Origin of the sequence: Syntrophothermus sp. (assembly GCF_013314835.1) — a bacterium.
Taxonomy (GTDB): domain Bacteria; phylum Bacillota; class Syntrophomonadia; order Syntrophomonadales; family Syntrophothermaceae; genus Syntrophothermus; species Syntrophothermus lipocalidus.
The window spans coordinates 1-47330 of the sequence record NZ_JABUEX010000022.1 but is presented as its reverse complement, the minus strand read 5'-3'; the positions used below and the strand labels follow the sequence as shown (position 1 = coordinate 47330).

Here is a 47330-nt window from a genome sequence, read left to right as displayed (position 1 = left end):
CTTCTAGTGTCGCGGGGTAGCTGCCCTGAAAATAGGATCTATTTTCATTCTCCAGTGGTGACCCGGAGGAGAGCCATAGATGTCTGCCTCAATCAGCCTCAAATCTCTTAAAGCAGCCTTGCTAGTATGTCCCGAGCCGCGACTACACCGGAAACGCTGGCCTGAACCAACCCGCGAGTGACACCTGCCCCGTCGCCTACGGCGTACAGCCCTTCTATTTTGGTTCGGAGCCCTGAATCTAACTCTGGACGGGCGGAATAAAACTTTACCTCGATCCCGTACAACAGCGTGTGGTCAGAAGCGATCCCGGGAATAAACCGGTCGAGGGCTTCCAGGGTTTCCTGTATGCCTACCATGTAGCGGTGAGGCAGAACTAAAGACAGGTCACCTGGAACTGCGGCTCGCAAAGTTGGGCAAACTACCCCACGTTCTAGTCGGCTGTAGGTCGAACGGCGTCCTTTTTTCAGGTCTCCGTATCTTTGGACCATTACTCCTCCTGACAACATGTTGGCCAAACAAGCGATGTAGCGGCCGTAGACAATAGGTTTGTCAAAGGGTTCAGTAAAATGCTGACTGACAAGCAGGGCAAAATTGGTGTTATCCGTCCGGCGATCCGCCCAGGAGTGACCGTTTACGGTTACCAGCCCATTGGTGTTTTCCAGAACTACTTCACCATGAGGGTTAACACAAAAAGTGCGGATCTGGTCATCGAAGCTCTTGGAATAATATATGATCTTCGGTTCCCATATGTGATCGGTAATTTCCTGCATCGTGCTGGCCGGTATCTCTACCCGCACACCGATGTCGACCTGATTGTTCTTGAGAACCAACCCCAGTTTTTGAGCTTCGTCGACAAACCACTGAGCTCCTTCCCGACCAGGGGCGCACACCACTACTGGGGCGCGGTAATCTCTTTGTGCAGTGTGGACACCGGCAACCTTTTCTCCGTTCATCAGTATCGTTTCTACCGGTTCGTTGAGATGGATTTCACAGCTTTTTTCTAGGCCTTGTCTAAAATTGACCAGGACACGGTGAGTGTTTTCGGTTCCCATGTGGCGGATGCGGGCTGGAACCAGACGCAGATCGGCGCGGGCAGCCCGGTGTTTGAGGTCTTCAAAGTAATCATCGTCGCAGCCGAAAACCCGGTCAGGGGCGCCATTCTCCACGTAAACTCCGTCTACGTACTCGATTAACTCGGCCAGCTTGTCTTTCCCGATATAGTTGTCCAACCAACCGCCAAACTCGGTAGTCAAAGTCAGTTTGCCGTCAGAGAAGGCCCCAGCCCCGCCCCAACCGCTCATGATGGAACAAGGCTGGCAGTGGCGACAGCTTTCATCTAGATCCATGAGGCATTTTCGTTGTTCGACATCTCTTCCCTTTTCCAACATAAGGACCTTTAAGCCGGAGTTCCTGGTTAATTCCCTCGCACAGAAGATACCGGCGGGGCCGGAGCCAATTATAATGACATCGAAGTCTCTATTCAAAAATCTTTCCTCCTTCAAAGGGCACCTTTACCTTTATATAAAATTATACCATCGGCAAGAAGTTCGGGAATTTACACTAATAGATATATGACATTATTGCAGGGCTTTTGCCGAGCGGGAATAAGTGCGTTTTTTGACACCTCTTGCCCACAAGAATATCATTGTTGTTAGAAACCGGTATTGACCATCGGTGATTGAAATTTACTGGATAGGGGAGCACCTGTATGCAAGGGGGAGAAATTCGGGTTCTCTGCGGGGATGAGCCGTATCTGATAGAAAACCGGTTAAAGCAAATAATCGAAGAAATTCGGAATCAAATAGGAGAGGAACCTGAGTGTGTTTTTAAAGACGGGGACGAGTTGGGAGAGGACGAGCTCTTCGACTTGCTGCATTTTGCTCCGCTATTCGGCTATGTTCGCGTGTTGGTACTGCACCGGCTGCCGTGCCTCGTTTCAGGAGGTCCTAAGAGGTCACGAAAGCCGAGCAATGTTGAACAGATACTGCTCCAATACGTCGGAGCCCCTAACCCTCTTCAGGTTTTGATTTTGATTACACCGTCCTTACCCACCGAAAGCGAGCTTGCAAAGCTTTTGAAAAAGCAGAAAATGGTAGAAGAGATTAAGAGGCTGAACAAGCGGGAGCTACAGTCGTGGGTAAAATCAGAGTTCGCCCAAAGGGGTGTCGAACCAGAGGACAAGCTAGTGGAAGAGATTGCCGGCAGCGGTTGGGACATGTCGGCTTTAGAAAACCAGGTAGAAAAACTGTGTCTGGCCAGTGAGAAGAGGAGACTGAGTACGGCCGAGGCCCAAGAGCTATTGGACCTGCGAGAGGATGTAAAAATATTTGCTTTGAGCGATGCTCTTCTCAACCGTGATCTAGCCGCTGCATACGGAACGGTTTCACGGCTGTTTGCTCAGGGAGAACCTCCCGGATTGATTCTTTATACCCTGACCAAGCAATTCCTCCTTATGGCTGAGGCCAAGGCTCTCAAACAGCAGGGAACGACCGCGTCGGAAATAACCGATGTGTTGAACCTTAAACACGGTTTTGTTGCCAAAAAGCTGCTTCAGGCCGCGGAGAAATTCGGGTGGAGGGAGATAGAGGCTGTTTTTAACTATCTCTTGGAGACGGATAAGGCCTTGAAGGGGTCCGGGGCCTCGAACGAGAAAATGCTGTTCGAGGTTCTGGCGGCTGAGATATGCAAGGTGTAGCGGTGGCTAGTAAATTCTTAAACGGTAGGTGATATGATGGACCAGGGGATGCGAGAGTTCAAGATTTACCGGTGCAACGAAGGTACCAGGGAGGTTGTTATTGACCAGTTGGTAGAAGAGGTGCCGCTCGGCATTTACCTCAACGACGAAGAAATCGTGACTCTTATGTGTACCCCGGAACATGTGGAGGAACTGGCGGTAGGTTTTTTGGTTTCAGAAGGTTTTCTTCGGGAAAGAGACCACCTCATCGGGGTTAAGGTTGATGATTCCCGTAACAGCGCCTATGTTACGGTGAAAAGCAACGGCGTTCAAGCATCGACATTTCTGAAACGGTTCGTTACTACCGGTTGTGGGAAAGGGTCTTCGTTTCACAATCCTGAGGCCGTATGGGGGTTGAAGGTCAAAGACGACGGGTTTAGAGTAACGGGTTCGGTTATTCTAGACTTAATGAGGCAGGCGGAGAGGGAATCAGAACTGTTCGTTAAGACCGGGGCTGTTCACGGGGTGGCTCTGTGTACCCCCTCAGACATCCTGTTATTCAGGGAGGATATCGGTAGGCACAACGCCACCGACAAGATAGTTGGCAGGTGCTTTATAGATGGCATACCTTTGGCAGATAAGATGCTCGTTACTACAGGCCGGGTATCTTCCGAGATAATTATCAAGGCCGCCAAGCTGGGGATAGGGATATTGGTTTCACGTTCGGCTCCTACGGCCTTGGCGGTGGACATCGCACGTAAAACAGGGGTAACGGTGATCGGGTTTGCTCGAGGCAGCCGATTCAATATTTACAGCTTCCCAGAGCGCGTTTTGGAAGGCTGAAACAGGCTGGAAGGGCAGTTCGGAAAAGTGGAGGTGAGGGGATGGACCGGGTTACCTTCAAAGTCAAGGGAATGAGCTGTGCGGCTTGTGCCGCCCGCATAGAAAAGGGATTGGCCCGCCTTCCCGGGGTATGTGAGGCCCGAGTCAACCTGGCGACAGAAGAAGCCTGGGTGGAATTCGAGCCGAGTCAAGTGGACTTTGAAGATATAGTTAAGAAGGTCGAAAAGCTGGGTTACTCGGTTAGTGCCAGCAATAAAGGGGCTACTTATCTCGCTGCAGACGATGAATCGGAATTGGAAGAATACAAGAGGCGACTTGTTTTCGCGGCTGTTCTATCACTGCCCTTTCTGGTGATAATGGCCGGCCACCTGCTAGGGTTAAGGTTGCCAGGGCTGTTGACTTCGTGGTTGACCCAAGCGGTGCTGGCGACTCCCATCCAGTTCGGGGCCGGTTTTCCTTTTTATCGAGGCGCATATCTGGCCTTGAGGGGACGGGCGGCCAACATGGATGTGCTGGTGGCATTGGGGACCAGCACAGCGTATCTGTACAGCTTGGTTTCGTCGTGGCTTATTCCCGGTTCCCATGTTTATTTCGAGGTCAGTGCACTGCTCATCACCTTGTCCTGTTAGGGAAATACCTGAAGAGAAGAGCCAAAGGGCGTACTTCAGAAGCCATCAGCAAGTTGGCCAGCCTGCAGCCGAACATGGCCAGGGTTATAAGGGACGGTAGGGAAATCGAGGTTCCTGTAGCCGGACTGAAAGCAGGTGATGTGGCTGTCGTGCGCCCGGGTGAGCGTATTCCCGCTGACGGGGTTGTGATCGAGGGTTATTCGACCGTTAACGAGTCCATGCTCACAGGTGAAAGCGTTCCCGTGGACAAACAGGTAGGGGATACGGTAGTAGGCGGAACGGTGAACGAATTTGGACACCTGCGGGTGCAGGTAGTTCATGCTGGTGAAGATACGGTTCTGGCCCGGATTATACGGGCGGTAAAGGAAGCCCAGGCTTCGAAGGCTCCTATCCAGCGTTTGGCCGACGTGGTGGCCGGGTACTTTGTTCCGGTGGTTATAACCATTGCGGTTGTGACTTTTGCAGGCTGGTTTTGGTGGGGAGATCCAGGTAACCTGGAACACGGTCTTGTGAACGCAACGGCAGCGCTGGTTATTGCCTGTCCTTGCGCCATGGGATTGGCAACCCCCACTTCGATCATGGTAGGAACGGGGAAAGCCGCGGAGATGGGTATACTGATTCGAGGAGGGGAGCCCCTGGAAAGAGCGAGCAAGGTTGACACCATCGTACTCGACAAAACCGGAACTGTTACCAAGGGTGTTCTTCAGGTTACCGATATCGAGATGGTGCCCGAGGTAGGGATAGAAGAAAAAACCCTTCTGGGAATGGCAGCGGCCTTGGAGGTGATGTCGGAGCACCCGGTGGCCCAAGCCATCGCCAGCGCTGTCATCGAGCGAACAAAACAGACGCTGGCGAGTGATATACGCGATTTCGTGGCGGTTCCCGGAAAGGGGGTTGTGGCCAAGGTAGACTGGAAAACGGTGATGATAGGAACCAGTCGTTTCTTGGCAGAAGCGGAAGTGGACATTCTGCAACTCGGGGAAACCCTTGAGCGGCTGCAGGCTGAGGGTAAGACGACGGCGGTGATGGCGATAGAAGGCATTGCCTCCGCGGTTTTTGGTATTGCGGACACCATCAAAGAGCATTCGAGCGAAGCGGTGCAGAGGCTGAAAGACATGGGAATCGAGGTGTGGATGATTACCGGAGACAGCCGCCGCACAGCCGAATCAGTGGCTGAGCAGGTCGGGATAGAACGAGAAAAGGTTTTGCCCGAAGTTTTGCCGGAAGAAAAGGCCAGGGAAGTAAGGCGGCTACAAGCCCAAGGCCGAAGAGTGGCCTTTGTTGGCGACGGCATCAATGATGCTCCGGCCCTGGCCAGTGCCGACGTGGGAATAGCCATGGGTACGGGAACCGACATTGCTATGGAAGCGGCGGACATCACCCTGGTCAAAGGAGACCTGCGCGGGTGTCCACGGGCTCTGGTGTTGAGTCGAGCTACCATGCGTAACATCAAGCAGAACCTTTTTTTGGGCTTTTATCTACAACCTAATAGGGATTCCGGTAGCAGCTTTTGGATTCTTAAACCCGGTATTTGCGGGAGGGGCTATGGCTCTGAGCTCCGTGTCAGTGGTAACCAACGCTTTGAGGCTGAAAAGGGCGAAGGTTTACTAGTGACAGCCGTTTCAGGATTACTCGTTTGGTTCAAGCAATTCATTCAGGCTTCCGGTGCGATAGCCTTCGAGATCTACCGCTACGTAGCGAAAGCCGGTCGCTTTGATGGCCTGCACGATGTCATCAATTCCGGGTTGTTGGAACAAGCGCACAAGGTCCTGGCGCGGAACCTCGATCCGAGCTACTTCACCGTGACGTCTCACGCGACATAGGGAAAAACCGGCATCCGACAATACCTTTTCGGCTTTTGCTACTTGCTGCAGGGCAAGGGCTGTGATCCTCTGCCCGTAAGGAATGCGCGAGGCGAGACAGGCTTGAGCCGGGCGGTTCCAAGTGGGCAGATCCAGTTTGAAGGAAAGGGCTCGTACATCGTCCTTGGTCAATTGAGCTTCCTGCAATGGGGATTTAATTCCGAGTTCCAGAAGAGCTTTAATTCCGGGGCGGTAGTCAGCAAGGTCGGAGTAATTAGAACCATCGATAACGTTACGAAACTGCCGCTCGGCTGCCAGGCTCAAGAGCTGACGATAGCGCCGCAGCTTGCAGTAGTAACAGCGGTCGGGGGGATTAGTCACAAAAAGGTCGTTTTGGAGCTCGTTGCCTTCGATCACCAAGTGTTGAGCGTCCATTGATTGAGCAAGCTGCAGGGCGTGGGTCAGCTCGTTTTCCGACTGGATTTCCGAATGGAAAGTGACTGCCAATACCTTAGTTCTCCCCAAAACGTCTAAAGAGACCTTTAAGAGTAAAGTGCTATCTGCTCCCCCCGAAAACCCGAGGACAACGCTTTCCAATGATCCAACGATCTCCTGTAATCTTGCTAACTTGGTTTCAAGGATGTGCATACTGCAACAGCTCCTCACATGTACGCAGCAGGATCAGAGTAGCTCGATGGCAAACTTCGGGACTCTTCGTATTTGTGCTTAATTTCAATATCAAGGTATCATGGACAACATCATTTAGACAAGGTGAACACCAAAAACTCAAGGCTCCTTAAAAGGCAGGGTAGAAAGGCAATCCTGGGCTTTCGGGTGACTTAAAACTACTTGTTCTTATTCTTACAGCAATACTTGTTGAACTTTTCGGTAAGGAGCCGTATGTGTTCTTTTTCATCTTTTATGATTCTGGCGAGGATTGCCCGAACGTATTTATCATCTATAGCGTCCAGGTGGCGATGGTACTGAGAGATAGCGTCCTTTTCTCCTTGTATGTCGGCTGCCAACATGTCGCAGATGCCGCATCCATAGTAAATGCGGTCTCCTTTCCACCAACTGATAGTCTGGTTACAGGGTGCTCCGAACTTAGGCTTGCCTCCCAACCTGATAATAGCCTCTGCCAGCATTTCCATGTGGGTCATTTCGACCAAGGCGATACATTCCAAGAGGCTTGCCAGGTCTGGGTAATGTTCATTCAACAGGTGATGGTGATATAGATACTGAGTTATGGCCGACATCTCGCTTATGCGGCCGGCGTGGTCTTCCATTAAGAGTGTGGCATAAAAAGGATTGGGATTTTCGACCATGACCGGCGGATAAGGCAAATGCTCGGCGCACCACCTAGGCTTGTGTTTTTGGGTTTCAACATTCTCATGATCCTGCCTGCTACCGAATCCTTCTGTAGCGGTTGCATATTCTATGCGTATCACCACGACCTTTCCTCCTCTCAACAGTTCTCCTGCAGTAATCTATGTTAAGAGGAAAGAAGAGGTGACAATACCAAAGATTATCAGGAGGTGCTGGTTCTTAAAAAACTAAAAAACCTGTCTTAGTGACAGGTTTTCTCATAAATGATTCTGAGCTGAGATTAAATGACTATCCTTTGCCCGCTTCTTAATCGGTTCCCGCTGCGGACTTAAAACGCTTGGCTAACCTAGACTTCTTTCGAGCCGCCGTGTTCCGGTGGATAATTCCTTTAACTGCGTTCTTATCAATAACGGAAATAGCCTTCTTCAGCTTTTCCTGGGCCAGCTCCAGGTCCTTGCTAGCTAGAGCCGCTTCGAATCTTTTGATGGCGGTTTTCATGGCCGATTTATTGGCAGCATTGCGAAGGCGGTTTTCTTCAGCTTTGCGGGCCCTCTTAGCCGGAGTCTTGCTTTTGGCCAATTTTCCACCTCCTTTTTATCCAAAAGTCAACAAGTTCACTATAGCATTCCTTCACCCAAAATGCAACTGAGGTTGCATAGTTTTTTGACGGTTAAGGAAATCTATGAGTGTAAGAAGGCGAGCAAGTAGTTGACCAATGCCATAATGATGAGTCTGCGAGGACTGTCAGGGTGAAAGGAGGTGAGTTTAGTGAATTGGCTCGGTGCTGTCGTCCGTTTCGTGGTATCAGCCTTGGTTTTGATGGCAGTCGGTTGGTTGCTTCCAGGAATAAAGGTTAACGGGTTTATAGGAGCCTTGATCGCCGCGGCTGTAATCGCTATTCTCGGGTACATCGTGGAGTTGATACTGGGAGAACGGATTTCCCCGCGCAGTCGAGGTATAGTAGGGTTTATTACTGCGGCCGTGGTAATCTATGTGGCCCAGTTTATCGTTCCGGCCTATCTTTCTGTCTCTCTGGTAGGAAGTTTACTGGCCGCGTTTGTCATAGGTTTAATCGATGCATTCGTGCCTACCGAACTAAGGTAGCACATATATAAGTTCCAACTCGGGTTGGAACTTATACATAACTTGTCCTTCGAAAGCCGGATCTGTATCCGGCTTTTATTCTGGCGTTCTGGCGTGGAGCTGTCCAACTTTTCGTAATATTGATGATATTCCTACAATAAGATTTATTGAATGCGGGCATAAGGGGGAGGGGAAAATGAACAGAACCCATTTTTGGCATCTGGTTAAGGGACTAGTTTACGTGCAAGTATTGGCAGCGGTCATAATTGCCGGGATAACTTTTAACCCTAATCGAGGGTTGACCCAGCTGTTCGACTATGCGCTCGCTCTTATGAAAACCCTGCACACTGTTTACGGACTCAACCTGACGACAGAAACCGCTGAAACCGTGTTTTCCCAGTCCAGCGTCGTGTTAGCATCTCCTTCGCCTTTAGTACCACCTGGCGTTTATGGATGGTTACGCGTATTCTTTGCAGGTCCAGAAGACATGCTCTTTTCCCATATTCAGGCTATGGCTAACGTTCAGGGGTCGAAGCTCGACTCAATATCTGAAAGTGAGAATAATGTTGATTCTCCACCTCAAGCTGTTTCAAATGACGAGAGTGTCAATAAGGAAGAGGCAGCTGACTTGAAAGGAACAAAATTGGCTTTTTACTGTACTCATAACGGGGAATCGTATCGCCCCGACTGCGGCGAATCACGGCTCGAGGGGGAGGAAGGCCATGTCAACCTAGTAGCAGCCGCCCTTCAAGCCGAGACAGCGAAGCGGGGTTTTACCTCATTTCACGTCAAAACTGTACACGATTACCCGGATTTTGCGGCTTCCTATGCCAAGTCCCGCCAGACCGTCCAGAGTTTATTAGAGGAACATCCGGATCTTGCTGCAATATTTGATGTACATAGGGACGCTTATCCCCAGGCACGCCCCGATTCTATAGAGATTAACGGGAAGAGTGCAGCTCGAATACTCATAGTGGTAGGTACTGACGAGAGGAAACCTCACCCTAACTGGAGGAAGAACGCAGAGTTTGCGCAGGTTATCTATGAAAAAGGGGAAACTATGTATCCGGGCTTAATTAAGCAAGTGCGATTCAAAGCCGGAACCTACAACCAAGAATTCCATCACCATGCGCTTCTCGTGGAGTTCGGCAACGACCAAAACTCTTTGAGCGAGGCCTTATATTCGGCTCAATTGTTTGCAGACATACTGTACGAGGTGTTCAAGGAGGGTGAACGGTAACGTGCAACTCGCCATCCGGTTTTGTTTGGTACTGGTTATTGTGTTTCTGTGTGTTGAAGGGCTCAATGTGGCGGCACACGCGACTTCCGCGATGACCTTAGAGGAAGAGGGTCCAGTACTGGCGTGGTCGATAGGGCAAAAGGGGGAGGTGGTATTCACTTGTCTTGGCGAGAACCGGAGCTTAGAAACCGGCGAGATAAGAGGAGTATACAGGAGGCTGGAAAGGGTTTTATCTCATTGACCGTGGCTGGGACGAATCTCGGTCACGGTTTTTGCTGATCAAAAGGTTGAGGGAGGACTGTTAACGGTTATGGAAGGATGATAGATTGAAGACAGTAGCCGAAATTAGGTATAATTGACAGCGTAACCTGAAGTCAGCGGCTGATACCGAATGTTTTGGGGGTCTAAGCTTGCGAGAGAGGATAAGGAATTTCTGTATTATTGCCCATATCGACCACGGAAAGTCCACTCTGGCTGACCGCTTGTTGGAGTTTACCGGAGCTTTGTCGGGAAGGGAAATGCGAGACCAGTTTCTCGACCAGATGGACTTGGAACGGGAGCGTGGTATAACTATCAAGTTACAGCCGGTTAGGTTGCGCTATGTAGCGGACGATGGGCAGGAGTATATTCTAAATCTTATTGACACTCCCGGTCACGTGGATTTCACCTACGAGGTGTCCAGGAGCCTGGCTGCCTGCGAAGGCGCTTTGCTGGTAGTAGATGCTTCACAGGGTATCGAGGCGCAAACCCTGGCCAACGTGTACCTGGCCATGGACCAGAACCTGGAGATAATCGGAGTTATAAACAAAATAGACCTGCCAAGTGCCGACCCGTCCCGTGTTGCTCAGGAAATGGAGGACGTATTGGGGCTTGATAAAGAGGAGGTTATACTGATTTCGGCCAAGATGGGAATCGGCATCAAGGAAGTGTTGGAAGCAGTGGTGAATAAGATCCCGGTTCCCAGGGGAGAGCCTGAACAGCCATTGCGAGCGCTTATCTTTGACTCTTATTTCGATCCTTACCGCGGAGCTATTTCGTATCTACGGGTTTTTGAGGGCAGAGTGAAGCGAGGAGACCGTATCCGCATGATGTCCACGGGCAAGGAGTTTGAAGTCACCGAGGTTGGCGTGTTTTCGCCTTTTATGAAACCTGTTGAGGAATTGGGCCCTGGTGAGGTGGGTTACCTGGCAGCCGGCATCAAGAATGTTCGAGATACGCGGGTCGGTGATACCATAACCTTGGCCGAAAACCCAGCGTCAGAAGCTTTGCCGGGGTACCGCCAAGTGAAGCCGGTGGTGTTTTGCGGTCTGTATCCCGTAGAAAACAGCCAATTCGAGCATTTGAGAGATGCCCTGGAAAAGCTGCGGCTCAACGACGCTTCTCTCCATTTTGAACCGGAAACATCAGAGGCGCTGGGCTTTGGCTTCCGTTGTGGGTTCTTAGGTCTGTTGCATATGGACATTGTAAGAGAGCGTTTGGAAAGAGAATATGACCTGGAGCTGATTGCCACGGCTCCCAGTGTCGTATACCAGGTTCACCTGACCAGCGGTGAGGTGGTAGGTGTCGAGAACCCGGCCAAATGGCCAAATCCTCAGTTTATTGTCAAAGTGCAGGAGCCGGTAGTCAGAGCGGTTATTATGATGCCTGATGACTATATTGGTGGGGTTATGGAGCTTTGTCAGGAGAGGCGCGGGCTGTTTAAAAACATGGAATACTTGTCCCCACACCGGGTTATGCTTACCTACGAGTTACCTCTGGCTGAGATCATCTACGATTTCTTCGATGTGTTGAAGTCACGAACCAGGGGATACGCATCGTTTGACTATGAAGTAATAGGCTACCAAGACTCTGACCTGGTGAAACTAGAAATACTGCTGAACGGGGAACCGGTTGATGCCCTTTCGGTTATCGTTCACCGGGAAAAGGCGTATATGCGGGCAAGAGGGTTGGTAGAGCGGTTACGGACTATCATACCGAGACAGTTGTATGAAGTTGTTATTCAGGCGGCCATCGGCAGCCGGGTAATTGCCCGCGAATCCATCAAGCCCAAGCGCAAAGATGTTTTAGCCAAGTGCTATGGTGGTGACGTCACCCGCAAGAAAAAGCTATTGGAGAAACAGAAAGAAGGAAAGAAAAAGATGAAGCAGATCGGCCGGGTGGAGGTTCCAAAAGATGCTTTTATGTCTGTTCTAAGCGTTGAATCTGAGAAGAAATAAACGGGCTTCGATGCTGGCAAAAGACCTGGGCCGGGCAGTTGTTTCGTCGGGTGTAGATGTTATGGAGGAAGGTATCGGATTTGCCTGCAAGCATCTATGTGCATATTCCGTTTTGCGTGAGAAAGTGTCGCTATTGCGATTTTTATTCCGTGTCTTACCACGAAGAATTGGTTGCTCGATACGTTAAGTGCTTGTGTGGGGAGATAGAAGAAAGAGCCCAGGATCTGCAACAGGCTGAGGCCGTCAGAACATTGTATCTTGGGGGAGGAACTCCTAGCCTGTTGGATCCGGCTTACGTGGCCACGATTATCGACAAGGTAGGGTCGGTTTTCGGGATACTGCCGGAGGCAGAAATAACCCTGGAGGTTAATCCTGGTACCGTCAACTTGAAGAAGATGGCCTCGTACCGGCACGCTGGTATCAACCGGGTGTCCTTGGGTGTGCAAAGTTTCTTCGACGACATCCTTCAGTGGCTAGGGCGTTTGCACAGCCGACAGGATGTAAAAACAGCTTTTGATGTATGCTTGAAAGCCGGTTTTGACAACATCAGCATCGACTTGATTTATGGGGTGCCTGGGCAAGACTTAAGCCGATGGAGGGAGGGCTTGGACAATGCTCTAGCTCTGAATCCTCAGCATGTGTCGGCTTATCTTCTCCAGCCGGAGCCAGAAACCCCGTTAGGCCATTTAATAGCCACAGGGGAAGTGGAGCTACTTTCCGAAGAAGAGGAGCTGGCCCAGTACGAGTTGGCGGTCGATGTTCTCACCGGGGCGGGATATCGACATTACGAATTATCGAACTTCGCCCGGCCTAGATACGAATGTTGCCACAACTTGAATTATTGGCAAGGGGGACAGTACCTCGGAATAGGCGCAGGGGCGGTTTCTTTCTTGAAGTTAAATAGATACCAAAACGACCCAAATGTAGACGCTTACATCCAGAGCTTGAGCGTAGCTAATCAGCCCCCGAGGTCAATGCTGGAATGTTTGAACGAAGAAGGTATTGTGCGCGACCGGATTGTGCTCGGTTTGAGGTTAATCGACGGAATTGATGTTGAAGAATTGAAGCGTTCATACGAAGTTGACTTTTCTTTGCTGTTCGGATCTTCAGTCGACAGGCTTATAGAACTGGGTTTAATAAAAAGGAAAGGCAGCAAATTGTGCCTTTCAAGAAAAGGTTATTTCCTTTCGAACGAGGTTTTTCGCGAGTTTCTCTAAAAAGGAGCTGCCTTGACAAATAAAGGTTTGGGTGTTATTTTGAGAATAGCAATGTTTAGCACTCAACTAACGAGAGTGCTAACAGAGGTGAACTGGTATGGTGTTAGATGAGCGAAAAAAGCTTATTTTAGAGGCGATTATTAAAGATTACGTAGAAACCGCAGAACCGGTAGGTTCCCGGTCCATCGTTCGCAAGCACCAGCTAGGGGTTAGCCCTGCTACCGTAAGGAATGAGATGGCGGATCTGGAAGAGATGGGTTTTCTCGAGCAGCCTCACACTTCAGCGGGCAGGATACCTTCTCAGTTGGGGTTCCGGTATTACGTGGACTGCATGATGGAAAAGGAAGAATTGGCGGAAAACGAAAAGGAACTGCTGCATAGGGTTTTATCCGATAGAATAAACGATATCTTTGAGGTAATAAGGCGTACCGGGGTTACTCTTTCTCAATTCACTCGTTATGCATCGTTTGTCATCAGTGGTCCTATCAAGGTGGCTGAGATAAAGTCGGTGCAGTTGGTGCCGATGCAAAAAGGCACTGCTCTGGTGGTATTGGTAACGTCCAGCGGGGTTATTCTTCATAAGTTAATTGACACGCCGGAATCGATTCAGGCCCATGATTTGGAAAAGATATCAGCCTTTTTCACACGAGGCCTAGCCGGGGTCAAACTAGGTGAATTGAGTCGAACCAGTTTAAAATCACTGCGTGATGAACTGTTGAGCCAGAGGAAGGCTATTGATCGGGTTCTGGAGGCAATAGATGAGCTGCTGCAAGCTTCGGATGAAGAAAAGGTGCTCATCAGCGGTGCCATTAACATGTTGAACGAACCCGAGTTCAGAAACCCGGATAAGTTGAAGACGGTGCTGGGTATTTTGGAGGAAAACAGCCTGTTTAAGAAGGTTCTGAATGATCCCGGGCCCCAAGAGGTCAGGATCAAGATCGGGCGCGAAAACGAAGTGGAGGAGATTCAAGAGCTGAGCCTGGTGTTTACCAGCTATGAGATAAATGGCCAGGAAATGGGCAAGATAGGCTTGATCGGGCCGGTAAGGATGCAATACTGGAGGGCAGCAGGGCTGGTGGAGTCTTTTCGAGATGTCGTGGAGGACGTAATTCGCAAGCTGATGATGTAGTCGAGAGCGTGCAAAGTGAGCTTCTTAATATCAGGGCCCTGCTTTGTGCTGGCCCTGATTATGGTTTTGAACAATAATGTTGTATCGGTGCTTTGATTCAGGCAGGAATCAGCCCGTTTAAATTCGGGTTTCCATATCAATTAAAGGGTATCACTACTGTTGGAGTGAGGTGAAACTGGGTGAATTGGTTGGAGAAAGAGCCGGGGCACGAACAAGAAAAGAAAGATGAGTTCGGTAACGAGGATACGGAAAAACTTATTAATGATGATGAAGCCGGGGGAGGGCCGCCGGATCCGGGACATACTGACCAGCCGACGGAAACCGAAAACGTTTATGAGATCGACAAACTGGGGCAATTGGAAAAAGAGCTAGAAGAAAAAACCCGTGAAAGCAGCGAAAACTACGAGAGGTTTTTGAGGGCTTTGGCAGACATGGAGAACATGAAGAAGCGGTTTCAGAGAGAAAAGGAAGAGTTGCTTCGTTTTGCCGCCAGGCCTTTAATCGAAAAGCTGTTGCCCGTAATAGACGACTTTGCAAGGGCTGTTAACGCGTCAAAAACAACCCGGGATTTCGACGGGTTGTGCCAGGGAGTGGAAATGGTTCAAAAGAAACTGCTGGAAGTTCTGAGGAGCGAGGGAGTAACTCCGATTGAAGCGCTGAACCAGCAGTTTGATCCTCAATATCATGAATCGCTGGTTGTGGAAGATAATCCCAACCTTCCGGATAATGTGGTGATAGAAGAGTTTCAGAAAGGCTATATGATGAGGGGGCGCCTGCTCAGGCCTAGTCTGGTGAAGGTGGCGCGCAACCGGGACAACACTGAAGAGCCAGCAAACAAGGAATAGGCTATAGTGTCATCTAATCTTCATCAAATGGAGGTGCAATCTATGGGTAAAGTTGTCGGAATCGACTTAGGTACTACAAATTCAGTTATAGCGGTTATGGAGGGAAATGATGTAACCGTAATTCCCAACGCTGAAGGAGAGAGGATCACGCCTTCAGTCGTGGGATTTGCAAAGAACGGAGAAAGATTGGTTGGAAGGGTAGCGAAGCGCCAAGCGGTAACTAACCCCGACCGAACAGTCGTTTCAATCAAAAGACATATGGGTACGGATCACAGGGTAAAGATTGATGACAAGAATTACACTCCGCAAGAAATTTCGGCTATGATATTGCAGAAACTCAAGACCGATGCGGAAAGCTATCTGGGTGAACCCATCACTAAGGCGGTCATAACCGTACCTGCTTATTTTACCGATTCCCAGCGGCAGGCTACCAAAGATGCCGGTACCATCGCTGGTTTGGAGGTACTGCGGATTATAAACGAGCCTACCGCGGCAGCCCTGGCCTACGGCCTGGATAAAGAAGGAACCCAAACCATTCTGGTTTTTGATTTGGGTGGTGGGACTTTTGACGTTTCCATTCTAGAGATAGGAGACGGCGTTTTCGAAGTTAAAGCGACCAGCGGCAATAACCGCTTGGGCGGTGACGATTTCGACGAGCGCATCATTCAGTACCTGGTGGAAAACTTCAAGAAAGAATACGGAGTCGATCTGCGCAACGACAAAATGGCGATGCAGCGGTTGAAAGAGGCAGCCGAAAAAGCCAAACACGAACTATCGACCTTGATGACCACTAACATCAATATTCCCTTTATCACCGCTACCTCTGAAGGGCCTCTACACCTGGATACCAACTTGACCCGGGCCAAGTTTGAAGAGCTGACAGCCGACTTAGTCGAGAAGACCATGGGACCCACTCGTCAGGCTCTCCAAGACGCTGGCTTGACACCTGATAAAATTGACAAGGTCATCCTGGTAGGCGGTTCAACCCGCATTCCGGCGGTACAGAAAGCCATCCGGGATTTTATAGGCAAGGAACCGTACAAAGGGATTAATCCCGACGAGGTTGTGGCAGTCGGGGCTGCAATCCAGGCTGCGGTCTTGGCAGGAGAGGTTAGGGACGTAGTTCTTTTGGATGTGACGCCGCTTTCTCTCGGTATTGAAACCCTGGGAGGGGTGTTCACCAAGATCATAGATCGAAATACCACGATACCTACCTCTAAGAGCCAGATATTCACGACTGCAGCCGATAACCAGACTTCGGTAGACATACACGTTTTGCAGGGCGAGCGGGCGATGGCCAAAGATAACGTAACCCTAGGCAGGTTCCAGCTAGTTGGTATCCCCCCCGCACCGCGAGGGGTCCCGCAGATTGAGGTTAAGTTCGATATAGACGTCAACGGTATCGTGCACGTATCGGCTAAAGACCTGGCGACAGGCAAAGAGCAAAAGATTACGATTACGTCTTCCAGCGGACTGAGTAAGGAAGACATTGAGAAAATGGTTAAGGATGCGGAAAAATACGCAGAAGAGGACAAAAAGAAACGGGAAGAAGCCGAGATTAGGAACCAGGCTGACAGCATGATATACCAAGCCGAGAAGACCGTTAAGGACTTTGGGGATAAGGCAGACCGGGCGGACGTGGACCGGGTCAAAGCTGCCAAGGAGGAACTGCAAAAGGCTCTTGAGGGGGGAGACCTCGAAGAGATTCGAAAGAAGACTGAGAACCTGACGACAGCAGTCTACGAGCTGAGCTCGAAGATGTACCAGCAAGCTGGTCCCAATCAGCCGGGCAAAGACGATGTAGTCGACGCGGATTACAATGTAGGAGAAGAGGCAAAATGACTTAGGTTTGTTGCCAAGGGTATCTAAGATGATGCAAGGCGGACAGCTATCTGTCCGCCGCTTGTTCTAGATGGTATAATAACTTGATGAATCTTGTGTGAATTCCCACGCGCGGAAAGGTGTGGTCACATGACCAGTAAGCGTGACTATTACGAAGTGTTAGGGGTTTCTCGAGACGCGTCGCAGGAAGATATCAAAAAAGCCTACCGCAAGCTGGCTTTAAAATATCACCCGGACGTTAATCCGGACAAAAAAGAGGCCGAGGAGAAGTTCAAGGAAATCAATGAAGCTTATGAGGTCTTGAGTGATCCTGAAAAAAGAGCCACTTATGACCGGTACGGGCATGCCGCTTTTGATCCCACCCAAGGCCCGGGCGGCTTCGGAGCAGGGGGATTCGATTTTGGTGGGATGGGCGGTTTTGAAGATTTGTTCGATATGTTCTTCGGCACCGGAACCAGGGGTTCCCGCCGGCGGGGGCCGACTCGGGGACTGGACCGGGAGATGGAGTTAGAAATCGATCTAGAAGACGCGGTTTTTGGTGCGGAGAAAGAGATACAGGTATCGAGGTTAGAAACATGCGATACCTGTAACGGTTCGGGGGCACAGCCCGGCACAGAGATAAAGTCGTGCCCCAACTGTGGCGGAACAGGCCAGGTTAGGAACGTTCAGAGCACGCCTTTTGGACGTTTTGAGACTGTGAGAACCTGTCCTCGTTGCGGAGGACAGGGCAAGGTTATTGAAAAGCCTTGTAAGAAGTGCGGGGGTTCCGGGAGAGCCAGGAAAACGCGCAAGGTGACTCTGAGGATTCCAGCGGGAGTGGACACCGGCTCCAGGTTACGAATGGCGGGAGAGGGTGAACCGGGCCAGTACGGAGGCCCCCCGGGGGATCTTTACGTATACATCACAGTAAGACCTCATAAGGTTTTCGAACGGCAAGGAAACGACTTGGTATGTGAAGTGCCGATTTCCATGGTTGAAGCCGCTTTGGGAGCAGAAATCACAGTACCAACTATTGAGGGAGAACATAAATTGACTGTTCCTGAAGGAACCCAAACGGGTACGGTCTTTAGAATAAAAGGGAAAGGGGTTCCCAATCTCCGTACACACCGCCGCGGCGATGAATTAGTAAAGATAAGGGTCAAGACTCCTACTGGTTTGTCAGAAAGACAAAGGGAGCTTCTACAGGAGTTTGCCCGGGAAGAGCACCGGGAAAAAGAGCTGCCCAAAAAGGAAAAAGGTTTTTTCGATAAGTTTAAGGATGCTTTCGGCGGTTAGCCGCTTGCGACGCCAGGGAGTATTAATCGAATACGCGGGGTGGTATTTTGAACTGGAAAGAAATCCGGGTAATGACTGATGAGGCTTGTGGCGAAGCGATAGCTGGACTTTTTCACGAGCTCGGTTGCGGAGGGGTCGTGATCGAGGATCCTTATCTGGCCCGGAGAAAAATCGAAAGCGGAGACTGGGATGCCTATGAACTGCCTCTTGAATTTATTAACCGCGATTTTATCGTGATAAAGGCTTATTTTCCTGAGGATCGGCATATCACGTCGCGGCTCATAGAAGGACTGGAACGGATAGAGAAATGCTTTGGATTTGAATGCCGTTTTTTAGTCGAAGATGTTAACGAAGAGGACTGGGCTAACTGTTGGAAAAGCTATTATCATTCTTTAAAGATTGGGAAACGTTTGGTGATAAAACCGAGTTGGGAAGATTACCGAGCAGAACCTGGAGAGGTGGTTATCGAAATAGATCCTGGGATGGCATTCGGAACCGGCACCCATGCAACTACCAGGTTTTGCCTGGAACTAATCGAGAAATACGTCAGCAAAGACATGACGTTGATAGATATAGGGACCGGTTCGGGGATACTTGCCATTGCGGCTGCAAAGCTTGGAGCCAGAAGGATCATAGCCTTAGACCTTGACCCCGTGGCGGTTCAAGTAGCAAAAGAGAATGTTGCGCGTAACGGGGTCGAGGAGCAGGTCGAGGTATGGAACCTCGATTTTAGAGAGATGCCTGAAACGAGGGCGGACCTAATCATCGGCAATTTGACGGCTGAGCTGGTGAAGGAGTTAATGCCCAAGATAAGGACCATGTTGGTTAGGGGTGGACACTTCATAGCTTCAGGAATAACCGCAATACAGTGGCCACTTGTGGAGGCGGCAATGGAAAGTGCAGGGTTCACGGTGCAGGAACTGACCGAGAACGAAGAAGAGTGGGTAGCGGTGGTGGTTCAGAAGGGATGGTAAGCTTGCACCGCTTTTTTGTTGCTCATGAAAGGATCAAAGATGGGTATGTAATAATCGAGGGGGATGAAGCGAAGCATCTCAGCAAAGTATTACGATTAGGACCGGGGGACGAAGTTCTGGTTTGTGATGGTTCGGGCAAAGAATTGCTGGTGAGGCTGGAGACAGCAGAAAAAGGCCTGATTAAGGGCCGAGTAGTAAACCAAAACCATCCAGAACGCGAGCCAGGCCTGACAGTCGGTTTGGTGCAGGGTGTCGGAAAAGGCGAGAAGATGGATTTCATCGTGCAGAAAGCAGTGGAACTGGGCATAAGTCGAATTTATCCGGTAATGACCGACCGCGGTACCGTAAGGTTGGACGGTGAACGTGCGTTTCACCGGGTCCAAAGGTGGCAGAAGATTGCCAAGGAAGCTTGCAAACAGTGCGGCCGAACAGTTGTGCCTGAAATTAAGGGCATTAGGGATTTGACAGTTGTCATGGATGAATGCAGGGATATCCCGGGTCTTTTCTTTTACGAAGGGGAATGGAAGCGGCCGTTGAAGACGATTCTGAGAGAAAATGCCCGGATTTTGCGTGACAGGGGGGTTATCCTGTACATAGGAGCTGAAGGAGGGTTCAGCCTTCGGGAAGCAGAGACAGCTCGCAAAAGGGGAATACTGATGGCAGGGCTAGGACCGCGCATCCTTCGGACTGAGACTGCTGCTTTGGCTGCTATCACCGCTGTTATGTATGAACTGGGGGACTTAGGAGGGAATTGACATCAAGGCTAGGGTCACAGTTTACACTTTGGGTTGCAAGGTGAACCAGGTAGAAAGCGAAAACATAAAACAACAATTCTCAGATTACGGTTACCAGATACTCAGTGGAGACGAAGTGGCAGATGTTTACGTGGTGAACACCTGCGCGGTTACCCACGTTAGTGAGCGCAAGTCCCGGGCAATGCTTCGGAGGGCTAAGCGTAAGAACCCCAAGGCGGTAGTGGTAGCCACCGGTTGCTTAGCCCAGGTGGCGCCAAACTTGCTGGCTGCTATGCCTGAAGTAGATCTGGTTATCGGCAATAGCTCTAAGGATAGGATAGCCGAACTGGTACAAAACCACAGGAGTCAATCTTCAAAGGCGGTAGTTGTGGGTGAACTGTCCAAAGAACCGCTGCGTCGGGGAGCCTGGTGCCTACCTGCCTACGAGAGGACGCGTGCCTTCGTAAAGATTCAGGACGGTTGTGAAAGCTACTGTTCGTATTGTCTGGTTCCTTATGCTCGCGGGCCGGTTAGGAGCAAGCTCCCAGAAGACGTTGTGCGAGAGATAGACTGGTTAGTAAGCGCTGGATTCAAGGAAATAGTCATAACTGGAATTCATACTGGGATGTATGGAAAAGACTTGGCTGATTGGGATCTTGTCAGGTTGTTAGAAACGGTTCTGGTCAAGGTGCAGGGAGATTACCGTTTGCGACTGAGTTCAATCGAACCGACAGAAATCACGAAAAAGCTGATTGAGTTAATGGCTAGTGAAAAGAAGCTGTGCCGGCACCTACACATTCCTCTGCAAAGTGGAAGCGACCGGGTGCTGAAACTGATGAACCGGCGTTACACTCGCGGTTTCTACCGGGATCTAGTTATGATGGTAACCGGCCGAGTCCCTGGCACGGCCGTGACTTCGGATGTTATGGTGGGGTTTCCAACTGAGTCAGAGGAGGATTTTCTTGATACTCTGAAGCTGATAGATGAACTGCCATTTGCAGGACTGCATGTTTTTCCCTATTCTCCACGGCCAAACACTGCGGCTACCGACCTTTACCCTCGGGTCGAGAATCAGGTAAAAGAACAAAGGAGCAAAGCCTTACTAAATCTGGCCCGGCACAAACAGCAACGGTTTATTGAAAGTTGTTCAGGCCAGACCTTAACCGTGTTGGTGGAAGAGGTTAAGGACAGCGGCAGGTGCGAGGGGCTAACCGACAATTACCTCAGGGCCGAGTTTTACGGCGGTCAGTTGGACCCAGGCCAGTTCGTATCCGTCAGGCTGGTGACATCATCAGAAATCCCTTCATGGGAGGTTGTGTCCGACAGGGTATCTTCCCATTTTGGGGACTAGTAGGTTTGCCGTGTTTGGCGGTACTGCTACTCTGGACTGTTGGTTTTGCTGCGTTCGGTGGAGAAGTTGAACAGGGTGTAGAGGGGACAGTAGGAGACGGCAGCAGTTATTAGGACAAACGCAGCCAGCACCAGCATTATTGTGCTCCATGCAGGGCTAAGACTTGGTGAAAGGCCGATAAAGAGAAATACAACTCCTACGACAGCGCGAGCAACGCGCTCAGCTTGACTTAGGTTTTTCGCCAATCTGTTCATAGGTTAATAACCTCCTTTGTGTCGTTGGTGTCCGTTCAATTCGCTGTTCCTCGAGATGGCAGAAATTGCCTGTCTTTAAAATAATTGCTTGATAAGTTTCTTTTGTAATTATTATTTGTTAGAATAGAAGAAAATATTTATCGCTAGTTCCGGCGGTTCTCTACATCATCCCTAAGTGTGGAAAATATTGAGGTTCTAACCTTTCATATTCGAAAAGCAGCTTCTGCCCACATAAATCCTTCGGTAAATCTTTGTTTGAAGGAGGTGAAAGCTTGGAAAACTGTCTGTTTTGCCGGATTGCCGCTGGCGAGATCGAATCTAACAAGGTTTATGAAGATGAGCGAGTTTTAGCCATTCACGACATCAATCCTGTGGCCCCGGTCCACATACTTCTCATACCAAAAGAACACATAAGTTCTTTGCACGAGGTTGATGAGAGCCATACCGAGTTGATGGGGTACATCCAGGTTATTGCGGCTCGACTGGCGAGGGAACTGGGGCTTGAAGGTTTCAGGGTGGTTAACAATTCCGGCGCTACTGCCGGTCAGAGCGTGTTTCATATTCACTACCATCTATTAGGTGGAAGGGATTTCAGGTGGCCTCCGGGCTAAACTTGACGCTGTTCACCTGAGTAAAGTAAAATAAGAAGGTGTGCTGTATGGTGATGGCTGACGGAGGGGAGGGAAAACGTGAGCGAAGTTAGAGTGGGGAAAAACGAATCTCTGGATTCGGCTTTAAAAAGATTTAAACGCTCTTGCCAGCGGGCTGGAGTTATGCAAGAGATTAGAAAACATGAGCACTATGTCAAACCCAGCGTGAAGAGAAAAAAGAAGTCGGAAGCGGCTCGTAAGAAACGTAAATGGAGTTAGGCTTTTGAGGCAGGAATTGGATAACGAAGATTAAAGTCTGGTAGTTGAGTTACCAGGCTTTAGTTTTTTAGCGCCAACCTGTTCGAGGTTTGTTTTGCCGTATTTCGGTGACACTGTTGTTCAGGAGGAGCCTGAACAGTTTGAACTCTTTTCCGGTCAGTATCTTGACTATCTGTATATGCCGTTCTTGGGACAAATCGATTTTGAGCGCCGGGCACAACAGGCTTCCATCGGCATCCACAACTATGGCTATTTGTGGCCGGTAAGGATTGGCTTTGTTTGTAGACAAGACGACAGCAACCTGCCCGTTATTGAGCTTGACCATGCCTCCTACAGGGTAGGGGGCAATGTTGGACATGAATATGTCCAGGATATAAGGATCAAAGTAAACATCGGACAACTTGCGCAAGATAGTAAAGACGTCATCGATTGCGTAACCCTCGCGGTAAGGTCGGTCAGACACCAACGCTTCAAAAACGTCGGCTACGGCTACAATCCGTGCGTACTCCAGGATGTCATTCCCCCTCATTCCCCTAGGATAACCGGATCCATTCCATCTTTCGTGATGTTGGAAGGCCACGTGCGAGGATCGGAGGGGGATCTCTCCCTGGGCTCGCAGCACATTGAACCCGTTTTCCGGGTGCTTCTTCACCAATTCCGAATCGGCTGGAGTTAACGGTCCGGGTTTGTTAAAGACGTCAGGTTTTAGGAATGCCATTCCGATGTCATGAAGTAAGGCACCTACTCCCAATTCCATCAAGCTGAGTTCGTTGTATCCGAGAGAAATGCCGGTCATTATGGCCAGAATGCACACGTTGACTGAGTGAAAAAACAGGATATCGCTGTGGGTAGAAACATCATACATACCGAAAAGGACATCCCGGTTGCTCATGATATCATCAGCCAATAGACTAACGCCCTTCTTGAGAGCCCGGGTATCTAACTGACCTTTACTGGGTAAGTTTTGGAAGGTATTCTTAAGAGTTTTGGTAACCGAAATGCGAACCGTGGATGAAACAACTTCGGGGATTTCTACGTCGCTCAGGTCATTCTTAACGTAAATCGATGTTAACCCCAAGGTTTTCAGTCGACTTATATAATGTTCGGTAAGGGCAGTGTTCTTAACAAGAAGCGGTTTGCCTTCGCTGTTTACAATGGTGCGCCCCACCAACATTCCCGGTTCCAATTCCTCTATACTGAGCCTCTGCATGAACGATTCTCCCCAGTGCTACTTTTTTCGTGTCACTAAGCCTACAAAAAAATAATATCGTTTTGCGAACCGAGAATAAAGTCCTAAATTTACTGTAAACAACATCTTAGTATAAACTGGTCGGTTGTGGAAGGTCGATGAATTCCGGTTCGTGCCTTGGCATACATTTGTATATGAACAACGTGGTTTCATTTTGGGAGCTGGGCGGGAGGGTACTATGGATAACCGGAGAGAAAAGCTGAACCAGGCTGTTACCGAATTACTCGAGATGCCTCGAGACCTGGTGATGGACCTGCCTAAACTTACGGTCATTGGCCAGGAGGAGCTTTATCTTGATAACCATAAGGGGATAATGAGCTTTGATGGGAACCTAGTTAGGATAAATTTGCCAAGAGGTTTTATCGAAATAGAGGGATCTAACCTTGAGATTAAGACGATTCTTCCCGATGAATTGAGCATTTGTGGGCTTATCCGGGCTATCAAGTATTTCCAGTGAAGGGGGAGCTGGAGTGCTTAATGCCAGGTGGGGCAACTTCCTGGGGGGCTTTCTTACCGTAGCGGTCAAAGGTAAGTACCCCGAAAAACTCATGAATCTAGCTTTAGCCCGCGGGATATTTCTGTGGGACGTAAAACGGACTCCAGAAGGAATATGCTTTAGAATCAGAAACAGTGCTTACCAGGCTCTCCAAAACTTGACCGAGGAACATGGATTCGAGTTAGAAGTCATCAACACAGAAGGGTTTCCCTTTTACCGGCAGGTATTGCAGCGCAGAAGAATGTTAATGTGGGGCGCAGGGCTGTTCGTGTTGGCCCTATACCTGTTATCATCTTTCATTTGGGTAATCGAAGTCAACGGGAACGTCAACCTCTCTACTGAGACAATTCTCAAGGCCGCGGCCAGGCACGGGTTGTACGAAGGTGCGATGAAGTGGAACTTGGCTAAGACTGACGTCGAAGACGGTATATTGAAGGATTTACTTCAGCTTTCGTACGTCGAGGTTAACATCAAGGGGGTGAAAGCGGAGATCAAAGTAGTGGAAAAGGTTTTGCCTAACCAACCAGAAGGGCCCTGCCATATAGTTGCCCGGAAAGACGGAATTATTGAGAGTGTATTGGTGCTGAAAGGGCAGGCCCTGGTCAAGGAAGGAGAGACCGTAGCCAAAGGAGATGTCCTCATTTCGGGCATTGTATTTCCGGAAACGAGGTTAGATGGAGAGGATGGACAGGGCGTTATGCACCCGCAAATAGTCACCGCCCAGGGGCAGGTCAAGGCCAGGGTGTGGTATGAGGGTTACGGAGAATGCGGGTTGACCACCCAAAAATCAGTTTTCACAGGAAGATCAGCGGAGAGAATAGTCTTGGTGACTCCATGGGCTCGTTATACTTTGCGTGAATGCGGGGAGAAGTTTAATCAATCCGTACGTAATCAAAAATCGTATACATTGCAATCTCCCTGGGGAAAGTGGGGGTGGGTGACTACCGTCAGCCGGGAAAAAGAGACCATTACTTTGTCTTATTCTCCTGACGAGGCTTTAGACAAGGCTCGAAGCCAGGCCTTAGAACGGCTAAAGCGAAAACTCGGTTCTGGCGGCAAAGTTGTTGATACTGATATGAAGACTCTGTCATGTCCTGCCGACTCGGTAGTCAGGGTCAAAGCCTACGCCGAAGTAGTAGAAGAAATTGGGGTGCCGCAGCCCATCAACCTGGAGGCAAATGCACGTTAATGCAGGATTTTAAATATGATATAATGTTTTACGTCGATAAACAAAGTGCCCGGATCGGGCCGGCGGGAGGTCGAGTTTTTGTCCGAAAAAGAAGCCCGGATTAGTATTGAGGATAACCAGGATGCTGCCATATTCTTTGGAGCAAAAGATGCCAATTTTAAGTACCTAGCCAGTATATGTGGTGCTGGAGTCAGTGCCAGGGGTGCTGACATTATTATCAAAGGCCAAGAAGAAGAGGTGGATGATACCTTTGCCCTTATTCACAGCCTTTTGGATATTGTTAAGAACGAGAAACAGCTGACGATTACGGATATAAACTATATGCGTGAGCTCTTAAAGAGGGGTGAACAGCCCCGACATTTGGACATTGTTTCCGGGACTATCTTGACAACCGCTCGGGGCAAGGCAGTGAAAGCTAAAACGATAGGGCAGAAAAAGTATCTTCAGGCTATTATGGACAACGATATCGTTTTTGCTATAGGGCCGGCTGGTACGGGTAAGACGTATCTTGCCGTAGTCATGGCAGTTCGCGCACTGCGCAACAAAGAGGTAAGCCGGATTATTTTGGTGAGACCAGCAGTAGAGGCGGGGGAAAAGCTGGGGTTTCTTCCCGGGGATCTGATCGATAAAGTAGATCCTTATCTGAGGCCTCTGTACGATGGTCTTTTTGATATTTTGGGGGTGGATGTGGCCCAGCGTTATATGGACAAGAACATCATCGAAATCGTGCCTCTGGCTTATATGCGGGGAAGAACGTTAAACGACGCCTTTATTATTCTGGATGAAGCCCAAAACACCACGCCCCAGCAAATGAAGATGTTCCTGACCCGGCTTGGGTTTGGTTCTAAAGCTGTAATTACCGGGGATGTCACTCAGGTTGACCTTCCTCGGGACAACTTCTCCGGGTTGATTGAGGTACAGAAGATACTCAAAGGGATTGAGGGTATTGCGTTTCAATACCTGACTAAAGAGGACGTGGTGAGGCATCCGTTGGTACAGCATATTATAGATGCTTACGAGCAGTACGAAGCTTCGATCGACGGGGCGGCTTCTCCGCGGGAGGAAGGCTGACGATGAGTTTATTTTCACGGGGCAGGGACTGGGCGTGGGGAAAACTGATAGGGGTTCTTCGCAGTACTACCACCCGCCGTGCCGTCGGGTACCTGTTTTTTTTCGTCTTATTGACCTTTATCTTATTTACTAATTTTCGTACTTATGGAGTACAGCTGCGACCGGGGCAGATCAGCCCTCGTGACATCAGGTCTCCCGTAACCAGAGTCATTGTAGACGAAAACCGGACCCAGGAACTCAAGCGACAAGCAGCACAGCGGGTCAAGAATGTTTACCAGGAAGATACAGAGGCATTGACCCGGGCTTCAGGGGATATAGATACTTTTTTCGGACAGGTAACTGATTTGAGAAACGCGGTAGAAGTTACTCAGACTCGGACAGTGGAGGAGCTAACAAGTTTACTTCAGGGGGTTGTTGCGGAAAGAAACCTCAAGCAAGTTAACCCGAAGCAATTGGCTACCTATATTTTAAACGCAGGAGACGATGACCTGGAAAGGATACGGCAACAGTCTCACAAGATACTGGCTGATGTTATGGATAAACCCATAACGGAGGATGCTCTACCGTCGGTTTACCAACAGGCGTTTGAGCAGGCTCGTTCTCTTCAGTTTGCTTCTGAGGCTGAACAAATAATAGCGATAGCTGTGTGTCAGGCCGTAAGACCCAACATGATATTCGATGCCGAAGCCACTCAAAAAGCTGTAGATGAAGCGGTAAAAAAGGTTCTGCCGGTACAGAGAACCATCAAACAAAACCAGATTATTGTTAGAGCCGGGGATCCGGTGACCGAAGAGCACATCGAGATCCTGGAACAACTGGGGTTGCAGCGGAGCGGAAACTTAGGAATGGTTCTAGGGGGAACCGGTTTATTTGTGCTGCTAACCTTTTGGCTCGGAATCGAGTACCTGCGGCGCTATCACCGGGACATTTTGAAGGAAGACCGCTTAATGCTGCTCCTGGGCTTGGTTATACTGATCGTAGTTTTGTTGGCTAAGGTTGTGAGCATCCTGAACATTGGTGGTAGAACCGACGTAAATGCTCTCAATGGCTACCTGATTCCGGCTTCAGTCGGGCCGATGCTAGTAGCAGTCTTGCTTGATAGCCGTCTCGCTTATATGGTGGCGATGATCCTGGCCTTCTACGTGGGGATGATGACCACGGGAAACCAGTTAGGTTTTGCTCTGACCGCTTTTGCCGGGGGTAGCGTAGGCGTTTTCGGCATATCACAGTTGAGCCATACCTCCGACCTGGCGAAGTCAGGGGTCTACGTGGCACTTGCCAATGTGGCTAGTTTGTTGACTGTGGGAGTGAGTTCTGGTAATCCGGAAATCAGCACTCTTTTAATCGGGAGCATCATGGGGGTTTTGAACGGTTTTCTTTCGGCTGTGCTGCTAATAGGTTTCTTACCTTATTTGGAGTCCGTGTTTTCCATAACCAGTATGATAAAGCTCTTAGAGTTGTCAAATCCGAACCAACCCTTGTTGAGAAAGCTGCTGGTTGAAGCTCCCGGGACCTATCATCACAGCTTGATCGTAGGTAACTTGGCTGAAGCGGCGGCCGAGGCGGTCGGAGCCCAATCTCTCTTAGTACGAGTGGGGTCGTATTACCATGACATAGGCAAATTGAAACGCCCGTACTTCTTCATTGAGAACCAGATCGGCTTTGAGAACCCTCACGAAAAGATAGCTCCTAGCCTCAGCGCTTTGATCATAACCTCCCACATTAAAGACGGTGTAGAAATGGCCAGAGAGGCTCGCTTGCCCAAGGTTATCGTGGATTTTATTGAGCAACATCACGGGACGAGTCTGGTAAAATACTTTTACAGCCGCGCCTTGGAAGAAGACGGGATTCAAAGAGTCAACGAAGAAGCTTTTCGTTATGAAGGACCTAAGCCCCAGAGTAAAGAGGCTGCTCTTATTATGCTGGCCGATGCCGTGGAGGCCGGGGTTCGCTCACTGACTGACGCCACTCCAGGCAAAATTGAGGGAATGGTCAGAAGAATCATCAAGGACAAGTTAAACGACGGCCAGCTGGAGGAGTGCAACCTGACCTTCCGGGACCTTGCCGTTATAGCCGAGTCGTTTGGTAAGATACTGAACGGGATCTACCATGCCCGCATCGAATACCCGGACAACCTGGCTGAGCAGATTGCCGCGAAGGAGGCTCGAAGTGGAAATAACGGTAATAAACCGTCAGACGAAGGTTGATTGGGATCCTGGCCTCGAGATCAAGGTGATTCAGGCCTTGCAAAGAACGGCGGAGATACACGGTTTGCCTCCGGAGACGGAAGTGAGCCTGGTGCTGGTTGACGAAGAGGAAATACGTTCATTTAATCGAGAATACAGAGGGGTAGACAGACCTACCGATGTGTTGTCCTTTGCCTTAAACGAGGGTACCTCGGACGAACCGGGTTATGAGGCTCCTGAAGAGATGGAGCCTGTGCTCGGAGACATAATCATTTCCTTGGAAACGGCTGAAGACCAAGGAAGAGATTACGGGCACGGCCTGGCTCGGGAAGTGGCGTATTTGGCGGTTCACGGGATGTTGCACCTGTTGGGGTACGATCACCAGGATGAGGAAGCGAGGACCGAGATGAGGTTGATGGAGGAGAGAGTTCTCAAAGATGTAGGGCTGGACAGGTTATGAAAAACCGGAATCTGAAGGAAAGCTTTAACTGTGCTTGGGCGGGCATTGTCAGTGCATTTCTCACCCAGCGTAACATGAGGTGGCATGGTTTGGCTGCAGTAGCGGCGGTAACATTGGGTTGGGCCCTGCATATCGAGCGTTGGGAATGGGGGTTGCTCTCATTTACTATTTTTCTCGTGTTGATCGCAGAAGTGATGAACACGGCAGTAGAGAAAACGGTTGACCTATATACTGATGCCTACCATCCGGTGGCTCGAGAGGCCAAGAACATCGCAGCCGGGGCCGTACTGCTGGCTGCAGTTGCGGCAGTGGTAGCAGGTATCATTATTTTTGGCCCAAGGTTCATAGATTACCTGTCTTAAGGGGGCACTACCGTTGCAGGGAGAAGCCGGCACTGAACAGCTTTGGTTGATTAATATGGCGAGGAAGGCACAAGAGCGGGCATACGCGCCATACTCCGGTTTCAGGGTAGGTGCGGCATTACAGGGCATTTCGGGTAAGGTGTACACTGGGTGTAATGTGGAAAACGCATCATACGGGTTGACTATATGCGCGGAAAGAACAGCAGTGGCCAAGGCCGTTTCCGAAGGCGAACAGCAGTTTAAAGCCCTGGCTTTGGTTGGGGACGGGCAAGGGTTTGTCTTTCCTTGCGGAGCTTGTTTGCAGGTCATGGCAGAATTTGCACCTGATCTGGTAATACTTCTGAGCGATAGAAAAGGTCACGTTGCTACGTTTTCTCTGAAGGAACTGCTCCCGCACACTTTTGCTTTAGACAACAGGGAGGAAAGTAATGGAGACTAAGTCTGGATTTGCAAGCATAGTCGGCAGGCCCAATGTGGGTAAGTCAACCTTCTTAAACACTGTCATCGGGCAAAAGGTGGCGATCGTGTCGGAAAAACCCCAAACCACCAGGAACCGGATACAGGGGATATATACCTGTGAACAGGGTCAGATAATCTTTATCGATACCCCAGGGATTCACAGGCCGCGCCACAAACTAGGCGAATACATGGTTCGCACTGCCCACGCGACGGCGAGAGAAGCAGACGTGGTGCTGTATATGGTGAGCGCCAAAGACGGCATGGAAAAGGGAGACGAGGAAATCATCGAGTTTCTGACCAAGACGAGTGCCCCCGTGTTTCTGGTGGTCAACAAGATAGACCTGGTCGACCAAGATGAGGTATCGAGGTGTATAGGGTCTTTTCAGTCAAGATTCCGCTTTGCGGAGACATGGCCTATTTCAGCTATCATGGGGACCAATGTGCATGCCCTTATTAGAAAAATACTCGATTATCTTCCGGTTGGACCCTACTACTACCCTCCGGACCAAGTTACTGACCAGCCGGAGCGGTTCATAGTAGCTGAGCTTATCCGGGAAAAGGCGTTGTATTTCACCCGAGAAGAAGTGCCGCACTCGCTGGCAGTCGAAGTGGAGGAGATGAAGGAACGCAAGGGTAACACCGTTTACGTAAGAGCGGTCGTGTTTACCGAAAGGGATTCGCAAAAGGCCATCGTGATAGGGAAATCCGGGTCTATGCTGAAGAAGATTGGGGAAGCTGCCCGCCTGGATATCGAAAGTTTACTGGGGGTCAATGTATATCTTGACCTCTGGGTTAAGGTTAGAAAAGGCTGGAGAAACGCAGACGCCTACCTGCGGGGTTTTGGGTATAAGTGAGGAGAGATAAAGTGCTGACCCGTAGTGAGATGAGCCGTTATATCGATTCGACGCTGCTCAGGCCGGACGCTACGGCCGAAGAGATAAGGAGGTTATGCGAAGAAGCTGCGCGCTACCGGTTTTTTGCGGTTTGTGTCAATCCTGGCAGGCTAGAGCTGGCAGCTCGCTGTTTGGAAGCTGAAGAGGTGAAACTGTGCACGGTCGTGGGATTCCCTTTAGGGGCGAATGCGACGGTAATTAAGGTAAAAGAAGCTGAAACGGCAATGGAAGCAGGAGCTACTGAGCTCGATGCGGTAATGAATATAGGCTTATTTAAAGATGGCAATTACCGGGCGGTTGAAGAAGAAGTGCAGGGCTTGGCCCGGTTGGTACACGATAGGGGTGGCATACTCAAGATAATAATCGAAACCGGGTACCTTAATCCTGAGGAGATACGAACTGCTACGCGGGTGGTTGCCTCTGGCGGGGCTGATTTCGTCAAAACCTGTACGGGATTCGGGCCCAGAGGAGTTGCAGGCGATGATATTATCTATATCCGCAGTTCTGCACCGCCTTCTTTAAAGATAAAGGCCTCGGGGGGGATAAAGAGTTACCAACAGGCTCTGGGACTGATTGAACTGGGGGCAGATCGTATCGGAACTAGTCATGCCCGTTCCATAATATCGGAATTGATGGAGATATAACTTCAGATCACGAATATCTGGAACTGAATTTTGGGAGCATAACTTGGGGAATAATACAGCCATCTTAGCGGGAAAGGGGTTGGCGATGTGGCCATGCGAAGGGCAGTGGCCTTGACTTTCTTGGCTATGATGGTTGTTTTGTTGATCGGTTTGGGGTGGGAGCTTCATGCTAGAGCCGAGGTAAGGAAAGCTAGGGGCGACTATATTGCGGCCCTTCAAAGGTTTGAACAGAAAGCAAAGACCCCCGCAGAAATGGAACGCCTGCCGTGGGCGGCGCAGTACTTGTACCTGAAGTCGAAGGTCTATCCCCAACGGCAGGAAGACCTGGATGTGGCTCGGCAGGCCTTGAAGCGGGTAAAGCAATACAAGGGGAAGATACTAGAGCCAGGCTTGCGTTCAAGGTTGGGGGATTACATCGGGGTTGCAGACCGGTTGCTTACCTGGACCGAGGAAATGTGGGCCAACGAGAAGGAGATTGACGCGGCCTATTTTGCGAGGGATTGGGGGAGAAGACAGGAGCTGGCGTTGGACCGATCGGCTCTAGGAGAAAAAGGGCAGGAGCTGGTGGAGGCGGAGAGGCGGAAGTGGGAGAAGACGGGGCTGTAGGAAATCAGTTGGCCCAATCCTGCGCGGGACAGGGGTGCTGGAGACGGGCTGTAAGAGGAGGCGAAGCTGTGGGAAAAAGGTTCTTTTGTGGATGATACTGGTCGCGGGGTACGCGTACTTAGCCATAAACACCGACTGGTCGTGGGTGAAGAACGGGGCGTATTATAGCATACTGGGGTGCTATGGGCGGGTGGTAGCCAGTCACGCGGGGCTACAAATCGTATTCAATCCGGGCTTGAGAGAAGAGGTCGTGCCGGCTCAGGTGACCGAGCTGTTAAAAAACGGTCAGCTTAGCATCCTAGGCTGGGAAGACGTGTGCAACCCGGGCATACCACGGCCTGGCCTGACAGTTGCGGCCATAACGCCGGAAGCCAGGGCCGATAACCTGACTTTGGCCAAAGGGGTGCTACAACACCGGGTTCAAGTGCTAGTCGAGTGTTCTAAAATGGACAAATGGCACACGACATCGGAAGGATGGGAAAGCTTAAAACAGCTAAGACGTACCTGTTTGCGGGTGGTGGTATTCGACGGGGGACACCATCTTTCTACGATCGGCACTTGTCCCGACATCATTCTGGTACCGGCGGTCAGGGGGTATGCTGCTCATTCGTACATGAAGGACGGGATGAAGGTTGAGAAGCTTAAGCGATTATTGGTTCAAGCAAGAGCTCCCAGCGCCGTAGTAGTAGTACCCCGCTGGGCAGTGGTAAAATCGCCTTCGTGCTTAGGAGTGCTCGCGGCAAGGGCCTACCTGCAGCTTGTCAGGGAAGGGAAACGATGCGGAGTAGAATTCTCTCGGCCTGTAACGTCGCCGGGAATGAGCAAACTAAACGGGACGGTGTTTTGTTACGTGAACGGGGAACCGGCCCAAGAATTCTCGGGCAAACTTAGGTCGCTCGGTTTGAGAGATGTAAGAAGGGTTTATATTGCTCTTAATTACAGCCGCCTTGACCCGACAAACGCTTTGTCCTATGCCGAAAGATTACAGCAGCACACGGGTAAACCAGTAATGGTGGTGAACGAGCCGGTAAACGTCGTTGACGCTGTTGTGGATGGTTTTTGGCAACCTGGACTCAGACGGTTGGCGAAGGTTGATCGGTGACCAAGTTATTTGAGCCACTCCTCCTGTACAGGCGGGAGGGGTATAGTTGATTGACAAGAGGTCTGGCGGTTGTTAAACTTAAAAGCGACAAATCGATATATGGCGATGATAAAGAGGAGTAAGGGAGATGCCCTCTGGACAGAGAACCGGTGGTGGTGGGAATCCGGTCAGGGGACTTCCTGAAGGGCGCTTTGGAGCCGCAGGAGGAAAGCCGTTGGCGAGTAAAGCCTGCATTATCACGAGAGGGCCTGCTAAGGCCAATCAGGGTGGAACCGCGGGAAAAGCCCGTCCCTGTGTAGGGGACGGGCTTTAGTTTTAGGTCTAGTCGCATCAAATCGCATATAGATAGGAGGATTGAAGGTGACTTTTCAGGAGATAATCTTAGCTCTGGAAACATTTTGGGGTAGCCAAGGCTGCATCATTCAGCAACCATATGACGTGGAAAAGGGGGCGGGGACGATGAACCCGGCTACCTTTTTGCGCGCTCTTGGGCCTGAACCTTGGAATGTGGCTTACGTAGAGCCTTCGCGCAGGCCGACTGATGGTCGGTACGGCGAGAACCCCAACCGGCTTCAACACTATTACCAGTATCAGGTGATATTGAAGCCGTCTCCCGACAATGTTATTGACCTGTATTTGGACAGTCTTCGTACTCTTGGGATTGATCCGCGCAAACATGACATCAGGCTGGTGGAAGATAACTGGGAATCCCCTACCCTCGGAGCCTGGGGCTTAGGGTGGGAGATATGGCTCGATGGGATGGAAATCACCCAGTTTACGTACTTCCAGCAGTGCGGGGGCATTGACTGCTACCCGGTTTGCGCTGAAATTACCTACGGTATCGAGAGAATTGCTATGTACATCCAGAACAGGGAGAGCGTGTTTGACATCGAGTGGGTAGACGGCATTACCTACGGGGATGTTCACCACCAGAGTGAGGTCGACTATTCTTATTACAACTTCCAGGTAGCGGACATCGAAACCTTGGTGACAATGTTCGATCTCTGCGAGAAAGAGGCTAAACGGGTACTGGAGAAGGAATTGGTACAGCCCGCCTATGACTACGTTTTGAAGTGTTCGCACCTCTTTAACCTGTTAGATGCGAGAGGAGCCATAAGCGTAACTGAACGCACCAGCTACATTGCTCGGGTCAGAAATATGGCCCGCAGCGTGGCTCTGGCTTATTTACGGCAGCGGGAAAAATTAGGGTATCCTTTGCTGAAAGATCCTGAACTCAGGAAGAAGACGTTAAAGGAGGGCTAGGTATGACCAGAGATCTGGTTTTTGAAATAGGCACTGAGGAAATACCGGCAGCCTACATGCCAAATGCTATCCGGGACATGGAGGCCCTGGCCAGAGAAAAACTGTCAGGAGCCAATCTCAGTTTCGGTAGCCTGAGAACTATGGGAACACCGAGGCGACTGGTACTTTACGTTTATGACCTGGCTGAGAACCAGGCAGGCTGGCTGAAGGAGGTCAGAGGCCCAAAACGAGAGCAGGCTTTCGATGCAGAGGGGCGGCCTACCTCGGCGGCTCTGGGTTTTGCCCGAGCTCAGGGAGTGACGGTCGAATCTCTCGAGGTGCGGGAAGTGTCCGGAGTAGATTACGTCTTCGCGGTAAAAAAGGAGTCCGGGAAGAAAACCGTGGAAGTCTTGCCAGGGGTTTTGCGGGAAATCGTGGTTGATCTCGGCTTCCCTAAGGCAATGCGCTGGGCCTACTCCGAGTTCAGGTTCGCCCGTCCCATCCGATGGATGTTGGCTTTGTTCGGTGACGAGGTCATACCGGTTCAGATAGAAAACGTGGAAGCCACCAATATTACCTTTGGACACAGGTTTTTGTCTGAGGGGCCAATTACGGTCAACGGAGCAGCCAATTACTTCGAAGCAATGGAGAAAGCGTTTGTCGTCGTCGATCACGAGCGCAGGCGGCAAATGATATGGGAACAGATATTGAACACGGCCGAGCAGGCGGGAGGTTATCCTTATAACGACGAGGAACTACTGGAAGAGGTTAATTTTCTTCTGGAGTACCCGACTGCTTTCTACGGGAAGTTTTCGCCGGAATACCTGGTGTTGCCGACAGAGGTTTTGACCACCACGATGATCGAACACCAGCGCTACTTCCCGGTGTTTTCCGATGACGGCAAGCTCCTCCCCGGGTTTATCGGAGTTAGAAACGGCGACGAGTACAACTTGGAGGAAGTTAAAGCAGGCAATGAAAGGGTTTTGAGGGCCCGTCTGGAAGATGCTCTCTTCTTTTACAGGGAAGACACTAAACAGCCACTGGCGAGTAAAGTAGAGCTTCTTAAGAACGTGGTGTACCAAGCCAGGCTGGGTACGGTTTGGTCGAAGGTAGAGAGGCTGCAGGATATCGCGGTATTCATCGGGAAGGAAACCGGCTTAGGGCGGGAAACCACAATTCGCAGGGCGGCTTACCTGTGTAAGGCTGACCTCGAAACCAACATGGTGTACGAGTTTCCGGAACTACAAGGGATTATGGGACGGTACTATGCCCTTGCCAGCGGGGAAGACCCGGAGGTGGCAGAGGCCATTTTAGAACATTACCTTCCACGTTTTGCCGGCGATAAGTTGCCCGAGACCTCGGCCGGGATTGCGGTTAGCCTGGCAGAAAAACTGGACAACCTAGTCGGGTGTTTCTGCATAAACATCAAGCCCAGCGGTTCTCAGGACCCTTATGCTTTACGGAGACAAGCCTTGGGGTTGGTTAACATAATCCTCAAGAGGGGATTAAGGTTGGACCTTGAAAAGGCCATAAGATTCGTATATCAGGGATTTGCGCCTATAAAACCTGACCTTAGCTGTGAAGAAACTGTTGGAGAGGTTCTAGACTTTGTTCTGCAGAGACTAAGGGGAATATTGTCAGACAGCGGCATCTCGTATGATGTGCTGGATGCAGTCCTGGCAGTACCTCAAGGCGACGTGCTAGAGGTCAGAAAAAGGGCTGAGGCCTTGCAGGAGTTCAAGCAGAGCGAGTACTTTGAGGACGGGATGGTGGTTTTCAATCGCTGTTACAATTTAGCCAAAAAATGGGATAGCCGAGACGTAGATGAAGTATTGCTGGAAACCGAGGCGGAAAGACGGATTTATCAGTGGCTGGCGCAGACAGAACCGCTGCTGAACGAATTAAAGGAAAGAGGGGAGTATGGCGAGTACCTCATAACACTGTCGAAAGGGAGGGCGGGGGTTGACGAGTTGTTCGATGCGGTAATGATCATGGCCGAGGATCCGAAGTTGAGAAAGAACCGGTTGAGCCTTTTGCGTCGTATCAGTGATTCATTCCTGAATTTAGGAGATTTCAGCCGGTTGGTATAAGACTTTTTTCCTTTGACGAAGGGAAAAGCGATTCTTTATAATCAATAGTGTATATGATTTGATGTTTTGCTTCAAAAAAGTATAGCATAATTGGTGGGTGGGGTATGATCGAGCTCACTGAAAGGCAAGGGAAAATTCTGGACATCGTGCGCAAGCACCAGCCTATTACAGGCGAGAGAATCGCCGAGATACTGGATGTTACTCGAGCCGCTCTCCGACCAGACTTGGCTGTTCTCACCATGTCTGGATACTTGGAGGCTAAACCGCGGGTCGGGTACACCATCAAGTCAGAAGGAGGGCAGGGAGCCATAAAAAAAATCCTCTGCCAATACCGGGTTAAAGACGTAAAATCGATGCCCGTGGTGATTAAAGATGTTTCCAGCATATACGATGCTATCGTCACGCTTTTCACCGAGGATGCGGGTACCATTTACGTTACCGACCGCGACGGTTATCTCGCGGGGGTGGTTTCTAGGAAAGATTTCTTAAAAACGACTCTTGGCCACATCGATATCTACAAGGTGCCGGTCAGTGTAATAATGACCAGGATGCCGAATATAATCGTAACGACTCCGGACGAAACGGTTATCGAGGCAGTCAAGAAGATTGTCGAACATGAAATCGATAGCTTGCCAGTGGTTAAGAAATACATTGACGAAAATGGAGATGAAAAACTCGAGGTGGTAGGAAGGATAACCAAGACCAACATAGCCCGCTTGTTACTCGATTTGGCAAACCAGAAAAGGGAGGGGTAGACTTGAACCACAACATGCCCGGGGTGTATGTAGTCTCGGACTCCATCGGGGAAACAGCAGAGATGGTAGTCAGGGCAGCCGCGAGCCAGTTCAACTCCGGCAAGATAGAAATAAAAAGGATACCTTACGTTACCGATGAAGAGAGCATTGTCGAAATAATCGGCCAGGCAGCGGAAGAACATGCCATTATAGCCTACACCCTAGTGATAGAAGAGTTAGCGCAATTTTTGAGAAGTAAAGCGCAAGAGGCTTCGGTCTTGGCAGTAGATCTGCTGGGCCCGATGATGGAGGCCCTGCGGTTAGCCAGTAACGTGGAACCAAAGCGGGAACCTGGATTGGTGCGTAAGGTAGACGAGATATATTTCCGCCGGGTTGAAGCCATCGAGTTTGCGGTCAGGTATGATGATGGCAAAGACCCGCGGGGAATACCTTTGGCGGATATCGTGCTCGTCGGGGTTTCACGGACTTCTAAAACCCCCCTTTCTATGTATTTGGCTCACAAGCGGATAAAGGTCGCAAACGTGCCGCTCGTACCAGAAGTACCTCCCCCGGAGGAGCTGTACAGCGTAGAAAAGGGTCGGCTCATGGGGCTTACTATACAACCGGACCTGCTTTGCGCCATTCGTAAAGAAAGGCTCAAGGCTTTAGGTTTAATGTCAGATGCGAACTACGCTAGCCCGGAGCGGATTGCCTACGAACTCGAGTTTGCTCATCAGATAATGCGGAAGCTCGGGTGTCCGATAATCGATGTCAGCAACAAGGCCGTGGAAGAAACGGCAAGCAAAATACTGGAAATATATTACAGGAGGTTGAGCCATGTCTAGAACCAAGTACGTGTATCTTTTCGAAGAAGGCCAGGCAGACATGAAATCATTGCTAGGCGGTAAGGGGGCGAACTTAGCGGAAATGACCCGGATCGGTCTGCCCGTTCCTCCGGGGTTTACCATAACCACAGAGGCGTGTAAAGAGTATTACCGACTGGGCAAAGAGTTTCCCCCCAATATGATGGAGGACGCGCTACTGGCTTTGCGGGTAGTCGAAGAAAAGACCGGTAAAAGTTTTGGAGACAAGGACAACCCGCTCTTGGTATCGGTCCGATCGGGCGCTCCTATATCTATGCCAGGGATGATGGATACCATTCTCAACCTGGGCTTGAACGACGTTACGGTTGAGGGGTTGGCTTCTCTTACTGGAGATGAACGTTTTGCTTTGGACTGTTACCGGCGTTTTATTCAGATGTTTTGTAACGTAGTCTTGGGTATCGATCATGCGGTCTTCGATGCGGTGATGGAAAAATATAAGAAAAGACACGGACTGATATTTGATTATGAAATACCTGCTGATGGATTGAGGTCTGTTATCGCCGAGTATAAGGGCTTGGTTGTGAAAGAGGCCGGCCGTGAGTTTCCGCAAGATGTCTATGAGCAATTACAGATGGCAATTAAGGCTGTGTTTGAATCTTGGAATAACCAAAGGGCCATAGTCTATAGAAAGCTGAACAAGATACCGGATGACCTGGGAACTGCGGTCAATGTACAGGCCATGGCTTTCGGAAACATGGGAAGCGATTCCGGTACGGGGGTAGCTTTTACCCGCAACCCGTCTACCGGCGAGCGTGAACTGTACGGCGAGTTTCTTGTAAATGCCCAAGGGGAGGATGTTGTTGCCGGAATCAGAACTCCTACTCCCATATCCAAGCTCAAAGACGAACTGCCCCAGGTTTACGAACAGTTCACCCAGGTTTGTCAGACCTTAGAATCTCATTACCGGGATATGCAGGACATCGAATTTACGGTGGAAAAAGGTAAACTCTACATGCTGCAGACCCGAAGTGGCAAGCGGACAGCCGCAGCTGCTATCAAAGTCGCCGTGGACATGGTGAGGGAAGGGCTGATTACTCGGGAAGAAGCTCTCTTGCGGGTAGATGCTAATCAGATTAACCAGTTGTTACATAGACAAATCGACTCCAAAGCCGAGTTAAACGTCATAGCCAAAGGATTGCCGGCTTCGCCAGGAGCGGCTTCAGGTAAGGTGGTTTTCGATGCCGACGAGGCAGAAAAACTGGGCAACGAAGGGGAAAGAGTCATACTAGTGCGCAGCGAAACGACTCCGGATGATATTCACGGGATTGTCAAAGCCCAAGGGGTGCTGACGTCGAGAGGTGGTATGACCAGTCACGCGGCGGTGGTCGCTCGTGGAATGGGTAAGCCTTGTGTCTGCGGTTGCGAAGCTATTAAGATAGACCCGGACGGGCACGAGTTTACGGTCGGAGATATGGTTGTGAAGAAAGGCGACATAATATCTATAGACGGGGCTACCGGTAACGTGATTCTGGGAGAGGTACCGATGATAGAGCCTACGCTTTCGGAGGAGTTTGAAACCCTTCTCAAGTGGGCTGATGATGTGAGAAGAATCGGGGTAAGGGCTAATGCCGACACTCCTGAAGATGCCGCTAAAGCTCGTGAATTCGGAGCCGAAGGAATTGGCCTTTGCCGAACCGAGCACATGTTTATGGCTCAGGATCGTCTACCTATAGTCCAGGAAATGATATTGGCTGACACTGAAGAGGCTCGCAAGAAGGCCCTGGCCAAACTGCTACCCATGCAGCGTGGAGATTTTTATGGTATTCTGAAGGCTATGGCCGGTTTACCGGTGACCATTCGACTGTTGGACCCGCCGTTGCACGAGTTCTTGCCCGGAGCTGAAGAACTCCTGACGGAAATAGCGGAAATGAATGCGAGAGGACAGAATAACGCTGTGCTGGCGGAAAAGAGATCTCTACTGAAAAAGGTTTATGCTCTGAGGGAATTCAATCCTATGCTCGGGCACAGGGGTTGCCGTTTGGGTATAACTTATCCGGAAATCTATCGCATGCAGGCCCGTGCTATATTTGAAGCGGTTGTCAAACTTAAAAAAGAAGGAATTGAGGTTTTACCCGAAGTTGAAATTCCTCTGGTAATGGATAGCGGTGAGCTGGCCCTGTTGAAACATGAGGTGCTGGAGGTTTATGAAGAAGTAAAAGCGGAGACAGGGATTGAGTTCGAGTTTACGGTTGGCACGATGATTGAATTGCCCCGGGCTTGTGTGGTAGCCGAGGAGATCGCCGCTGAGGCCGATTTCTTCTCTTTCGGTACCAATGACCTTACCCAAACTACGCTGGGATTCAGCCGCGACGACGCCGAGGGTAAGTTTATACCGATTTATTTGGAGAAAAAGTTGTTGAAAGATAACCCGTTTGCCGTATTGGATCGCAAAGGGGTAGGAAGCTTGATGGTAATGGCGATCGAAAAAGGACGCTCGGTGAACTCAGGGCTTCTCATCGGAATTTGCGGCGAGCACGGCGGGGAACCGTCCTCAGTAGAGTTTTGTCATCAAATCGGTCTAGACTACGTGAGTTGCTCGCCCTACCGGGTACCGGTCGCCCGCCTAGCTGCAGCCCAGGCGGCGGTGCTGTACCCCAGGGAGTAATGGGTTTTCCTTAATGTCAAAGGCACCTAGGGAACAAAGCCCCTGCTTCTCAGCGGGGGCTTCCTAAGTTTTTACATCTCTAGGTTTTCCAGGCTCAGTTTGATCATGATGCTCTCTCCCGGTTCAGTTCTTGTCTCACGAATGGTCTCGCACGGTCAGACTCTCTTAGGCAGTTTGTCCAAATTGTTTGAAAAAGGATACCCTGTAGGTAAGGACAGGAGTGAAGGGAGAGGATATCATGTCGAACCGAAGCGTGATGCTCGCAGTTGTGTTCCTAGCCGGATTACTTTTAGCGGGAAGCCTTTTTATAACAGCAGGTAGTGCGTATGCCCAGGGTGCATACAGTGACAAAGATCTGGCTTTGGGTACATACGGAGAGGATGTTAGACAAGTTCAGCAGTGTCTGAGTCATTTGAATTACAACACCGGTGGTATTGACGGTATTTACGGGCCACAAACCGTCAGTGCTGTTTCAGCTTTTCAGAAGGATCAGCAACTTGTCATAGACGGTATTGCTGGGCCTGAAACCCAGTGGGCCTTGTTTAAGATAGTCAGTCAGCTTCAAAAAGACTTGACCTCTGTTGGTTTTGATACCAAGGGTGTAGACGGTTGTTTCGGTCCAGCTACGGTGAGTGCCGTCTTATCCTTTCAAACTGCTAACAAACTCAAGGCTGACGGGATAGTGGGGCCTGAAACGAAAAAAGCTCTGGAGCAAGCAGTTGCGGCGAAAAAAGCCAACACCAGTGCTACTGTCGTTTATATAGTGCAAAAAGGTGATACCTTGTCGGAAATTGCCGTCCGGTACAAAACAACAGTCAAGGCCATCAAGGATGCTAACAAGTTGAGTTCGGACCTTATCAAAGTAGGTCAAAAACTGGTTATTCCTTCCGGTGGCAGTACTCCCACGGTGCCGTCAACTAGCACTACCCCTTCCCGGCAAGGAAGATTTGGCGAACTCGTTCCCTGGAGCGAGGCTCAAAAAATATTTAAGGTTGGGATGATCGCCACTATTACCGATTTTGACACCGGTTTGACCTATCAGGTGAAACGTCTAGGTGGCAGTAATCACGCCGATGTCGAACCTTTAACGGCTGCAGATACGGCTAAGATGAAGCAGGCCTATCACGGGGAGTGGAGCTGGGAGCGACACGCCATCCTGGTTACGGTCGCCGGCAGAACTATCGCTGCCTCTCAAAACGGGATGCCTCACGGGACTTCAACCATAAACAACAACTTCCCCGGCCATTTTTGCATACATTTCTTGGGCAGCATGACCCACGGCAATAATCAATGGGCTCCAAGCCCCGCGCATGTCGATGCAGCTCACCAGGCTATGGTTCGGAAAGCGGCGGGACTTTCGAGCTAAGACTAGGGTTCAGCAACATCAAGGATCACAAAGAAATATTATAATTTTATATAGAGACAAGCAGAGCCTTTGATCGGCGCTCTGCTTTTTCTGTCTTGTGAGCCAGCATACGCACATCGAAGCAGACACGTATCGCCCCTGGAATGCTTCCTCTATATTGTTGGTAAAAGCCTTGCCCGTGGTTTTATATGTGTACAAGTCCTTATTTGTGACCATTTATGTCTCATTTGATGAGTACAAATCAGGTTGAAGGAACATAAATAAAAGAGTCGTATATACATTAGGTGAGGAGGTGTAGCTGGTGTCAGATGTTTTCATAATTGCTTTGAATGGAAGTCCCAACAAAAACGGTAATACGGCCTTTATGCTTAACACTGCCCTTGCCACTTGTCGAGAAATGGGGGCGCGAACCGAGATGATTCACTGCCAAGAGGCTCTGAAAGGAATAAGAAACAAGTTTTGCGTTAACTGCGAGGTTCCTTGCTCAGGCAAATGTGGGAGGGGAAAACCGCTAGAGACAGCTTTCGGGCTTTTGCGCCAGGCTGACGGGTTGTTGATAGGGAGCCCGGTTTACTTCGGTACAGTTTCCGCCCAGCTGAAGGCTTTTTGGGACAAGAGTCGGTTTTTGCGCAATGAAAAAGCACTGCTTAATGTTCCGGGTGGGGCTGTGGCGGTTGGAGCTTCTCGGTTTGGGGGACAGGAGACGACCATCAGGGCTATCCATGACCTAATGCTGGTTCAGGGGATGTTGGTTCTGGGAGATGGTTACTGGGAGTATGACTGCGGGCATCAAGGGGCTGCGGCCCAGCGCCCAGCACAGACAGACGACAACGGGTTGCAAAGGACAGTCATACTGGCCAAAAGGCTGGTCGAAGTAGCGCGGGCAACTCGAAGCATTCGTACAAAAACCGCACGTTAAGAAAAACAATTTTAGGTGCGGAGATGATGAAGTGTCATTATAATATATACCAATATCGTTGGTATTGGAGGATGTATCTTCCGTGTCAGAACAAGGAAGGGGACAAACGAATCACAGCCTGGACAACCTCTGCGTACGCGAAGAAATAGAAGCCAAGGAAGAATTGGTGTTGAGCCCTTATGCCTGTTTTTCTAGTCGAAGTCAGGGGAGAGAAAAACCTGAGCCTCCGGATCCGGTGCGGACCTGCTTCATGGTGGACAGGGACAGGATTGTTCATTCCAAGTCATTTCGTCGCCTCAAACACAAGACTCAGGTGTATATTTCGCCTGTCGGCGATCACTATCGAACCAGGTTAACCCATACCCTAGAAGTGAGCCAGATAGCCAGAACGATTGGACGGGGGTTAGGTTTAAACGAGGATCTGATAGAAGCTATCGCTTTAGCCCATGACATCGGTCATACCCCTTTTTCTCATGCTGGAGAAAGAGTATTGGACCAGCTGGTGCCTGGTGGGTTCCGTCACAACGAAAACAGCGTCCGGGTACTGACTAGGATTGAAAGAGGAAAGTTCGGGCGAGGACTGAACCTGACTAAGGAAGTATTGGACGGGGTGCTATACCATAGCGGTTACGGCGAAGGGGGTGCCCGAGCTCAAACTTTGGAGGGCCAGACCATCTTTTACAGCGACAAGATTGCTTACGTGCAGCATGACATTGATGACGCCATTCGCGCCGGATTGCTGAGGATAGAGGATATTCCCCGGGACTACCTTGATGTTTTGGGATATACCCACAGCCAGCGGATAGCAACGTTAGTCACCGACATCATAGTTCATACCCGTCAACAAGCAGCACGAAAATGGGACAGGCTTGTGAGGGTTACGATGAGTCCAGAAGTTGAGAAGGCCCTGACTGGGTTGCGCGAGTTCATGTTTAAAAACATCTACAACGGTCCTTTTTGCATGGCTGAGAAGGACAAGGCGGCTGTGATAGTAGAGTACCTGTACAAATATTACTACTCTCACCCCAATAAACTGCCCGAATTTTATCAAAAGATAGCTAAAGAAGAAGGACTGGCAGTGGGGGTTGCCGATTATATTTCGGGTATGAGCGATACCTTTTGCCTGGCTATCTTCAACGAGGTTTATGTGCCCCAGTTTACTCCTGGTTTCAACTTTTACAGGGGGTTTACAGAGGAGTAGAAAGCCCTTGCCGTCAAAGGTCGGCAGTGTTGCATTGATATATACGATGCGTCGTGAATGGAAGTGACGACAAAATGAATGAACAGTTATTGAGGACTATTGAAGATAGGATCGACATTGTTGAACTCGTGTCAGAGAGCACGGATTTAGTGCGGAAAGGAAGCCGTTACTGGGGTCTGTGCCCGTTTCATTCCGAAAAAACCCCGTCTTTTTCGGTTTCGGCCGAAAAACGACTTTTTTATTGTTTTGGCTGTCATGTTGGTGGCAACATCTTTACTTTCGTTATGAAACGCGACAACCTGAGTTTCAAGGAAGCTGTCGAAGTTTTGGCTGCCAAAGCCGGTGTCGAGTACGTACCGAAATCAGACGGGGCGAAGAAGCGAAAACGGGATGAAGAGAGAATCATAGAAATGAATGAACTAGCGGCTGCTTATTATCACCAATTGTTGAAATCGGACAAGGGTGCGAGGGCTAGAAGATACCTGGAGGAAAGAGGAGTTGACTGGGAAACGGCGGTTGCCTTTCAGCTGGGTTATGCTCCGGACGAGTGGCGGGGTCTCTTGGAATACCTGATTTCGAGGGGTTATTCGGGGCCTCAGTTAGTGGCGTCTGGCCTGATAAAGAGGAGTCCGGTCAAAGATTCGTATTATGATGTTTTTCGGGACCGGGTGATATTTCCAATAAGGAACAAGTCCGGGACGGTAGTGGGAATGGGAGGGCGCAGCTTGAACCCGGCCGACATTCCCAAGTATCTTAATACGCCGGAAACCGCGGTATTTTCCAAACGCGATAACCTGTACGGATTGTTTCAAGCCCGTGATCACGTTCGCCGGCTGAACGAAGCGATCTTGGTAGAAGGGTATATGGACTGCATAATGTTGCATCAATACGGGATACGACAGGCAGTAGCTTCGTTAGGCACCGCATTTACGATTGAACAGGCCAGGTTGTTACGAGGGTACACGGAAAGAGTTGTTTTGATTTATGATGGCGACCAAGCCGGGCAAAGGGAGGCCTTGAGGGCTGCTGAATTGATGAGCAAGGAGGGCCTAAAAGTTGAAGTCGTAGTGTTGCCGGAGGATCAGGATCCAGACGAATATATTATGGTGAAAGGAAAAGAGGAATTTCTACAATATATCAAGAATAATAAGAAAAATCCGATGGAATTCAAGCTGGATTTTAAACTACGCGGTGTTGAAGGTCAGAGTCTCGTGGAAAAACTGGCGGTGTTGCACGAAACTTTTTGCGACCTGCAACAGGTAAAGAGTCTGTTGGAACTGGAGAATCATCTCGCTTTTGTTGCTAGAAAACTAGAGCTGCCCGAGAATGCGGTTAGACGCGAATTCAGGGTTTGGCAGCGAAAAACCAGGTCAATTGGCATTATCAGGAATAGAAATTCTATAAATAGATATAATAAAGGAGACAAAGAGAAGTTTGCGTCACCGGAGTTTCAGGTCAGACTGTTGGCAAAGATGGTGAATGACGAAAATACTTTCAAGCGTGTATTCGAAACCTGTGGTACTAAGTTTTTTACCGACCCCGGTCTAAGGAAGGTAGCTGCATTATTTCAAGAAAAAGGAAGTTTTCATCATGGTCAACTTATAGCCGAAGCGGTTCATAACTTGCCGGAATTGGCGGCAACTTTGGCCAGGATTGAAATGGTTGAGGAAGAGAATTGGCCCTCAGATCATGAGGTAGAGAAATTTATCCGAGAAGTGAAAAGACGCAAGATGGAAAGGAAATGGCAAAGGTTGTTGACGGAAATCGAAGCTGAAAAGAATAAAGGGGACTTTTACGATATTCTCCGTTTGATATTGGAGACGGATCATCATCTCAGAATTCAGGAAGGGGGGGAACTATGAAAGACAAGAAGCTCGCCGAAGCTATCAGCGCACTGACCGAAAAAGGAAAGAAAAAGAAAAACCTGACTTATGATGAGATATCCGATGATCTTCAGGGTATCAAACTGGAAGCTGATCAAATCGAGGACATCTACGAGCATCTCCAGGCGATGGGTATTCGCGTAGGAGACAGCACGGATGAGTTTGAGGTGGAAGAGACTCCCGTAGAAGGCGAGGCTGCCGAAACCGAAGATGTTTTGGTCCCCGAAGGCGTGGAAATAGATGATCCGGTCAGGATGTATTTGAAAGAGATTGGCAGGGTTCCCCTCTTAAGCGCGGAGGAAGAAATCGAGCTAGCAAAGAGAATCGAAAATGGTGACGAAGACGCAAAACGCAAACTGGTAGAGGCAAACCTGCGTTTGGTTGTCAGTATCGCCAAGCGTTACGTAGGAAGGGGCATGCTTTTTTTGGATCTGATACAGGAAGGTAACCTGGGGCTGATGAAAGCCGTTGAGAAATTCGATTACCGTAAAGGGTATAAGTTCAGTACCTACGCTACTTGGTGGATAAGGCAGGCTATTACCAGGGCTATTGCGGATCAGGCCCGGACTATTCGAATACCAGTGCATATGGTAGAAACCATTAACAAATTGTCAAGGATACAGAGGGCCCTTCTGCAGAAGCTGGGCAGGGAACCCACACCCGCCGAGGTGGCCGAAGAGATGGACATTCCGGTGGAGCGGGTGATGGAGATAATGAAGGTAGCTCAGGAACCCGTGTCTCTAGAGACTCCTATTGGGGAAGAAGATGATAGCCATCTTGGAGATTTCATCACTGACGAAGATGCCGAATCGCCGGAAGAGTCTGCTTCCTTCGTGTTGCTGCGAGAACACCTGGATGGAATTTTGTCCACCTTGACCGATAGGGAAGAGAAGGTGTTGCGGCTCAGGTTTGGTCTAGATGACGGCAGGCCCCGCACTCTCGAAGAAGTGGGACAGGAGTTTGGGGTTACCCGGGAACGAATCAGGCAGATAGAGGCCAAAGCCCTGCGTAAGCTTCGACATCCGTCACGAAGCAAGAAGCTGAAAGACTATATAGAATAGAGTGATAATGGAAGCCTTTTGCATTTTTGAGGTAGCCCCTCATGAAACTTGATAGTGTTACCAGCAGAGAGTGAAAACCGCGCTCTAAATAGTGACAGAGATATTCTTGAACCAATACCATCTGTGTTCATCAGTCCGGCACTCAGCTGGACGACATTGCAACATGCCAGTTGGTCCCGAAAACGCTAGTCGCTGAGCAAGACTTGAGCTGAGTGCCTGGTCTGTGCGCATCCGCCCCGAAAGTAGAATCTATTTTCCAGATTCTAGTGGTGACACCGTTAGGTGTCGTGAGGGTCTGTGGCTATTTTTTCGGGGCAGACACTGT

The 47330-nt window shown here is 49.9% G+C and carries 44 protein-coding genes, 1 pseudogene and 1 other annotated feature; of the genes and pseudogenes, 39 read left to right on the top strand and 6 right to left on the bottom strand.

Features of this window, described 5'->3' with window-relative positions; translation table 11 throughout:
- Positions 1–107 precede the first annotated feature (107 nt).
- Positions 108–1484, bottom strand: coding sequence for an NAD(P)/FAD-dependent oxidoreductase (locus HPY90_RS08465; protein WP_287193582.1), 1377 nt, complete (start codon positions 1482–1484; stop codon positions 108–110).
- A 224-nt stretch (positions 1485–1708) separates the two neighbouring features.
- On the opposite strand from HPY90_RS08465, the gene holA reads away from it, so the two are divergent.
- The 4 genes and pseudogenes from holA to HPY90_RS08445 all read left to right on the top strand — a co-directional run.
- Positions 1709–2695 carry a DNA polymerase III subunit delta gene (gene holA, locus HPY90_RS08460; RefSeq protein ID WP_273699316.1) on the top strand — a complete coding sequence of 329 codons (987 nt, stop codon included), beginning with the start codon at positions 1709–1711 and terminating at the stop codon, positions 2693–2695.
- Positions 2696–2728: 33 nt separating this feature from the next.
- On the top strand, positions 2729–3517 hold the full coding sequence (gene fdhD / locus HPY90_RS08455; protein ID WP_273699317.1) for a formate dehydrogenase accessory sulfurtransferase FdhD: 789 nt from the start codon (positions 2729–2731) through the stop codon (positions 3515–3517).
- A 41-nt stretch (positions 3518–3558) separates the two neighbouring features.
- Positions 3559–4146 carry a cation transporter gene (locus HPY90_RS08450; RefSeq protein WP_273699318.1) on the top strand — a complete coding sequence of 196 codons (588 nt, stop codon included), beginning with the start codon at positions 3559–3561 and terminating at the stop codon, positions 4144–4146.
- A pseudogene (locus tag HPY90_RS08445) lies at positions 4080–5564 on the top strand (copper-translocating P-type ATPase); the annotation flags it as partial. The gene HPY90_RS08450 and the pseudogene HPY90_RS08445, both read left to right, overlap by 67 nt.
- A gap of 210 nt (positions 5565–5774) precedes the next feature.
- Here the strand turns inward: HPY90_RS08445 and larE are convergent.
- From larE to rpsT, 3 genes are all read right to left on the bottom strand, one after another.
- On the bottom strand, positions 5775–6596 hold the full coding sequence (gene larE / locus HPY90_RS08440) for an ATP-dependent sacrificial sulfur transferase LarE (RefSeq protein WP_287193576.1): 822 nt from the start codon (positions 6594–6596) through the stop codon (positions 5775–5777).
- A gap of 197 nt (positions 6597–6793) precedes the next feature.
- On the bottom strand, positions 6794–7396 hold the full coding sequence (locus HPY90_RS08435; RefSeq protein ID WP_013175821.1) for a ferritin-like domain-containing protein: 603 nt from the start codon (positions 7394–7396) through the stop codon (positions 6794–6796).
- Between the two features lie 184 nt (positions 7397–7580).
- Positions 7581–7853 (bottom strand): 30S ribosomal protein S20, encoded by a 273-nt coding sequence (rpsT, locus tag HPY90_RS08430; protein WP_013175820.1) that lies wholly within the window; start codon positions 7851–7853, stop codon positions 7581–7583.
- Between the two features lie 189 nt (positions 7854–8042).
- On the opposite strand from rpsT, the gene HPY90_RS08425 reads away from it, so the two are divergent.
- The 12 genes from HPY90_RS08425 to mtaB all read left to right on the top strand — a co-directional run bounded on the left by HPY90_RS08425 (position 8043) and on the right by mtaB (position 21180).
- Positions 8043–8378 carry a phage holin family protein gene (locus HPY90_RS08425; RefSeq protein WP_013175819.1) on the top strand — a complete coding sequence of 112 codons (336 nt, stop codon included), beginning with the start codon at positions 8043–8045 and terminating at the stop codon, positions 8376–8378.
- Between the two features lie 175 nt (positions 8379–8553).
- Positions 8554–9597 carry a stage II sporulation protein P gene (gene spoIIP, locus HPY90_RS08420; RefSeq protein ID WP_287193569.1) on the top strand — a complete coding sequence of 348 codons (1044 nt, stop codon included), beginning with the start codon at positions 8554–8556 and terminating at the stop codon, positions 9595–9597.
- Positions 9587–9838, top strand: a complete 252-nt coding sequence (locus HPY90_RS08415; RefSeq protein WP_287193567.1) for a hypothetical protein — start codon at positions 9587–9589, stop codon at positions 9836–9838. Before spoIIP ends, HPY90_RS08415 begins: the two co-directional genes overlap by 11 nt.
- Positions 9839–10007: 169 nt before the next feature.
- A complete protein-coding gene (gene lepA, locus HPY90_RS08410) occupies positions 10008–11813 on the top strand; it encodes a translation elongation factor 4 (protein ID WP_287193565.1) in 1806 nt (601 codons plus the stop codon).
- An 80-nt stretch (positions 11814–11893) separates the two neighbouring features.
- Entirely contained in the window at positions 11894–13030 is a 1137-nt protein-coding gene (gene hemW / locus HPY90_RS08405; RefSeq protein WP_287193562.1) for a radical SAM family heme chaperone HemW, read from the top strand.
- Between the two features lie 97 nt (positions 13031–13127).
- A complete protein-coding gene (hrcA, locus tag HPY90_RS08400) occupies positions 13128–14159 on the top strand; it encodes a heat-inducible transcriptional repressor HrcA (RefSeq protein WP_287193559.1) in 1032 nt (343 codons plus the stop codon).
- 179 nt (positions 14160–14338) lie between these two features.
- Complete coding sequence (gene grpE / locus HPY90_RS08395; protein WP_287193556.1) at positions 14339–15004, top strand: nucleotide exchange factor GrpE; 666 nt, start codon at positions 14339–14341, stop codon at positions 15002–15004.
- A 42-nt stretch (positions 15005–15046) separates the two neighbouring features.
- Positions 15047–16846 (top strand): molecular chaperone DnaK, encoded by a 1800-nt coding sequence (gene dnaK, locus HPY90_RS08390; RefSeq protein WP_287193553.1) that lies wholly within the window; start codon positions 15047–15049, stop codon positions 16844–16846.
- A 129-nt stretch (positions 16847–16975) separates the two neighbouring features.
- Positions 16976–18121: a molecular chaperone DnaJ gene (gene dnaJ, locus HPY90_RS08385; protein ID WP_287193551.1), complete on the top strand. Its 1146-nt coding sequence runs from the start codon at positions 16976–16978 to the stop codon at positions 18119–18121.
- 47 nt (positions 18122–18168) lie between these two features.
- Positions 18169–19095, top strand: coding sequence for a 50S ribosomal protein L11 methyltransferase (prmA, locus tag HPY90_RS08380; protein ID WP_287193548.1), 927 nt, complete (start codon positions 18169–18171; stop codon positions 19093–19095).
- A complete protein-coding gene (locus HPY90_RS08375) occupies positions 19089–19850 on the top strand; it encodes a 16S rRNA (uracil(1498)-N(3))-methyltransferase (RefSeq protein WP_287193545.1) in 762 nt (253 codons plus the stop codon). The genes prmA and HPY90_RS08375 overlap by 7 nt, the downstream gene beginning before the upstream one ends.
- Positions 19846–21180 carry a tRNA (N(6)-L-threonylcarbamoyladenosine(37)-C(2))-methylthiotransferase MtaB gene (gene mtaB / locus HPY90_RS08370; RefSeq protein ID WP_287193586.1) on the top strand — a complete coding sequence of 445 codons (1335 nt, stop codon included), beginning with the start codon at positions 19846–19848 and terminating at the stop codon, positions 21178–21180. Before HPY90_RS08375 ends, mtaB begins: the two co-directional genes overlap by 5 nt.
- 26 nt (positions 21181–21206) lie before the next feature.
- Here mtaB and HPY90_RS08365 read toward each other — a convergent pair whose 3' ends face one another.
- A complete protein-coding gene (locus tag HPY90_RS08365; RefSeq protein WP_287193541.1) occupies positions 21207–21434 on the bottom strand; it encodes a YgaP family membrane protein in 228 nt (75 codons plus the stop codon).
- Positions 21435–21706: 272 nt separating this feature from the next.
- Between HPY90_RS08365 and HPY90_RS08360 the strand changes: the two genes are divergently transcribed.
- Complete coding sequence (locus HPY90_RS08360) at positions 21707–22045, top strand: histidine triad nucleotide-binding protein (RefSeq protein WP_287193538.1); 339 nt, start codon at positions 21707–21709, stop codon at positions 22043–22045.
- A 78-nt stretch (positions 22046–22123) separates the two neighbouring features.
- A complete protein-coding gene (rpsU, locus tag HPY90_RS08355) occupies positions 22124–22303 on the top strand; it encodes a 30S ribosomal protein S21 (RefSeq protein WP_013175805.1) in 180 nt (59 codons plus the stop codon).
- A gap of 67 nt (positions 22304–22370) precedes the next feature.
- On the opposite strand, the gene HPY90_RS08350 is transcribed toward rpsU, so the two are convergent.
- The gene (locus HPY90_RS08350) at positions 22371–23513 is read right to left on the bottom strand and encodes an HD-GYP domain-containing protein (RefSeq protein WP_287193535.1); all 1143 of its coding nucleotides are present in this window, start codon (positions 23511–23513) and stop codon (positions 22371–22373) included.
- A 217-nt stretch (positions 23514–23730) separates the two neighbouring features.
- On the opposite strand from HPY90_RS08350, the gene yqfC reads away from it, so the two are divergent.
- The 21 genes from yqfC (at position 23731) to rpoD (ending at position 47005) form a co-directional block, all read left to right on the top strand.
- Positions 23731–24009, top strand: a complete 279-nt coding sequence (gene yqfC, locus HPY90_RS08345) for a sporulation protein YqfC (RefSeq protein ID WP_013175803.1) — start codon at positions 23731–23733, stop codon at positions 24007–24009.
- Between the two features lie 13 nt (positions 24010–24022).
- Positions 24023–25237 (top strand): sporulation protein YqfD, encoded by a 1215-nt coding sequence (yqfD, locus tag HPY90_RS08340; RefSeq protein ID WP_287193531.1) that lies wholly within the window; start codon positions 24023–24025, stop codon positions 25235–25237.
- Between the two features lie 78 nt (positions 25238–25315).
- On the top strand, positions 25316–26308 hold the full coding sequence (locus HPY90_RS08335) for a PhoH family protein (protein WP_287193528.1): 993 nt from the start codon (positions 25316–25318) through the stop codon (positions 26306–26308).
- A gap of 2 nt (positions 26309–26310) precedes the next feature.
- Positions 26311–28515: an HD family phosphohydrolase gene (locus HPY90_RS08330; protein ID WP_287193525.1), complete on the top strand. Its 2205-nt coding sequence runs from the start codon at positions 26311–26313 to the stop codon at positions 28513–28515.
- The gene (gene ybeY / locus HPY90_RS08325; protein ID WP_287193522.1) at positions 28478–28954 is read left to right on the top strand and encodes an rRNA maturation RNase YbeY; all 477 of its coding nucleotides are present in this window, start codon (positions 28478–28480) and stop codon (positions 28952–28954) included. Before HPY90_RS08330 ends, ybeY begins: the two co-directional genes overlap by 38 nt.
- Positions 28951–29316 carry a diacylglycerol kinase family protein gene (locus tag HPY90_RS08320; protein ID WP_287193519.1) on the top strand — a complete coding sequence of 122 codons (366 nt, stop codon included), beginning with the start codon at positions 28951–28953 and terminating at the stop codon, positions 29314–29316. Before ybeY ends, HPY90_RS08320 begins: the two co-directional genes overlap by 4 nt.
- Before the next feature lie 13 nt (positions 29317–29329).
- On the top strand, positions 29330–29755 hold the full coding sequence (gene cdd, locus HPY90_RS08315; RefSeq protein ID WP_013175797.1) for a cytidine deaminase: 426 nt from the start codon (positions 29330–29332) through the stop codon (positions 29753–29755).
- Complete coding sequence (gene era / locus HPY90_RS08310; protein WP_287193516.1) at positions 29745–30629, top strand: GTPase Era; 885 nt, start codon at positions 29745–29747, stop codon at positions 30627–30629. Before cdd ends, era begins: the two co-directional genes overlap by 11 nt.
- Positions 30630–30640: 11 nt before the next feature.
- A complete protein-coding gene (deoC, locus tag HPY90_RS08305) occupies positions 30641–31312 on the top strand; it encodes a deoxyribose-phosphate aldolase (RefSeq protein WP_287193513.1) in 672 nt (223 codons plus the stop codon).
- Positions 31313–31399: 87 nt separating this feature from the next.
- Positions 31400–31918, top strand: coding sequence for a hypothetical protein (locus tag HPY90_RS08300; protein ID WP_287193511.1), 519 nt, complete (start codon positions 31400–31402; stop codon positions 31916–31918).
- A gap of 91 nt (positions 31919–32009) precedes the next feature.
- Positions 32010–33020, top strand: coding sequence for a hypothetical protein (locus HPY90_RS08295; protein WP_287193507.1), 1011 nt, complete (start codon positions 32010–32012; stop codon positions 33018–33020).
- A gap of 96 nt (positions 33021–33116) precedes the next feature.
- Positions 33117–33316: a binding site (T-box leader), on the top strand.
- Between the two features lie 64 nt (positions 33317–33380).
- Positions 33381–34283 (top strand): glycine--tRNA ligase subunit alpha, encoded by a 903-nt coding sequence (gene glyQ / locus HPY90_RS08290; RefSeq protein ID WP_287193504.1) that lies wholly within the window; start codon positions 33381–33383, stop codon positions 34281–34283.
- A gap of 2 nt (positions 34284–34285) precedes the next feature.
- Positions 34286–36352 (top strand): glycine--tRNA ligase subunit beta, encoded by a 2067-nt coding sequence (glyS, locus tag HPY90_RS08285; protein ID WP_287193501.1) that lies wholly within the window; start codon positions 34286–34288, stop codon positions 36350–36352.
- 104 nt (positions 36353–36456) lie between these two features.
- Complete coding sequence (gene ccpN / locus HPY90_RS08280) at positions 36457–37107, top strand: transcriptional regulator CcpN (protein ID WP_287193498.1); 651 nt, start codon at positions 36457–36459, stop codon at positions 37105–37107.
- 2 nt (positions 37108–37109) lie between these two features.
- Positions 37110–37931 (top strand): pyruvate, water dikinase regulatory protein, encoded by an 822-nt coding sequence (locus HPY90_RS08275; protein WP_287193495.1) that lies wholly within the window; start codon positions 37110–37112, stop codon positions 37929–37931.
- A complete protein-coding gene (ppdK, locus tag HPY90_RS08270; RefSeq protein ID WP_287193492.1) occupies positions 37924–40575 on the top strand; it encodes a pyruvate, phosphate dikinase in 2652 nt (883 codons plus the stop codon). The genes HPY90_RS08275 and ppdK overlap by 8 nt, the downstream gene beginning before the upstream one ends.
- Positions 40576–40813: 238 nt before the next feature.
- Positions 40814–41941, top strand: a complete 1128-nt coding sequence (locus tag HPY90_RS08265; RefSeq protein WP_287193489.1) for a peptidoglycan-binding protein — start codon at positions 40814–40816, stop codon at positions 41939–41941.
- A gap of 301 nt (positions 41942–42242) precedes the next feature.
- Positions 42243–42860, top strand: coding sequence for a flavodoxin family protein (locus HPY90_RS08260; RefSeq protein WP_287193485.1), 618 nt, complete (start codon positions 42243–42245; stop codon positions 42858–42860).
- Between the two features lie 82 nt (positions 42861–42942).
- Positions 42943–44061: a deoxyguanosinetriphosphate triphosphohydrolase gene (locus tag HPY90_RS08255; RefSeq protein ID WP_287193482.1), complete on the top strand. Its 1119-nt coding sequence runs from the start codon at positions 42943–42945 to the stop codon at positions 44059–44061.
- Between the two features lie 74 nt (positions 44062–44135).
- Positions 44136–45923: a DNA primase gene (dnaG, locus tag HPY90_RS08250; protein ID WP_287193478.1), complete on the top strand. Its 1788-nt coding sequence runs from the start codon at positions 44136–44138 to the stop codon at positions 45921–45923.
- Positions 45920–47005 (top strand): RNA polymerase sigma factor RpoD, encoded by a 1086-nt coding sequence (rpoD, locus tag HPY90_RS08245; protein ID WP_013175781.1) that lies wholly within the window; start codon positions 45920–45922, stop codon positions 47003–47005. The genes dnaG and rpoD overlap by 4 nt, the downstream gene beginning before the upstream one ends.
- Positions 47006–47330 lie beyond the last annotated feature (325 nt).

What these genes read in the sequence shown, in the direction of transcription:
- HPY90_RS08330 (WP_287193525.1), top strand. Translation starts at nt 26,311, where the DNA reads ATGAGTTTATTTTCACGGGGCAGGGACTGGGCGTGGGGAAAACTGATA.
- dnaK (WP_287193553.1), top strand. Translation starts at nt 15,047, where the DNA reads ATGGGTAAAGTTGTCGGAATCGACTTAGGTACTACAAATTCAGTTATA.
- glyS (WP_287193501.1), top strand. Translation starts at nt 34,286, where the DNA reads ATGACCAGAGATCTGGTTTTTGAAATAGGCACTGAGGAAATACCGGCA.
- larE (WP_287193576.1), bottom strand. Translation starts at nt 6,596, where the DNA reads ATGCACATCCTTGAAACCAAGTTAGCAAGATTACAGGAGATCGTTGGA.
- rpoD (WP_013175781.1), top strand. Translation starts at nt 45,920, where the DNA reads ATGAAAGACAAGAAGCTCGCCGAAGCTATCAGCGCACTGACCGAAAAA.
- HPY90_RS08350 (WP_287193535.1), bottom strand. Translation starts at nt 23,513, where the DNA reads ATGCAGAGGCTCAGTATAGAGGAATTGGAACCGGGAATGTTGGTGGGG.
- HPY90_RS08265 (WP_287193489.1), top strand. Translation starts at nt 40,814, where the DNA reads ATGTCGAACCGAAGCGTGATGCTCGCAGTTGTGTTCCTAGCCGGATTA.
- HPY90_RS08365 (WP_287193541.1), bottom strand. Translation starts at nt 21,434, where the DNA reads ATGAACAGATTGGCGAAAAACCTAAGTCAAGCTGAGCGCGTTGCTCGC.
- HPY90_RS08295 (WP_287193507.1), top strand. Translation starts at nt 32,010, where the DNA reads ATGATACTGGTCGCGGGGTACGCGTACTTAGCCATAAACACCGACTGG.
- HPY90_RS08320 (WP_287193519.1), top strand. Translation starts at nt 28,951, where the DNA reads ATGAAAAACCGGAATCTGAAGGAAAGCTTTAACTGTGCTTGGGCGGGC.
- era (WP_287193516.1), top strand. Translation starts at nt 29,745, where the DNA reads ATGGAGACTAAGTCTGGATTTGCAAGCATAGTCGGCAGGCCCAATGTG.
- yqfC (WP_013175803.1), top strand. Translation starts at nt 23,731, where the DNA reads ATGGATAACCGGAGAGAAAAGCTGAACCAGGCTGTTACCGAATTACTC.
- ccpN (WP_287193498.1), top strand. Translation starts at nt 36,457, where the DNA reads ATGATCGAGCTCACTGAAAGGCAAGGGAAAATTCTGGACATCGTGCGC.
- fdhD (WP_273699317.1), top strand. Translation starts at nt 2,729, where the DNA reads ATGATGGACCAGGGGATGCGAGAGTTCAAGATTTACCGGTGCAACGAA.
- spoIIP (WP_287193569.1), top strand. Translation starts at nt 8,554, where the DNA reads ATGAACAGAACCCATTTTTGGCATCTGGTTAAGGGACTAGTTTACGTG.
- holA (WP_273699316.1), top strand. Translation starts at nt 1,709, where the DNA reads ATGCAAGGGGGAGAAATTCGGGTTCTCTGCGGGGATGAGCCGTATCTG.
- dnaG (WP_287193478.1), top strand. Translation starts at nt 44,136, where the DNA reads ATGAATGAACAGTTATTGAGGACTATTGAAGATAGGATCGACATTGTT.
- dnaJ (WP_287193551.1), top strand. Translation starts at nt 16,976, where the DNA reads ATGACCAGTAAGCGTGACTATTACGAAGTGTTAGGGGTTTCTCGAGAC.
- ppdK (WP_287193492.1), top strand. Translation starts at nt 37,924, where the DNA reads ATGTCTAGAACCAAGTACGTGTATCTTTTCGAAGAAGGCCAGGCAGAC.
- HPY90_RS08375 (WP_287193545.1), top strand. Translation starts at nt 19,089, where the DNA reads ATGGTAAGCTTGCACCGCTTTTTTGTTGCTCATGAAAGGATCAAAGAT.
- hrcA (WP_287193559.1), top strand. Translation starts at nt 13,128, where the DNA reads ATGGTGTTAGATGAGCGAAAAAAGCTTATTTTAGAGGCGATTATTAAA.
- HPY90_RS08450 (WP_273699318.1), top strand. Translation starts at nt 3,559, where the DNA reads ATGGACCGGGTTACCTTCAAAGTCAAGGGAATGAGCTGTGCGGCTTGT.